At 65.2% G+C, this 56155-nt stretch carries 56 protein-coding genes and 1 riboswitch; of the genes, 31 read left to right on the forward strand and 25 right to left on the reverse strand.

Annotated features, from left to right (window positions below; translation table 11 throughout):
• The coding region (locus D8Z78_RS02600) for a GSCFA domain-containing protein (protein WP_128910592.1) at positions 1-846 on the reverse strand (846 nt) is incomplete at its 3' end.
• A gap of 315 nt (positions 847-1161) precedes the next feature.
• Here D8Z78_RS02600 and groES point away from each other — a divergent pair.
• The 9 genes from groES (at position 1162) to D8Z78_RS02645 (ending at position 10668) form a co-directional block, all read left to right on the forward strand.
• Positions 1162-1449, forward strand: a complete 288-nt coding sequence (gene groES / locus D8Z78_RS02605; RefSeq protein WP_121629270.1) for a co-chaperone GroES — start codon at positions 1162-1164, stop codon at positions 1447-1449.
• A gap of 66 nt (positions 1450-1515) precedes the next feature.
• Entirely contained in the window at positions 1516-3159 is a 1644-nt protein-coding gene (gene groL, locus D8Z78_RS02610; RefSeq protein WP_121629269.1) for a chaperonin GroEL, read from the forward strand.
• Between the two features lie 228 nt (positions 3160-3387).
• The gene (locus D8Z78_RS02615) at positions 3388-3681 is read left to right on the forward strand and encodes a hypothetical protein (RefSeq protein ID WP_121629268.1); all 294 of its coding nucleotides are present in this window, start codon (positions 3388-3390) and stop codon (positions 3679-3681) included.
• Positions 3682-3751: 70 nt separating this feature from the next.
• The gene (locus D8Z78_RS02620) at positions 3752-4930 is read left to right on the forward strand and encodes a DUF8173 domain-containing protein (protein ID WP_121629267.1); all 1179 of its coding nucleotides are present in this window, start codon (positions 3752-3754) and stop codon (positions 4928-4930) included.
• Between the two features lie 110 nt (positions 4931-5040).
• Complete coding sequence (locus D8Z78_RS02625) at positions 5041-5655, forward strand: ribonuclease HII (protein WP_121629266.1); 615 nt, start codon at positions 5041-5043, stop codon at positions 5653-5655.
• A 105-nt stretch (positions 5656-5760) separates the two neighbouring features.
• On the forward strand, positions 5761-6864 hold the full coding sequence (locus tag D8Z78_RS02630) for a site-specific DNA-methyltransferase (RefSeq protein ID WP_121629265.1): 1104 nt from the start codon (positions 5761-5763) through the stop codon (positions 6862-6864).
• A 170-nt stretch (positions 6865-7034) separates the two neighbouring features.
• On the forward strand, positions 7035-7706 hold the full coding sequence (locus D8Z78_RS02635; RefSeq protein ID WP_121629264.1) for a cupin domain-containing protein: 672 nt from the start codon (positions 7035-7037) through the stop codon (positions 7704-7706).
• A 48-nt stretch (positions 7707-7754) separates the two neighbouring features.
• Positions 7755-8648: a DMT family transporter gene (locus D8Z78_RS02640; RefSeq protein WP_121629263.1), complete on the forward strand. Its 894-nt coding sequence runs from the start codon at positions 7755-7757 to the stop codon at positions 8646-8648.
• 103 nt (positions 8649-8751) lie between these two features.
• A complete protein-coding gene (locus D8Z78_RS02645) occupies positions 8752-10668 on the forward strand; it encodes a methyl-accepting chemotaxis protein (RefSeq protein WP_121629262.1) in 1917 nt (638 codons plus the stop codon).
• A gap of 6 nt (positions 10669-10674) precedes the next feature.
• On the opposite strand, the gene aroC is transcribed toward D8Z78_RS02645, so the two are convergent.
• Entirely contained in the window at positions 10675-11781 is a 1107-nt protein-coding gene (aroC, locus tag D8Z78_RS02650) for a chorismate synthase (RefSeq protein ID WP_121629261.1), read from the reverse strand.
• Positions 11782-11872: 91 nt separating this feature from the next.
• A riboswitch (TPP riboswitch) is annotated at positions 11873-11982 on the forward strand.
• A 40-nt stretch (positions 11983-12022) separates the two neighbouring features.
• On the opposite strand from aroC, the gene thiB reads away from it, so the two are divergent.
• Genes thiB through D8Z78_RS02665 form a run of 3 tightly spaced genes read left to right on the forward strand, consistent with a single transcriptional unit; the run spans position 12023 to position 15160 of the window.
• On the forward strand, positions 12023-12994 hold the full coding sequence (gene thiB / locus D8Z78_RS02655) for a thiamine ABC transporter substrate binding subunit (protein ID WP_121629260.1): 972 nt from the start codon (positions 12023-12025) through the stop codon (positions 12992-12994).
• Positions 12970-14487 carry a thiamine/thiamine pyrophosphate ABC transporter permease ThiP gene (locus D8Z78_RS02660; protein ID WP_121629259.1) on the forward strand — a complete coding sequence of 506 codons (1518 nt, stop codon included), beginning with the start codon at positions 12970-12972 and terminating at the stop codon, positions 14485-14487. Before thiB ends, D8Z78_RS02660 begins: the two co-directional genes overlap by 25 nt.
• Entirely contained in the window at positions 14474-15160 is a 687-nt protein-coding gene (locus D8Z78_RS02665) for a thiamine ABC transporter ATP-binding protein (RefSeq protein WP_420824298.1), read from the forward strand. Before D8Z78_RS02660 ends, D8Z78_RS02665 begins: the two co-directional genes overlap by 14 nt.
• 84 nt (positions 15161-15244) lie before the next feature.
• Here D8Z78_RS02665 and D8Z78_RS02670 read toward each other — a convergent pair whose 3' ends face one another.
• Genes D8Z78_RS02670 through petA form a run of 3 tightly spaced genes read right to left on the reverse strand, consistent with a single transcriptional unit; the run spans position 15245 to position 17969 of the window.
• On the reverse strand, positions 15245-16033 hold the full coding sequence (locus D8Z78_RS02670; protein WP_121629258.1) for a cytochrome c1: 789 nt from the start codon (positions 16031-16033) through the stop codon (positions 15245-15247).
• A 17-nt stretch (positions 16034-16050) separates the two neighbouring features.
• Positions 16051-17379 (reverse strand): cytochrome b, encoded by a 1329-nt coding sequence (gene petB, locus D8Z78_RS02675; RefSeq protein WP_121629257.1) that lies wholly within the window; start codon positions 17377-17379, stop codon positions 16051-16053.
• A gap of 11 nt (positions 17380-17390) precedes the next feature.
• On the reverse strand, positions 17391-17969 hold the full coding sequence (gene petA, locus D8Z78_RS02680) for a ubiquinol-cytochrome c reductase iron-sulfur subunit (RefSeq protein ID WP_121629256.1): 579 nt from the start codon (positions 17967-17969) through the stop codon (positions 17391-17393).
• Positions 17970-18180: 211 nt separating this feature from the next.
• Here petA and D8Z78_RS02685 point away from each other — a divergent pair, with 211 nt between their 5' ends.
• Positions 18181-18843 carry an outer membrane protein gene (locus D8Z78_RS02685; protein ID WP_121629255.1) on the forward strand — a complete coding sequence of 221 codons (663 nt, stop codon included), beginning with the start codon at positions 18181-18183 and terminating at the stop codon, positions 18841-18843.
• 36 nt (positions 18844-18879) lie between these two features.
• On the opposite strand, the gene D8Z78_RS02690 is transcribed toward D8Z78_RS02685, so the two are convergent.
• The 3 genes from D8Z78_RS02690 to D8Z78_RS02700 form a co-directional block, all read right to left on the reverse strand.
• Positions 18880-19488, reverse strand: a complete 609-nt coding sequence (locus D8Z78_RS02690; protein WP_121629254.1) for a glutathione S-transferase — start codon at positions 19486-19488, stop codon at positions 18880-18882.
• 62 nt (positions 19489-19550) lie between these two features.
• A complete protein-coding gene (locus D8Z78_RS02695; RefSeq protein WP_121629253.1) occupies positions 19551-20474 on the reverse strand; it encodes a tyrosine recombinase XerC in 924 nt (307 codons plus the stop codon).
• A 45-nt stretch (positions 20475-20519) separates the two neighbouring features.
• Positions 20520-21227: a DUF484 family protein gene (locus D8Z78_RS02700; RefSeq protein ID WP_121629252.1), complete on the reverse strand. Its 708-nt coding sequence runs from the start codon at positions 21225-21227 to the stop codon at positions 20520-20522.
• A 183-nt stretch (positions 21228-21410) separates the two neighbouring features.
• Here D8Z78_RS02700 and D8Z78_RS02705 point away from each other — a divergent pair, with 183 nt between their 5' ends.
• Positions 21411-21728, forward strand: coding sequence for an antibiotic biosynthesis monooxygenase family protein (locus tag D8Z78_RS02705; RefSeq protein ID WP_121629251.1), 318 nt, complete (start codon positions 21411-21413; stop codon positions 21726-21728).
• On the opposite strand, the gene D8Z78_RS02710 is transcribed toward D8Z78_RS02705, so the two are convergent.
• Positions 21725-22417, reverse strand: coding sequence for a winged helix-turn-helix domain-containing protein (locus D8Z78_RS02710; protein ID WP_121629250.1), 693 nt, complete (start codon positions 22415-22417; stop codon positions 21725-21727). The genes D8Z78_RS02705 and D8Z78_RS02710 overlap by 4 nt on opposite strands.
• 250 nt (positions 22418-22667) lie before the next feature.
• Here D8Z78_RS02710 and D8Z78_RS02715 point away from each other — a divergent pair, with 250 nt between their 5' ends.
• Both D8Z78_RS02715 and D8Z78_RS02720 read left to right on the forward strand, forming a co-directional pair.
• Complete coding sequence (locus tag D8Z78_RS02715; protein ID WP_121629249.1) at positions 22668-23081, forward strand: universal stress protein; 414 nt, start codon at positions 22668-22670, stop codon at positions 23079-23081.
• 41 nt (positions 23082-23122) lie between these two features.
• Positions 23123-23674: a hemerythrin domain-containing protein gene (locus D8Z78_RS02720; RefSeq protein WP_338064666.1), complete on the forward strand. Its 552-nt coding sequence runs from the start codon at positions 23123-23125 to the stop codon at positions 23672-23674.
• 110 nt (positions 23675-23784) lie between these two features.
• On the opposite strand, the gene D8Z78_RS02725 is transcribed toward D8Z78_RS02720, so the two are convergent.
• From D8Z78_RS02725 to uvrB, 3 genes are all read right to left on the reverse strand, one after another.
• Entirely contained in the window at positions 23785-23970 is a 186-nt protein-coding gene (locus tag D8Z78_RS02725) for a PLDc N-terminal domain-containing protein (protein WP_121629247.1), read from the reverse strand.
• 67 nt (positions 23971-24037) lie between these two features.
• A complete protein-coding gene (locus tag D8Z78_RS02730; RefSeq protein WP_164932863.1) occupies positions 24038-24952 on the reverse strand; it encodes a hypothetical protein in 915 nt (304 codons plus the stop codon).
• 75 nt (positions 24953-25027) lie between these two features.
• Positions 25028-27223, reverse strand: a complete 2196-nt coding sequence (gene uvrB, locus D8Z78_RS02735) for an excinuclease ABC subunit UvrB (RefSeq protein WP_121629245.1) — start codon at positions 27221-27223, stop codon at positions 25028-25030.
• A gap of 221 nt (positions 27224-27444) precedes the next feature.
• Between uvrB and D8Z78_RS02740 the strand changes: the two genes are divergently transcribed.
• From D8Z78_RS02740 to D8Z78_RS02750, 3 genes are all read left to right on the forward strand, one after another.
• Positions 27445-27903 (forward strand): hypothetical protein, encoded by a 459-nt coding sequence (locus D8Z78_RS02740; RefSeq protein WP_121629244.1) that lies wholly within the window; start codon positions 27445-27447, stop codon positions 27901-27903.
• 278 nt (positions 27904-28181) lie between these two features.
• Entirely contained in the window at positions 28182-28493 is a 312-nt protein-coding gene (locus tag D8Z78_RS02745) for an ETC complex I subunit (RefSeq protein ID WP_121629243.1), read from the forward strand.
• A gap of 98 nt (positions 28494-28591) precedes the next feature.
• Entirely contained in the window at positions 28592-30016 is a 1425-nt protein-coding gene (locus D8Z78_RS02750) for a DUF6880 family protein (RefSeq protein WP_121629292.1), read from the forward strand.
• A gap of 233 nt (positions 30017-30249) precedes the next feature.
• On the opposite strand, the gene D8Z78_RS02755 is transcribed toward D8Z78_RS02750, so the two are convergent.
• The 9 genes from D8Z78_RS02755 to D8Z78_RS02795 all read right to left on the reverse strand — a co-directional run bounded on the left by D8Z78_RS02755 (position 30250) and on the right by D8Z78_RS02795 (position 38216).
• Positions 30250-30852, reverse strand: a complete 603-nt coding sequence (locus D8Z78_RS02755) for a dimethylsulfonioproprionate lyase family protein (RefSeq protein WP_121629242.1) — start codon at positions 30850-30852, stop codon at positions 30250-30252.
• 33 nt (positions 30853-30885) lie between these two features.
• A complete protein-coding gene (locus D8Z78_RS02760) occupies positions 30886-31656 on the reverse strand; it encodes a gamma-glutamylcyclotransferase (RefSeq protein ID WP_121629241.1) in 771 nt (256 codons plus the stop codon).
• A gap of 108 nt (positions 31657-31764) precedes the next feature.
• Positions 31765-31971: a hypothetical protein gene (locus tag D8Z78_RS02765; protein ID WP_128910593.1), complete on the reverse strand. Its 207-nt coding sequence runs from the start codon at positions 31969-31971 to the stop codon at positions 31765-31767.
• 128 nt (positions 31972-32099) lie between these two features.
• Positions 32100-32975: a formate/nitrite transporter family protein gene (locus D8Z78_RS02770; RefSeq protein WP_121629240.1), complete on the reverse strand. Its 876-nt coding sequence runs from the start codon at positions 32973-32975 to the stop codon at positions 32100-32102.
• 37 nt (positions 32976-33012) lie between these two features.
• The gene (locus D8Z78_RS02775; RefSeq protein WP_164932864.1) at positions 33013-33429 is read right to left on the reverse strand and encodes a sugar dehydrogenase complex small subunit; all 417 of its coding nucleotides are present in this window, start codon (positions 33427-33429) and stop codon (positions 33013-33015) included.
• Entirely contained in the window at positions 33422-34033 is a 612-nt protein-coding gene (locus tag D8Z78_RS02780) for a c-type cytochrome (RefSeq protein WP_121629238.1), read from the reverse strand. Before D8Z78_RS02780 ends, D8Z78_RS02775 begins: the two co-directional genes overlap by 8 nt.
• Positions 34030-35649, reverse strand: a complete 1620-nt coding sequence (locus D8Z78_RS02785; RefSeq protein WP_121629237.1) for a GMC family oxidoreductase — start codon at positions 35647-35649, stop codon at positions 34030-34032. Before D8Z78_RS02785 ends, D8Z78_RS02780 begins: the two co-directional genes overlap by 4 nt.
• Positions 35650-35718: 69 nt before the next feature.
• Positions 35719-36453: a phosphatase PAP2 family protein gene (locus D8Z78_RS02790; RefSeq protein WP_121629236.1), complete on the reverse strand. Its 735-nt coding sequence runs from the start codon at positions 36451-36453 to the stop codon at positions 35719-35721.
• Positions 36454-36482: 29 nt separating this feature from the next.
• Positions 36483-38216 (reverse strand): mechanosensitive ion channel family protein, encoded by a 1734-nt coding sequence (locus tag D8Z78_RS02795; protein ID WP_128910594.1) that lies wholly within the window; start codon positions 38214-38216, stop codon positions 36483-36485.
• 131 nt (positions 38217-38347) lie between these two features.
• On the opposite strand from D8Z78_RS02795, the gene D8Z78_RS02800 reads away from it, so the two are divergent.
• Positions 38348-39202, forward strand: coding sequence for an SDR family oxidoreductase (locus tag D8Z78_RS02800; RefSeq protein WP_121629234.1), 855 nt, complete (start codon positions 38348-38350; stop codon positions 39200-39202).
• 120 nt (positions 39203-39322) lie between these two features.
• On the opposite strand, the gene D8Z78_RS02805 is transcribed toward D8Z78_RS02800, so the two are convergent.
• Genes D8Z78_RS02805 through D8Z78_RS02815 form a run of 3 tightly spaced genes read right to left on the reverse strand, consistent with a single transcriptional unit; the run spans position 39323 to position 43045 of the window.
• Positions 39323-40339 carry a Gfo/Idh/MocA family protein gene (locus D8Z78_RS02805; RefSeq protein ID WP_121629233.1) on the reverse strand — a complete coding sequence of 339 codons (1017 nt, stop codon included), beginning with the start codon at positions 40337-40339 and terminating at the stop codon, positions 39323-39325.
• Positions 40339-41439 carry a mechanosensitive ion channel family protein gene (locus D8Z78_RS02810; RefSeq protein WP_121629232.1) on the reverse strand — a complete coding sequence of 367 codons (1101 nt, stop codon included), beginning with the start codon at positions 41437-41439 and terminating at the stop codon, positions 40339-40341. Before D8Z78_RS02810 ends, D8Z78_RS02805 begins: the two co-directional genes overlap by 1 nt.
• 4 nt (positions 41440-41443) lie before the next feature.
• Positions 41444-43045, reverse strand: a complete 1602-nt coding sequence (locus tag D8Z78_RS02815; protein WP_121629231.1) for a sodium:solute symporter — start codon at positions 43043-43045, stop codon at positions 41444-41446.
• A gap of 451 nt (positions 43046-43496) precedes the next feature.
• Between D8Z78_RS02815 and D8Z78_RS02820 the strand changes: the two genes are divergently transcribed.
• The 11 genes from D8Z78_RS02820 (at position 43497) to D8Z78_RS02870 (ending at position 55477) form a co-directional block, all read left to right on the forward strand.
• Positions 43497-44816: a PRC-barrel domain-containing protein gene (locus D8Z78_RS02820; RefSeq protein WP_121629230.1), complete on the forward strand. Its 1320-nt coding sequence runs from the start codon at positions 43497-43499 to the stop codon at positions 44814-44816.
• Between the two features lie 139 nt (positions 44817-44955).
• Positions 44956-46398 (forward strand): TrkH family potassium uptake protein, encoded by a 1443-nt coding sequence (locus tag D8Z78_RS02825; protein WP_121629229.1) that lies wholly within the window; start codon positions 44956-44958, stop codon positions 46396-46398.
• A 9-nt stretch (positions 46399-46407) separates the two neighbouring features.
• Entirely contained in the window at positions 46408-47109 is a 702-nt protein-coding gene (locus D8Z78_RS02830; protein WP_121629228.1) for a potassium channel family protein, read from the forward strand.
• Between the two features lie 52 nt (positions 47110-47161).
• Positions 47162-47887: a gluconate 2-dehydrogenase subunit 3 family protein gene (locus D8Z78_RS02835; RefSeq protein WP_121629227.1), complete on the forward strand. Its 726-nt coding sequence runs from the start codon at positions 47162-47164 to the stop codon at positions 47885-47887.
• A 3-nt stretch (positions 47888-47890) separates the two neighbouring features.
• Positions 47891-49669 (forward strand): GMC family oxidoreductase, encoded by a 1779-nt coding sequence (locus tag D8Z78_RS02840; RefSeq protein WP_121629226.1) that lies wholly within the window; start codon positions 47891-47893, stop codon positions 49667-49669.
• 12 nt (positions 49670-49681) lie between these two features.
• A complete protein-coding gene (locus D8Z78_RS02845) occupies positions 49682-50494 on the forward strand; it encodes a c-type cytochrome (protein WP_121629225.1) in 813 nt (270 codons plus the stop codon).
• 6 nt (positions 50495-50500) lie between these two features.
• On the forward strand, positions 50501-51007 hold the full coding sequence (locus tag D8Z78_RS02850) for a c-type cytochrome (protein ID WP_206169620.1): 507 nt from the start codon (positions 50501-50503) through the stop codon (positions 51005-51007).
• A 1-nt stretch (position 51008) separates the two neighbouring features.
• Positions 51009-51935: a cytochrome c oxidase subunit II gene (gene coxB, locus D8Z78_RS02855; RefSeq protein WP_121629224.1), complete on the forward strand. Its 927-nt coding sequence runs from the start codon at positions 51009-51011 to the stop codon at positions 51933-51935.
• Positions 51932-54448, forward strand: coding sequence for a cytochrome c oxidase subunit I (gene ctaD / locus D8Z78_RS02860; protein ID WP_121629223.1), 2517 nt, complete (start codon positions 51932-51934; stop codon positions 54446-54448). The genes coxB and ctaD overlap by 4 nt, the downstream gene beginning before the upstream one ends.
• A complete protein-coding gene (locus D8Z78_RS02865; protein ID WP_121629222.1) occupies positions 54445-54759 on the forward strand; it encodes a hypothetical protein in 315 nt (104 codons plus the stop codon). The genes ctaD and D8Z78_RS02865 overlap by 4 nt, the downstream gene beginning before the upstream one ends.
• Position 54760: 1 nt before the next feature.
• Positions 54761-55477 carry a cytochrome c oxidase assembly protein gene (locus D8Z78_RS02870; RefSeq protein ID WP_121629221.1) on the forward strand — a complete coding sequence of 239 codons (717 nt, stop codon included), beginning with the start codon at positions 54761-54763 and terminating at the stop codon, positions 55475-55477.
• Positions 55478-55491: 14 nt separating this feature from the next.
• On the opposite strand, the gene D8Z78_RS02875 is transcribed toward D8Z78_RS02870, so the two are convergent.
• Positions 55492-56037: a YaeQ family protein gene (locus D8Z78_RS02875; RefSeq protein WP_121629220.1), complete on the reverse strand. Its 546-nt coding sequence runs from the start codon at positions 56035-56037 to the stop codon at positions 55492-55494.
• Between the last annotated feature and the right edge of the window lie 118 nt (positions 56038-56155).

Genomic DNA, 56155 nt, shown 5'->3' on the forward strand with positions numbered 1-56155 from the left:
TACGCGAGCATAAATGCTCTTGATCACGTCGCCTAAGTTTTGAACAAAAAACTCTCCGGCAAACCCGGGGCGGTTCAGGTTGTCCGACGCGGTCGCCGTCAGCGGCACCGGCGAGACGGTCAGCAGCACGCGCATCCGGGGATTGTATTGCCTGACGAGTTTCAGCGCCTCGGCCAGTTCGCGCCGCACCTGCGGATAGGGGTAATTGCGGAACTTGTGGATGTCGGGGCGGAAATCGCCCGCCAGCGTGCCGGGGCAAGCGGCGTAGCAAAGGCCGGTTTCCTCGTTCTCCCAGCCCTCGGTCAGGCCGAGGGTAAAGACGAAGGTGTTCGCCTTCTTGAAGGCCCGGCGCATCCCTGCAAGCGTCGCCTCGCGCGAACGGTGCACTTCTTCGGGCGAGCCGAAGCCGTTCGGCTCGATCTGCGGGCGGACCGGGTCGTAGTAGCGCCCGTCCTTTTCCCAGACCTCCGGGTCGGGCTCCTCATCCGTCAGGGCCCAACGCAGCCATTGGTGCAGCAGCTTGGTGGTGTAGATGTTGCCGGTGCGGAATGAGAACACGCCGTAATTAAAACGCTTGGCGCTTTCGGGCGACAGGATCGGCGGCGCGGGCTCGCCATCGAGCCAGCCAAAGCCGTTTTCCTGCAAGGCCCGCGAGATGTGTTGCGCAAAGCAGGACCCGGCGGTGATCGCCACGTCGGTCGGGCGAATCGGAAATTTCGGCGTCCAGAGCTGGTCGATCTCCAGCGCGTCCTTTTCGCCGACGGCGCTGCGCCAGAACGCCTTGGCCGGTTGCGTGGAATAGGGGTTCGGTTCGATGCCGGGGGCGTCCTTGTCGGAGTGCGTCATCGCTTGCCCTTTCGTGTCCTGGGTGTCCTGTCGGCGCCCGGATCAAGGGCGAGACCGGGTCGAGCGTAGCCTCACCCGTGGGCAAGAGACAAGCGCGCAAGAGTAAACAACAGGTTAACCCCTGCCGCTTTGCGGGGGCCTCCGGCGACTTCGCGCGCGTCATGGGCGGTGATGCAGATTTTTCTCAACGGGGTTGTTGACTCGCGGCCTGCGCCTGCCTAGCTATGCGCCGTTAGCACTCGACAGATGTGAGTGCTAACGGCTCGCCCGATGACGGGGGGCCAGGGAGTAACTTTGAGCCAGGAGAACTCAGAGATGGCATTCAAACCGCTTCATGACCGTGTGCTGGTCCGCCGCGTGGAAAGCGAAGAGAAGACCGCAGGCGGTCTGATCATTCCCGACAGCGCCAAGGAAAAGCCGGCAGAAGGCATGATCGTGGCTTGCGGCGAAGGCGCACGCAAGGACAGCGGCGAGCTGATCGCCATGGCCGTCAAGGAAGGCGACAAGGTCCTGTTCGGCAAGTGGTCGGGCACCGAGGTCACCGTCGACGGCGAAGAGCTGCTGATCATGAAGGAATCCGACATTCTGGGCATCATCGCCTGATCTGTCTGCGGCGCGTGATACACGGCCGCTTCCTCTCAATCCCACATATTTTTCAGGAGAACGCACATGGCTGCTAAGGACGTCAAATTCGACACCGCTGCTCGTGACAAGATGCTCAAGGGCGTCAACATCCTCGCCGACGCCGTCAAGGTCACGCTGGGCCCGAAAGGCCGCAACGTGGTGCTCGACAAATCCTTCGGCGCACCGCGGATCACCAAGGACGGTGTGTCCGTGGCGAAGGAAATCGAACTGGAAGACAAGTTCGAGAACATGGGCGCACAGATGGTGAAGGAAGTCGCTTCCCGCACCAATGACGAAGCCGGTGACGGTACCACCACCGCGACCGTGCTGGCCCAGGCCATCGTCAAGGAAGGCATGAAAGCTGTCGCAGCTGGCATGAACCCGATGGACCTCAAGCGCGGCATCGACGCCGCAACTGCCAAGGTCGTCGCCGCCATCAAGGACGCCGCCCGCACCGTCGAGAATTCGGACGAGGTTGCTCAGGTCGGCACCATCTCTGCAAACGGTGAGGCCGAGATCGGCCGTCAGATCGCCGACGCTATGCAGAAAGTCGGCAACGAAGGCGTGATCACCGTCGAGGAAAACAAAGGTCTGGAAACCGAGACCGATGTCGTCGAAGGCATGCAGTTCGACCGCGGCTACCTGTCGCCCTACTTCGTGACCAACCCCGACAAGATGGTTGCAGACCTCGAAGACTGCATGATCCTGCTGCACGAGAAGAAGCTGTCGAGCCTTCAGCCGATGGTTCCGCTGCTCGAGCAGGTCATCCAGTCGCAAAAGCCGCTGCTGATCATCGCAGAAGACGTCGAAGGCGAAGCGCTGGCGACCCTCGTGGTCAACAAGCTGCGCGGCGGTCTGAAGATCGCAGCCGTCAAGGCACCGGGCTTCGGCGATCGCCGCAAGGCCATGCTGCAGGACATCGCGATCCTGACCGGCGGTCAGGTCATTTCCGAAGACCTCGGCATGAAGCTCGAATCCGTGACCATGGACATGCTTGGCAACGCCAAGAAGGTCTCCATCACCAAGGATGAGACCACCATCGTCGACGGCGCAGGCGAGAAGGCCGAGATCGAGGCGCGCGTGTCCCAGATCCGCACCCAGATCGAAGAGACCACCAGCGACTACGACCGTGAGAAGCTGCAGGAACGCGTTGCCAAGCTGGCAGGCGGTGTTGCCGTGATCCGCGTTGGCGGCATGACCGAAGTCGAAGTGAAAGAGCGCAAGGACCGTGTGGACGATGCTCTGAACGCGACCCGCGCAGCCGTGCAGGAAGGCGTCGTCGTCGGTGGCGGTGTTGCTCTGGTGCAGGGCGCCAAGGCGCTTGACGGTCTGACCGGTGACAACGCCGATCAGGATCGTGGCATCGCCATCATCCGCGCCGCGCTGGAAGCACCGCTGCGTCAGATCGCAACCAACGCTGGTGTCGACGGCTCCGTCGTGGCTGGCAAGGTTCGCGAAAGCAACGACCTCAAGTTCGGCTACAACGCGCAGACCGGTGAATATGGCGACATGTTCAAGTTCGGCGTCATCGACCCGGCCAAGGTTGTCCGCACCGCGCTGGAAGACGCAGCCTCGGTTGCTGGCCTGCTGATCACCACCGAAGCGATGGTGGCCGACAAGCCGCAGAAAGAAGGCGCAGGCGCCGGCGGCGGCATGCCCGACATGGGCGGCATGGGCGGCATGATGTAAGGCGAATTCCCTCAGGGAGTTCTGCCGATATGCGACAGTGCATCGGCCCAACCGGGCCGATGTCACAAGAGCAGTCCGGCCAGATCACCTATTGGGGCGCCTTCGGGCGCCCTTTTCTCGTTCCGTGACGCAGCCCACCCTCTCAGGTTGAAAACTGACACAGGAATACGTCTCGAACTGTGCGCTGGGCACGCTATGCTCATGTTCACCCCTCGTTCAGGAGCCCCCATGAGTCGCCGCGATGGTCGGAAATACATCGAGCTGCGCCTGCCCGAGCCCCTGCGCAGGCAGCTTGAGGCGACCACCCGTGAAAAGGTGCCGCTGGCCTATCTGGTGCGGCAGGCGCTGCGCCGCGCGATGGATCTCGGGCTGGACTGGGACACGCCCTTCGATGCGCGTGACGGAACCCTGATTTCACTGCAACTGTCGACCGAGGAACGCGCGCGGCTGGAACGCTGGACCAAGGCGCACGATGTCTCGGAAGAGGTGGCGGTGCTGTCGCTGGTGTCGGCTTCGGTTTGACCCCGTAGGATTGCAAAGGCAGGGTGCGCACAACCATTTGTCTCGGGATTCGCAGTTCAGGGGTTTGTTCATGAAAAAGGTATTTGCCGGTCTTGTGGCCGGATTGCTGGCGCTGCCGGCGTCGGCACAGGATGTGGCCGAGGCCCTGTCTCTGGGGCGCGACAGCTATGGGGCCGGGCGCGCGGTGACCTTGTCCGACGAGGGGCGGGATGACGTGTTCCTTGCGGGCGAACGGCTGCGCCTTGCGTCAGAGATCTCCGGCACGGCCCATATGGCAGGGCGCTGGGTCGACATCGACGCGCCGGTCGGGGCGGACGTCTATGCCTTGGGGCAGCGGGTCACGATCACCGCGCCCGTGGCGGGCGATGTCAGCGCCGCCGCGCAACGTATCCGGATCGAAGCCGAGATCGGCGGCGACCTGCGCGCGGCGGGGTCTGAGATGTCGCTCGACGCGCCGGTGATGGGCACGGCGGTGCTGACCGGCGAGATTGTCAATTTCGATGCCACCGTGTCCGGGGACGTGGTCCTGTCCGTGAACGAGGTGGATTGGGGCAATGGCGCCGAGATCGGCGGATCGCTGGTGATCTACGAAGAGGTGCTGGACACGATTTCGGTACCCGCCTCTGTGATCGCACCGGACCGGATCGAACGGCGCGGCCTGTCCGGCAACCCGCTGGCGCCGGACCTGTTCGGCGAAACCGCCAAGCAGGAGGCCAAGAACGCCCGCCGCGCGCTTGGACTGCCAAAGGCCGAGCCAGAGCCGGAACCGCTGCCCACAGGCTTCCTGTCGGGCGTGCTGGTGCTCGCATTGATCGGGGCGGCCCTGTCGGTGATCTGGCCCCGCAGCATCGCCGCGATGCGCCGCGAGGTGCTGGGGCGTCCGCTGCGTGCGCTGACCATCGGCTTTGTCGGGCTGTCGACCGCCATTGGCGCGACGGTCCTGCTGGCGATCACGGTGATCGGCCTGTTCGTGGCACCGGTCATGGTGCTGGCGGGGGTGCTGCTTTGGGTGCTGGGCTATGCCGTGGCAACCTACGCGGTGGGCGTCTGGGCGTTGAGCTGGTTTGGCGGGGGTGATCCCATCACCAATGGCGAGCGCGCCATGTCGGCGGGCGTCGGTGCCCTCGCCGTCGGGTTATTGGGGCTGATCCCCTACCTTGGCTGGCTGCTGCTGATCGTCCTGCCCCTGATGGGGGCGGGCGCGGCGCTGTTGCGCTGGCTGCGTCCGGGGCTTTTCGTTCAGGCGTGACCCCGCCCCGGGCCTGACCCGGGGCCTCCACGTCGATTTCGCCATGAGGTCCCGGGTCAAGCCCGGGACGGGGACTCGACTCCGCGCTCGGCTTGCGCTTTGCCGAACCTATGGAGCCTTTGACGACGAATCTCGAACAGCCCTATTGGGACCGTGGCCTGCGCGTGGCAGGTGTCGACGAGGTGGGCCGTGGCCCGCTGGCGGGGCCCGTCGTGGCCGCTGCCGTCATCCTGCTGCCCGAGGCGATCCCTGACGGATTGCAGGACAGCAAGAAGCTGTCGATCAAGCGCCGCGACCTGCTGCTGCCGATCATCCGGCAAAGCTGCCTCGTGGGCATCGGTCAGGCCACGGTCGAGGAAATCGACGAGATCAACATCCTTCAGGCCAGCCTGCTGGCGATGCGGCGGGCTGTGGATAACCTTCCGGAGAAACCTGGGGCTATCCTTGTGGATGGAAACAAATTGCCCACAGGGCTGCCCTGCGAAGCGCAGGCGATTGTGGGTGGTGACGCTAGGTCACCTTCGATCGCTGCGGCCTCAATTGTGGCCAAAACATGGCGAGATAATGTCATGAAAAAGATCGCGACACAGTTTCCAGGATATGGATGGGAAACAAACGCGGGATATCCCACAAAATGTCACAAAAATGCACTCCGAGATTTGGGTGTAACCCCACATCATAGACGTTCGTTCAAGCCGGTACGCGATATCTTGTGTCGAGACTAAATCGTAAGGCCCTGTTTAAATTAAAAAATTGACGACGATTCGTCTTTTCCCCAGATTCATCCCCAACCACAGAGCCTGAAAACAGGCCGGGGACAGAGGCAGAGAATGACGAAGATGACCAAGCTGAAGGGGGCCGATGGGCTTCCGCTCAATACCATTTTGCCCGGTGATTGTATCGAGGTGATGAACTGCCTTCCCGAAGGCAGCGTCGACCTGATCTTTGCCGATCCGCCGTATAACCTTCAGTTGAAGGGCGATCTCAGCCGCCCCGACAACTCCAAAGTGGACGCAGTGGACGACCACTGGGACCAGTTCGACAGTTTTGCCGCCTATGACCGATTTACCCAAGACTGGCTGAAAGCGGCGCGCCGATTGCTCAAGCCCGACGGGGCGATCTGGGTGATCGGCTCTTATCACAACATCTTCCGGGTCGGGGCCGCGTTGCAGAACGAAGGCTACTGGATCCTGAACGATGTGATCTGGCGCAAGGCCAACCCGATGCCGAATTTCCGTGGCAAGCGGTTCACCAATGCGCATGAGACGATGATCTGGGCGTCGAAAAGCGAGGGTGGCAAGTACACCTTCAACTACGAGGCGCTGAAGGCCCTGAACGAGGGCATCCAGATGCGTTCGGATTGGGTTCTGCCGATCTGCAATGGCGGCGAACGTCTGAAGGACGCCAACGGCGACAAGGCGCACCCGACGCAGAAACCGCATTCGCTGCTCCATCGCGTGCTGGTGGGCTCCACGAACCCCGGTGATGTTGTGCTGGACCCGTTCTTTGGCACCGGCACGACCGGCGCCGTGGCCAAGATGCTGGGTCGTGACTTCGTCGGCATCGAGCGTGAGGCCGCCTATCGCGAGGTCGCCCAAAAGCGCATCGACGCGATCCGCCCCTTCGACCGCACCGCGCTTCAGGTCACGCAATCCAAGCGTGCCGCGCCGCGCGTGCCCTTTGGCCAGCTGGTCGAACGCGGCATGTTGCGCCCGGGTGAGGAACTGTGGTCGATGAACGGCCGTCACAAGGCCAAGGTCCGGGCCGATGGCACGCTGATCGGCGACGACATCAAGGGCTCGATCCATCAGGTCGGCGCGCATCTCGAAGGCGCGCCCAGCTGCAACGGCTGGACCTATTGGTGCTTCAAACGCGAGGGGAAGGCTGTTCCTATCGACGTGCTGCGCCAGCAGATCCGGGCGGAGATGGAATAACCGTCTGATTTCAAGGAATTCAAGAACACCGCCGGTGCCCCGCGTTGTCATGCGCGGAGGGCGCCTACTGGCCCCGTCTGCTCCGCGCAGACGGGGCATTTTGTTTTGGGGGTGGCGGGGCGCGGCCCTGCACTACATGGTGTGCGAAATGTTGAAAGGGAGGTGCCCGGATGCGACTGAATGCCGATTTCGACGAGCGGGTGGTGATCCGCCCCGAGGCGTATGACTGGGTTGCCTCGCCGGTCAGCGGGGTCGAGCGGATGATGCTGGACCGTGTGGGCGACGAGGTGGCGCGGGCGACATCGCTGGTCCGCTTTGCGCCGAATTCCAGCTTTGACGCGCACACCCATGGCGGCGGCGAGGAATATCTCGTGCTGGATGGCGTGTTCTCGGATGAGGATGGCGACTATCCGGCAGGCACCTATGTGCGCAACCCCATTGGCACCCGCCACACGCCGCGCATCGGGCCCGAAGGGGCGACGATCCTCGTCAAGCTGCGGCAGTTCGACCCCGATGACGATGAGCAAAAGGTGGTCAGGACGGATACGGCCTTCGACGAGGTCGCGCCCGGACTCAGCCAGATCGTTCTGCATGAACATGGTCCGGAACGGGTGCGGATGGTGCGCTTTGCCCCCGGCACGCAACTGGACCGCCACGCGCATCCCGGTGGCGAGGAGCTGTTCGTGATCGAGGGCAGCTATTCCGACGAGGACGGCCATTACCCGGCGGGAACGTGGCTGCGCAGCCCGGTTGGCACCGGGCATGCCCCTTGGTCCGACGAAGGCTGTCTGCTGTGGATCAAGACCGGGCATCTGGCGCCAGTGATCGGCGCGGACGGATAATTCGCGACGGGGGCTTTCGCCCGCCCCCGGACCTGCTACTCCTTGCGCATGGACATGCGCGCGATACTCATGGGCCTCGCCTTTGCGGCGATGTGGTCCTCTGCCTTTACCTCGGCCCGGATCATCGTGGCGGCGGCGCCGCCGCTGAGCGCGCTGGCCTTGCGGTTCCTCATCTCGGGGCTGATTGCCGTGGTCATCGCGCGGTTTCTGGGCCAGACCGCCCGCCTGACGCGCGGGCAATGGCGGGCCACGATCATCTTCGGCATCTGCCAGAACGCCCTGTATCTAGGGCTGAATTTCGTCGCGATGCAGACAATCGAGGCCTCGTTGGCGGCGATCATCGCATCGACCATGCCGCTGCTGGTGGCGCTGCTGGGCTGGGTGATCTTCAAGGAGCGGCTGCGCGGGCAGGCGGCGCTTGGCCTTCTGGCGGGTTTTGCTGGCGTGGCGCTGATCATGGGCAGCCGGTTCGGTGGCGGGCTGGACCTGTTTGGCGTGGCATTGTGCGGCCTTGGCGCGATCGCCTTGGCCATCGCCACGCTCAGCTTGCGGGGCGCGACGTCGGGCGGCAATTTCATGATGGTCGTGGGCTTGCAGATGCTGATCGGCAGCGCGGCGCTCTGGCCGTTTGCCCTGTCGCTGGAAGTGGTCGAAATCGACTGGTCGGGCCAGTTGATCGCGGCCTTTGTCTATACGACGCTGGTGCCGGGGCTGGCGGCGACCCTTGTCTGGGTCATGCTGGTCAACAGCATCGGCGCCGTGCGGGCCGCGACCTTCCATTTCCTCAATCCCTTCTTCGGTGTGGCCATCGCCGCCCTGCTTCTGGGCGAAAGCCTGCGCCTGCTCGACATGATCGGTGTCGCGGTGATCGCTGGCGGCATCCTGTTGGTGCAGACGGCGCGCATTCAGGCCAAAGTACCTAAAAACAGTGTGAATTCGTAAGCTTTTAGCCCTACCGCGCGGAAACCTTTGTTTACGAAACGCGCGTAGCTCTGGATGGCGAAAATGCCTTTCTGGCATGCCGGTTCTAGAGTGAGGTTGGGAAATGGGCAGATTCAAGATCCGCACGCAGGCGTTCTTCATGGCGGGGGCGCTCATCGTGGCGATGATGGGGATGGCGGGCATCTCGTGGTTTGCCTCCTCCAGCATGGAGGCCGGGATCAAGGGAATCCAGTCCGGCGCCGAGGTGGACGACTTCCTGATGCACGAGCAGATCACCCTGCTTGAGGCGGAAACACACCTGATGCGCTTTTCGCTCGGCGCCGCTGAAAGCTGGGACAAGTTCCAGACACGGATGGAAGACACGATCGAGGGCCTGACCGGCGAAGAGGCGCAGGCAATCTCGGCCGAGATGGTCGCCATCGGTGAAACGCTGAAACAGGTGCGCGATTTCTACCCGCTCTTGCAGGAGGCCGCTACGCCAGAGGCCGTGCGCTGGCAGGCCTTTCAGGTCACACCGCTGCTGAGCGAGGCCTCGCTCGCGCTGGAGGCACTGGGCGAAATCACCGACGCAGCCACCGAGCAGGCCGCGGTCGATGCGAATTTGCGCGCCGCGCAGGCGCATCAGCTATTGATGCTGGTCACACTGGCGGCAGTGGCCGTTGCGCTAGGGGTCAGCTGGCTGTTCGGCACCCTGCTGTCGCGCCCGATTCGCAAGGCCGTGGCAACCGTCGAATGCCTTGTTCGCGAGGACTACGACTGCGTGATCGACGGGCAGGAGCGCAAGGACGAGGTCGGCATGATCGTCCGGAGCCTCGAAACCTTGCGGGATCGCCTGCGGGACGGAAAGCAGACGCATGAGCGGATCAAGCAGGAAAACAGCCAGCGCGTCGACCTGTTCCAAAGCCTCGGACATGCGATGAGCCGACTGAAGGGCGGCGCGCTGTCCAGCCGCATCGAGGCTGACGACTGGCAGGATTTGGGCGACAGCTACGTCAAGCTCTGCGACGATTTCAACGACCTTGCCACTACGCTCGAAGATCTCGTGGGATCGCTCAATGGCAGTGTCGAAACGGTGCGCGGCAATGCCCGGGACCTGTCCGACATGTCCACGGAGATGTCGCGCCGCGCCGAAGTTCAGGCCGCCACGCTCGAGGAATCCGCAGCCGCGCTGGATGAACTGTCCGAAAGCGTGCAATCCTCGGCTCAGCGCGCCGAGGAAATGGACCTGCGCGTGCTCGAAGGGCGGCGGCGGGCCGAGCAGGGTGGCGTGGTGATGGGGCAAGCGCTGGAGGCGATGGGCTCGATCGCGCGCAGTTCCGAACAGATCACCCAGATCATCGACGTGATCGACGACATCGCCTTCCAGACCAACCTTCTGGCGTTGAACGCCGGGGTCGAAGCTGCGCGTGCTGGTGAATCCGGCAAGGGCTTTGCCGTCGTCGCATCCGAGGTGCGGCAACTGGCGCAGCGCGCCGCCGAGTCCGCCAACGAGATCAAGGAACTGGTGCTGAACAGCACGACTCAGGTCGAGGACGGCGAACGCCTCGTGCAGCAGACCAGCGAGATGCTGACCGAGATCGTGCAAAGCGTGACCGATGTCTCGGAGATGGTGTCGCAGGTCGCCACCTCCTCGCGCGAGCAGGCCAGTGGCGTCAAGGAGATTAATATCGGCGTGGCCGAACTGGACAAGGTGACCCAGCAGAACGCGGCCATGGTGGGCGAAACCTCGGCCGCCAGCTTGCAACTGAACCAGGAAGCCGGGCGGCTTGCCGAATTGCTTGCGCGCTTCTCGGGGGGGACTGCGCCCACCGCACGGATCACCGCCGACGAGACGCTGTTCGACATGCCTGAACCAGAGGTGGCCCAAGCCGACGCAGGGCAGGCCGATGCGGCACGCGAAGCGCGGGAACGCGAATTGCTGTTGCACGGCTCATGGGAGGGCGACATGCCCGAACCCACGCCCGTCGAGTTCGACGAGCCGCTCAAGGTGTCGAACGGCACCCAATGGAAGGACTTCTGAGCAAGGTTAGCGCGGGCCGATCACGCCGCCCGCGTCCCCGACCTGGCCACGATGCAGCAGCAGGTGGTCGAGGATCACACAGGCCATCATCGCCTCGCCCACCGGGACGGCGCGGATGCCGACGCAGGGGTCGTGACGCCCCTTGGTGATGATCTCGGTCTCTTCGCCGGACTTGGTGATGGTCTTGCGGGTGGTCAGGATGGACGATGTCGGCTTGACCGCGAAACGGCAGACCACGTCCTGCCCGGTGGAAATCCCGCCAAGGATGCCGCCCGCGTGATTCGACGAATAGCGCGGGCCGTCATTGCCCATGAAGATCTCGTCGGCATTCTCCGAGCCGGTCAGGCAGGCGGCGGCCATGCCCTCGCCGATCTCGACTCCCTTGACCGCGTTGATCGACATCATCGCCGCCGCAATGTCGGTATCGAGCTTGCCATAGATCGGCGCGCCAAGGCCCGCAGGCACGCCGCGCGCCACGACCTCGATCACCGCACCGACGCTTTCGCCGGACTTGCGCAGTTGATCGAGATATTCCGCCCAATCGGCGGCGGCGTCTGCATCGGGGCACCAGAACGGGTTCTGTTCGATCTGTCCCATGTCGTAGCGGGCCGGGTCCGCCTTGCGCGGGCCCATCTGGACCATGTAGCCGGTGATCTGCACCCCAGGCGCCAATGCGGCCAAGGCCGCGCGCGCCACACCACCGGCTGCCACCCGTGCTGCGGTTTCGCGCGCCGAGGACCGCCCGCCGCCGCGATAGTCGCGAATGCCGTATTTCTGGAAATAGGTGATGTCGGCGTGGCCGGGGCGGAATTTCTCGGCGATATCGCCGTAATCCTTGGACCGCTGGTCGGTGTTCTCGATCATCAATTGCAAAGGCGTGCCGGTGGTCTTGCCCTCGAACGCCCCCGACAGGATGCGCACGGCGTCCGGTTCGCGCCGCTGCGTGGTGTATTTGTTCTGACCGGGTTTGCGCTTGTCGAGCCATGTCTGCAACATCGCCTCGTCCAGTTCGATACCCGGCGGGCATCCGTCGACGGTCGCGCCCAGCGCGGGCCCGTGGCTTTCGCCCCAAGTGGTGACGCGGAACAGGTGGCCGAAGGTGTTGAGGCTCATGGTCAGTCTCCTTTGTCAGCGGAATAGGGCAGGGCGCGCGGGGCCTCAAGGGATTTCCCGCTTGAAAGCCGCGCCGGGCGGCCCTAGGTTCCGCCCTACCTCGGGGTGCCGGATCCATCCGGCTGAGATTTGCGTGCGGCGCATCAACCCGTTGAACCTGAACCGGTTAACACCGGCGGAGGGAAGGTAACGGCCACCGCGCCTCCTATCTTGCCCTCTCGCCGCAGATTTGGAGGACGCCATGAAGGCACCCACCCTTGCAGCGGGACTTTTCCTTGCAACCCAGGCTTCGGCCCAGACGCTGACCGTCTACGCGCCGGATTACTTTACGTCCGAATGGGGTCCCGGCCCGCGGATCGAGGAGCTGTTCGAGGCGCAATGCGCCTGCGAATTGGAGTTCAAACCCGGCGACCTGCTGCCGCGCCTGATGCTCGAAGGGGATCGAACCGAGGCCGACGTGGTCATTGGCCTGAACACCGATGTCACGAAAAAGGCGCGCGAAAGCGGGCTGTTCGCACCGCATGGCGTGGACCTGTCCGGGCTGACCTTGCCGATCGAGTGGACCGACGATGTCTTCCTGCCGTTCAACTACGGCCACACCGCCTTTGTCTATGACACCACCCGCCTCGACGCGCCCGCGTCGTTCGATGCCTTGCTGAATGCGCCCGACGATCTGCGGCTGGTGATTCAGGACCCGCGCTCGTCGATTTCCGGCCTCGCGCTGGTGCTGTGGGTGCAGTCGGTCTATGGCGACAAGGCGCAGGAAGCGTGGGAAAAGCTGGCGCCGAAAATCGTCACAGTGACCAAGGGCTGGTCGGAATCCTATGGCCTGTTCACCGATGGCGAGGCGGACATGGTGCTGTCCTACACGACCTCGCCCGCCTACCATATCATCGCCGAAGACGACGAGACGAAGAAGGCCGCGATCTTCCCCGAGGGGCATTATTTCATGGTCGAACTGGCCGCCAAGGTGGCCAGCACCGACGAACCTGAACTGGCGCAGCAATTCATGGATTTCATCCTGAGCCATGATTTCCAGTCGATGATCGCGACCGGCAATTGGTCGATCCCGGCGGCGCTGGACAAATCCGAATGGCCCGAAGGGTTCCAGAAACTCGACTTGCCGGACACGGTGCTGTTCTACTCCGAGGATGAAGCCGCCGCCCTGCGCGATCAGGCCATCGAAGCATGGCGCGCCGGTCTTTCGCAATAATCGCCGGATTGGCCCTGGCGGCGTGTACGCTGGGGCCGATCCTTGCCGTGCTGGTGCGCGCCGGGGGCTTTGGCCAGATCTCGGCTGCGGATTGGCAGGCGGTCCGGTTCACGCTGGTGCAGGCGGCGCTTTCGGCTGGGTTCAGTGTCGCGTGCGGCTGGCCGGTGGCGCGGGCGCTGGCGCGCAGGCGCTTTCCCGGGCGCGGCCTGCTGGTGACACTGATGGGCGCGCCCTTCATCCTGCCTGTGATCGTCGCAGTGATGGGCTTGATCGCTGTCTTTGGCCAGAACGGGTTGGTCAATGCGGGGCTGGGGGCGCTCGGCCTGCCCAAGCTGGACATTTACGGGTTGCACGGCGTGGTGCTGGCGCATGTCTTCTTCAACCTGCCGCTGGCCACGCGGATGATGCTTCAAGCCGAACTGGCGATCCCGTCCGAGCGGTTCCGCCTTGCGGCGTCGCTGGGGCTGACCCCGCGCGCCTATTTCCGGCTGATCGAATGGCCCCTGATCCTGCGCATCGCGCCGGGGGCCTTTGCGGTGATCTTCGTCATCTGCCTGACCTCCTTCGCGGTGGCGTTGACCTTGGGCGGTGGGCCAAGGGCGACGACCGTGGAACTGGCGATCTTTCAGGCGATGCGTTTCGAGTTCGATCTGGGCCGCGCGGCGATGCTGTCACTGATCCAGCTTGCTTTGGCCCTGTCGGCGGGCTTGGTTGCGTTGAAACTGTCGCGCTGGGACGGGTTCGGCTTGGGCCGAGGCCGTGCGGTGGCGCGCTGGGATGGGCGTGGCCGCTTGGGGCGCAGTATCGACGGGCTGGCGGTGATGCTGGCGGCGGCGTTCCTGCTGGTGCCGCTGGGCGCGGTGATCTGGAAGGGCCTGCCGGGCTTGGCCTTGCTGGGGTCCGACACGGCACGCGCGGCGCTGCATTCGCTGATGGTGGCGCTGGGATCGACGGCTTTGTGCCTGGCTTGGGCCTTGCCGCTGGCCACGCGAAGGGGCGAGCTATGGGCGCTCAGCGCGATTGCGCTGTCGCCGCTGGTGCTGGGGGCGGGGCTGTTCCTGCTGCTGCGGCCTTGGGTCAATCCGCTGGATTGGGCCTTGCCGGTGACGGGGCTGGTCAACGCGCTGATGGCGCTGCCCTTCGCGCTGCGCATCCTGCGCCCCGAAGCCGAGGCCGTGACGCGCGATTTCGGCCGCCTGCGGGCCACGCTGCGCCTGACGTCATGGGCATGGTTCCGGCTGGTCTGGCTGCCGCGCTTGCGCCGCCCGTTGGGCTTTGCTGGGGGGCTGACGGCGGCCTTGGCGATGGGCGATCTGGGCGTGATCGCGCTGTTTGCGGACCCGGACCGGGTGACGCTGCCCTTGCAGGTCTACCGCCTGATGGGCGCCTACCGGATGGAGGCCGCCGCGGGCGCGGCGCTATTGTTGCTGATGTGCAGCCTCGCGCTGTTCTGGCTGTTCGACAGGGGAGGGCGCGTCGGTGCTGACGTTTGACAAGGTCGCCGTGGCGATGGACCAAGGCGCGCTGAACGCAGATTTCTCGGTGCAGGCGGGGCGCCGCGTGGCTGTGCTGGGCCCGTCGGGGGCCGGGAAATCGACCTTGCTGGATGCGGTGGCGGGGTTCAGGCGGATCGACAGTGGAGCATTGTCATGGGCTGGCACCGAGATCACGCAACGCGCGCCCGAGCAGCGCCCGGTCTCGATCCTGTTTCAGGACGGGAACCTGTTCCCGCATTTGAGCGTGGCGCGCAACCTCGGGCTGGCTTTGCGACCCGACGGAGGGCGCGCCGATGCCCGCAAGGTCGAGGACGCATTGGAGCGGGTCGGCCTTGGCGGCTATGGCGCGCGGATGCCGGGCACGCTGTCCGGCGGCCAGCAGGGGCGCGCGGCACTGGCGCGGGTTTTGTTGATGGCGCGGCCGGTGATCTTGCTGGATGAGCCGTTTGCTGCCCTTGGGCCAGCGCTCAAGGCCGAGATGCTGGCGCTGGTTTCGGAGGTCGCGGACCGGTTGGGGGCGCTGGTCATGATGGTGACGCATGACCCGCGCGACGCCCAACGCTTTGCCGACGATGTGGTTCTGGTGGCGGAGGGCGTGGCGCAGGCGCCTGTGGCGTGCGACCTGTTCTTTGCCGACCCGCCAAAGGCGTTTCGGGCCTATCTGGGGTAGGATAGGTGATCACCCATCCTACTTTGAGCCGCGCAACGAAAAAGCCCCGCCAATGGCGGGGCTTTTCCGTGTCATCGGGTCAGATCAGTGACCGGGGTGTTTGATCGGGCGCCAGATGCGCTTGTTCACGAGGTACAGCAGCGCCGACAGCACGACGAGGAAGAACACGCCCACGAAACCGGCCTGCTTGCGGGCCATCATCTTGGGCTCTGCCGTCCACATCAGGAAGGCCGACACGTCCTGTGCCATGTGGTGCACCGAGTTGTCGTGACCATCGTCGAACTCGACCAGCTCGTCCGACAGCGGCGGCGCCATGGAAATCCAGCCGCCCGGGAAGGCGTGGTTTTCGTACAGCGTGGTGCCTGCCTCGAACTTTTCCTCACCGGTGTAGCCGGTCAGCAGCGATGCGATGTACTCCGCGCCGCCCATGCCCTTGACGAACTGGTTGATGCCGAGGCCGTAGGGGCCGTGGAAACCGGCACGGGCCTTGGCCATCAACGACAGGTCGGGCGCGCCGACGCCGTTGTTTTCCGGGAAATGGTCGGTCGGACGCGCCGGGCGGAAATCGTCGAGTTCCTCGTCGAACACTTCGAAGTTCTGCTCGGCATAGGCGCGCACCTCGTCCTCGGTGAAGCCGGGGCCGCCATCTTCGGCCAGCGAGCGGATCGGCACGAACTTCAGACCGTGACAGGCCGCGCAGACCTCGGTGTAGACCTTCAGACCGCGTTGCAGCTGCATCTGGTCATAGGTGCCGAACGGGCCCTCGAACGAGAAATCGAAATCCTCGACATGGGCTTCGCCACCGGCGGCATAGGCCCCGCCTGCAGTCAGGCTGAGGGCCGTGAGGGCCGAAAGGGCAATTTTCTTGAACATTTCAAATGGTCCTTTCTTTACTCGGCCGGGGTCGCGTCGGACGACTTGCCGTAATGCGCCTCGAAGTCTTCTTCGATGGTCGCGGGGCGCGGCAGCGGCTTTTCGATCACGCCCAGCAGCGGCAGGATCACCAGGAAGTAGGCGAACCAGTAGGCCGAGGCGATCAGCGAGAAGCTGGCATAGGGTTCCTCGGCGGGCATGGCACCCAGCCACATCAGCGCGAAGAAGTCGATGACCAGCAGCCAGAACCACCACTTGAACGAGGGGCGGTACTTGCCCGAGCGCACCGACGAGGTGTCCAGCCACGGGGCCAGCGCCATCACGGCGATTGCGCCGAACATGGCCAGAACACCGAAGAACTTGGCGTCGATGATGCCGCCGGTCACGAACGACGCGATCTGCACGACCCAGACTTCGGAGGTGAAGGCACGCAGGATCGCGTAGAACGGCAGGAAGTACCATTCGGGCACGATGTGCGCGGGCGTCGCCAGCGGGTTGGCCTCGATGTAGTTGTCGGGGTGGCCGAGGTAGTTCGGCATGAAGCCCACGACCGCAAAGAACACGGCGAGGATCACGGCCAGCGCGAACAGGTCCTTGATCACGTAGTAGGGCCAGAAGGGCACGGTGTCCTTGGCCGCTTCGGCTTTGGACGTGCGGCGCACTTCGACACCGGTCGGGTTGTTGTTGCCCGTGGTGTGGAAGGCCCAGATGTGCACGGCCACGAGGCCCGCGATCACGAAGGGCAGCAGGTAGTGCAGCGAGAAGAAGCGGTTCAGCGTGGCGTTGTCCACCGCCGGTCCGCCCAGCAGCCATGTCTGGATCGGCTCACCGATCAGCGGGATCGCGCCGAACAGGCCGGTGATCACGGTCGCGCCCCAGAAGGACATCTGACCCCAGGGCAGAACGTAGCCCATGAAGGCGGTGCCCATCATGCACAGGTAGATCAGCATGCCGATGATCCAGGTGATCTCGCGCGGGGCCTTGTACGACCCGTAGTAAAGACCCCGGAAAATGTGGGCATAGACGGCGATGAAGAACAGCGAGGCGCCGTTGGCGTGCAGATAGCGCAGCATGAAGCCGCCGTTCACGTTGCGCATGATGTGCTCGACCGAGGCAAAGGCCAGATCGACATGCGGCGTGTAGTGCATCACCAGCACGATGCCGGTGACGATCTGCAGTGCAAGGCAGAAGGTCAGGATGATGCCCCAGATCCACATCCAGTTCAGGTTCTTGGGCGTGGGGATCATAATGGTGTCATAGAGAAGGCCCACAATGGGGAGACGCTTGTGCAGCCACTTCTCGGCGCCCGAATTGGGCTCGTAATGATCGTGCGGAATACCGGCCATGTGCGCGTTCCTTATCCCAGCAGAATGGTGGTTTCGTCGACGAACTCGGCCGGCGGGACCGGCAGGTTCTCGGGTGCCGGACCCTTGCGGATGCGGCCGGCGGTGTCGTAGTGCGAACCGTGGCAGGGGCAGAACCAGCCGCCACCGACGCCTTCGACGGTGAAGTCGCCGGCATTGCCGATCGGCACGCAGCCAAGGTGCGTACACACGCCCATCATCACCAGCCACTGGCCGGTTTCATCTAGCGCGCGGTTGGCGTCCTCGGCATCGGCGGAGGCGTCGAGGTTGGCGTTGCGGGCCAGCGGGTCGACCAGCGCGGACATCTCGACCGAAGCTGCGTCGGCGATCTCTTCCTCGGTGCGGCGGCGGATGAACACCGGCTTGCCGAGCCACTTGACCGTCAGCTGCGTGCCGGTCTCGATGCCGGACACGTCGACGCGGATGGTCGACAGCGCGCGCACATCGGCGGAGGGGTTCATCTGGTTGACCAGAGGCCAGATGGCGGCACCGGCTGTGACGGCGCCCGCGCCCGCTGCGGCGTAGTAGAGGAAATCCCTCCGGGTGCCTTCGTGATCGTCTGCGTGTGACACGAGGTTCGCTCCATTGCTAGGGGCCACGAGGGCCGCAAATACCCAATGGTCGCAGAGAGTCTGCGACGTTTCCGGGCCGGTATGTAGCGGGGTCCCCTTCACTGGTAAAGCGTCCAAAAGGCCTCACTTCGCCTTAGCGCGGATGTGTCGCGGTTGAAACGCACCGGTGCGGGGCGTTATCTGGTCCCTGAACTCCAAGGAGATGCCCCCTATGCGGAACCTGATTCTCTCCACCGCGCTGATTGGCGCCATTGCGGTGCCTGCCGCGGCCGAGGTCGAGCTGTCGATCTATACCGGCTGGCAGACCCTGCCGCACAGCCGTATCTCGGGCGATCTGCCCGGAGGCTTGGGCAGCTATAACGAACTTGTCGGCTGGGAGGGCAAGTCCTTCTCGGCGCCGCCTTATTACGGCGCGCGTGCCACGTGGTGGCGGGGCGGCGGCGACTGGGGCTACGGCTTGGAATACACCCATACCAAGGCCTACATGCCCGACGCGACTCAGGCCAAGCTGGGCTTTTCGCGGTTCGAACTGTCCGATGGTCACAACGTGGCGACGGTCAACGTGATGCGCCGGTTCTCGGACAAGTGGGGCCCGAACCTGACACCTTATGTGGGTGCCGGTCTGGGTCTGGCCTTTCCGCATGTGGACGCGGTCCACGCGGCGGGTTCGTCGAAGACCTACGGGTTTCAGGTCACAGGGCCCGCGATGCGCCTGACCGCCGGGTCCAGCTACAAGCTGAACGACCGTTTCTCGCTGTTTGGCGAGTATCAGTTCACCTACTCGACGAACGAGGGTGAGCTGGACAATGGCGGCAGCTTCAAGACCGACATCAAGACAAACGCGATCAATATCGGCGTGTCCTACAGTTTCTGAAACGGGGCGCGGGGAGTAACCCCGCGCTACGTCCTGTCAGGCCTGATCAGGGGCCGTGGCCTGCATCGACGGGCGGTCGGCAAAGGTCGCGTACCAGTCGGCCAGCGCCTCGCGCCCGGTGCGCCAGCTGCGCACGTCGTGGCGGAAATCAAGGTAGCCCAACGCGCAGGCCAGCGCGATCTGGCCCATGTCCAGCGGCCCGGCAAGGTGGCTCATCCAGCGGGTGTTCACCGCATCGAGCCCACGCGCGACCTTGGACCATTGCCCCTCGATCCAGTCCATCGAGACCTTTTCCTGCGGGCGGAATCGTTCCTCGTAGACGATCAGCACGGCGGCATCCATGATGCCATCCGCCGTCGCCTCCAGCGTCAGCGTGTCCCACAGCCGCCCCTCGGGGTAGAGCCCGGCCTTCGCCCGATCATCGAGATATCGGCAGATCACCCGGCTGTCATAGAGCGCGGGCCGGTCGGCGCGCATCAGGGCCGGGATCTTGCCCACCGGATTCGCGGCAACCAGCGCGGAATGGGGCGCAAGCGGCGTCGTCGCCACATCAATGATCTCGACATCCTTGAGCTGGTCGGTCTCGTGCAGGGTGACCATGACCTTGCGCACGAAGGGCGAGGCGGGGGAGTGCAACAGTTGCATGTCTGAACCTTCGGTTATGTCCGGCCCAAGGTTGCCCGGACGCAGGCAAAGCACAAGCCCAGTTACGCCTTCGGGTGACAGGCCTCGTAGACCTTCATCAGGTGGACCTGATCGACCGAGGTATAGGCCTGCGTCGTCGACAGCGACGCATGGCCCAAGAGTTCCTGTATCTCGCGCAGGTCACCGCCCGCCGACAGCAGGTGCGTGGCAAAGCTGTGGCGCATGGCGTGGGGCGTGGCGCTGCTGGGCAGGCCCAGCTGCATCCGGGCCTTTTCGGTGACCTTGGCGACGTGCCGGGCGTTCAGCGTGCCGCCGCGCGCGCCGCGAAACACCGCCTCGTCGGGCGTCATTGGGAAGGGGCAGAGCGTCAGGTAGGCCTCGACAGCGCGGCGCGCGATGGGCAGGACCGGAACGATGCGTTCTTTGTTGCCCTTGCCAAAGATGCGCAGCGTCTCGCCCAGCGGCAGGGCGCGGCCCGTCAGGCCCAGCGCCTCGGAGATGCGCAACCCGCAACCATAGAGCAGCGTGACCACGGCGGCATCGCGCGCGCCCTGCCAACTGTCGCGCGATTGCAGCTCGACCGTGCCGATCATCGCGCGGGCGGCGTCTTCGGTCAGGGGGCGGGGGAGCTTTTTCTGGAATTTCGGCGCGCGGGCGGACAGGACGGCGGTGGGCTCGTAGCCCTGCTTCTCGGCCAGCCAGCGGTAGAAGGATTTGACCGCCGACAGCTTGCGCGCGATGGACCGCGCGCTGATGTCTTGCCCGCGCAAATGCGCCATCCAAGCCCGCATCTCCTGCGTGGTCACGCGCGCCAGCGGCGCGAGGCCCTGCGGCTCGGCGTGGTGTGTTGTCTGGAAGGCGATGAATTCGGCCACATCGGCGCGATAGGCGCTGATCGTGTTCGCGCTGGCACCTTTCAAGGCGGAGGCTGCGGCCAGCCAATCGGCCAGCGCATCACGGCATTGCGGGGTCAGAGCCATGGACATGGCGTGTCTCCTGTCAGTTCCCCCCGGAACGGCAGCAGGAAAGTGTCAGGCCAGCCAGCGCCGCATGGCGCGCTCGAACACGCCGGCGAAGAACGCCAGCAGGTCGGTGCCCTGTTGTGGCGTGAACTGGTGCGGGTCCTCGGCACCCATGACCAGCAGGCCGGGCAGGCGACCGGGGCCAAAGTCCAGCTTGAGGCACGCCTCGGAGCGCATCCATTCGGCCTTGTCGCCATAGACGCGGCCATCGCCCTGCTGCAACTGGCGCAGGGTGACTTGGCGCAAGGGGGCCTCGCGCCCGTCGGAAAGATAGCTTTCGACAAAGCCGGGCTCGGCGACGGACAGCACCTCGCCCAGACGGCGCACGACTTTGTCATTGTCGGATGAGGCCGACTCGAGCACCAGCTTGACCACGTCGACGCGCAGGATCTGCGCGACTCCACCGCCCAGATCACGCAGGAAAGGCTCAAATTCCAGCGGGTCGAGCATGCGCAGGATGGCGCGGTGGATCTGGTTGGTGCCAGCGAGGTTTTCATAGGCGGCGGCGATCACCGAGCGATGGGTGTCTTCGAGCCGGTCCAGCCGGGCCTCAAGCCGTTCCATGGCGATGCCGCGCAGGTCGATGATGTTGCCGCCCATCGCGCGTTCGTTCGCGGCGATCAGGGCGTGCATCATCTCCTTGTCGTCCAGAATCATGTCCGGACGGGAAATGATGGTTTCGCGGAGGGACTCCTCGATGCGCTGGCTGCTGCTCATGGGGTGGTCGATCCTGTAACTGCCCGGCCCGTTTTCGGGCGCTGTTCTCGCTACCCCCTGTTTGGCCGCGTGGCCCCGTCCGTGTCAAGGAATTCCACCCGGAAGGGCACGATTGATCCCGCCGCCGCGGAGCTTTGGCAACGCCGAAAACTGTGTCAGGGTGGTCGCATAGGAGGACGTACCATGCCCCAGATCGAAACCAATCCGGAAATGCAGACCGTCATCACGACCTTTGAAACCAGCCCCGGCACCTGTCAGGACCTGCTGGAGGCGTTGCAAGACGCCTACGCGACGTTCATCAGCCAGCAACCCGGCTTCATCGCTGCCGGGCTGCATGTGAACGATGCGCAAACCCGCATCGCGAATTACTCCCAATGGCGGCGGCGCGAGGATTTCCAAGCGATGCTGCGCTCGGACGAGATGCGCAAGCGCAACCGCCACATCAATACGCTCTGCCGGACGTTCGAGCCGGTGATGTACGACGTGGCGGCCACGTTTTAAGCCGCGATGGCGGGGGCGGCGGTTTCGTGCAGCGCAAGGCGGAAGCCCGCACCGCGCACGGTTTCGATATCGACCGTGCCGCAGGCCGGTTTCAGGCAGGCGCGCAGGTTGCACATGTAGACGTCGAACACGCGGGCATCGGGTTCGTCCTCCAACCCGTAGACATGGGACAGCAGCTCGGCACGGGTGATCAGGCGACCGGGCCGCAGCGCGAGGTATTCGAGCAACTCGTACAGCTTGGGCGACAGCTTGATCGGGCAGCCGGACAGGTAGGCGCGGCGGCTGAGCAAATCGATCCGCAGCGGGCCATGGCTGATCTCGGGCGCGGACAGCCCGTGGACACGGCGCACCACCGCCTGAAGGCGCATGATGGTTTCCTCGGGCGCCTCGTATTCGGGCACGATGGTGTCGGCGCCTGCGTTCAGCCAGAAGGCGATATCCTCGGGCTTGGGCGCGGGGGCGACGACGGCGATGGAGAGGTCCCCGAATTCCTTGCGCAGGCCCGACAGGGTCAGCCCGTGCTGCCCGATCTGATCGGCGGCGATCACCAGCATGTCGGCCTCGCCCAGACGCAGGTAATGGGCGATGTCCTCGGGCCGATCCGTGCGCGTCAGCAGCGTGCCGTTGGCGGCAAGCTCCTGTGCAAGGGTCATCATGGTCCAGCTGGTTTCGGCGATCAGGTAGCGCATTGTTGTCCTCGCGATCGTTCGACCGGTCCCGGGCAGGCGAGCAGGCATGCAGGGGCGGTGTGTCTGATCCGGGGGCGGGCCTTCTGACGGCTCTCGGAGAGTGGCAGCGACGCGTTCTGTCGTCTGAGGAAATCATTAACGGTAGATTATGGCGGGAATGTGCAACGCCTCGGGCGGCAATCCGGCATGACCTGAATCAAGGCGTTTCGAAAGGATAGGGCACATGTTCGAAAGCAGGAGGAACCTATCCATGTATGACAATATCCTCGTTCCGGTGGCCTTCGACGAAGGCAGTGACGAAAAGATCGCCAAGGCCGTCGCAGTGGCCCGGAGGCTGGCGGCACAGAACGCGCGGATCACCCTGATCCACGTGATGGAGCAGGTCCCCGGCTATGCCATCAACTATATGCCGGCGGATTACTCGGCGCAGGCGCGCAAGGCCATCGAGGGCGAATTGCACGACCTTGCGGCAGAGATTCCCGGCGGCGTGGGGCTGGTCGTCGAGGGCCATTCCGGGCGCACCATTCTGGATTGGGCCGAGGCCAACCGCTCGGACCTGATCGTCATCGCCAGCCACCGCCCCGGCATGCAGGACCTGCTGATCGGCTCGACCGCGGCGCAGGTTGTGCGCCACGCGACATGTGCTGTGCACGTGCTGCGTTGACTTGATCCGCCGCCGTCCTCTCTATGCGGGGAAACGGAGGCATGATGGACGACCTTGACCTGACAAGACGCGACGGCCTGCCCGACGCATTGAAAGCCCTGCTGGAGGACTACCCCCGCTCGGGCTGGCAGCAGCATGCGAATTTCGCCGGGCTGGTGGAGTTCTGGCTGGACCGCCACCTTATGTTCCGCCGCTTGTGCGAGATGCTGCGCACCGATTCCGAGGCGGGTGTGGACGGCAATATCGATCCGCAGATGCTGGCGGCGCGGGTATCGCGCTTTGGCGGGATGCTGGTGCAGCAGTTGCATGGCCACCACCAGATCGAGGACATGCATTACTTTCCCGTCCTCAGCCGCAAGGACACGCGGCTGGAACGGGGCTTTGACATTCTGGACAGGGATCACCACGCCTTGGACGGTCTGCTCAACCGCTTTACCGAAGGCGCCAACGGGCTGATCCAGCGCAAGACCGAGCCGGGCGCCTTCCGCGAGGAAGTGGTGGCGTTCGAGGGGTTCCTTTTGCGGCACCTCGAAGACGAGGAGGACCTGATCGTGCCGGTGATCCTGAAACACGGGGCCGACGGGATACATTGAGGGGGCAGGGCTTCGCCCCAACCTACGACCACGCGGGCGTTGCGCATGAAAAAGGGCGGACCCGAGGGAAGGTCCGCCCTGTACACTCGCTACGTGCCTTGTGTCTTTCGTCAGACGTGCGCGCGTCCGCCGCGCGGACCTGCCACCAGCCAAGCGATGAAGCCGAGGATCGGCAGGATGAGAATGACGAGCGTCCAGACGATCTTTGCCACGGTCGATGCGGGCGAGGTCAGCGTCTGGTAGATTGCGTAAAGGTCTGCGATCAGGATCAGCAGTCCGAACAGTCCATATTCCATTTGTCCAGTCTCCCGTTTGTTCACCGGGTCAACGTGGCGGGGGCTGGATTGGTTCCGGTGCCCCGTATCAAAATGTGCCGTCGGCGTTGCAGATCCGTTGCACGAAGGTTGCGATGCCCGGTGCGCAAAGTTCGCCGGGCTGCGGAGAAAACATGCTCTCCGGCGCGGCGGACTGCATCCAGCCGATATAGGTTTCGGCATCCACACCCATCTCGGCCAGATAGGACGCGATCAGGTCATAGAACGGGTGATCGTCGGGCAGGGCGGCGCCGTCGCGTGTCGCGAGGCGGTGGAACCCGAAATCGTGCCGGACATTGGCCCATATGGTCCGTTCGGAGCCCCCGACATAGACCAGCGGGCAGGCTGAATAGCAATTGCCGAACAGGCGTGTCTCCAATCCGCGCCGACGGATTTCCCGACCGGCTTCGATCGCGTCCTTGACGCTACCGCCGCCGCTGCCAAGCTCGATCATGCGGATGTCGGGATTGGCGTTTAGCGTCTCCAGAAACCGCGCGTGAAAGCCGGAGTCGATATTGCCGTAGATCCGCAGCGCCGTGCCGTCCGCCACGAATTGTGCATCCGGAGCGTCGCTGACGATCCCGGCGCTTTCGGGCACCAGCGTTCCGACGCAGTCAAGATTCCACGTGTTGATCCGTTCGGCTTCGGACTGGGCCAGCGCGGTGCGGGCCTCGGCGATCCAGTTGTCGAGCGACACGCCGATCTCGACCGCCAGATACGGGTCGGGATTTTGGGACAAGGGCGGAATGTCGAAGCGTTCCAGTTCCGCTATCACGTCGATCTTGCCCAGCATCCGACCCAGAATGGCGCAGCGGTGCTTTTCGATGTCGGCAAAGATGCCAATCACGCCGATAGCCGATTGGATTGACCCTGCGCCGCTCGCTCGCAGGCCGTAGGCGATATAGGCCTCGGATTTTGCCGAAACGGCTGCGATGGCCTTGGGCCAGTCATTGTTCTGGGCCATCAGCGCGGAAGGCAGCCAAAGACAGAGCAGGGCAAAACGGAGCATGAGCGGCGCCTTTGTGACAGGATGCCGATACTATCGCTTCTTCCGCTTCACATTCCCACCCCTTTGACCGGGCCTGCCCGCCGTCGAACGCCCCTTGGCCTTCGTCGCTTCGGCGCTGGCCTTTTCCACGGCTTGCTGGCGCGCCAAGGGGTCGTCGGACACCACCAGATCGACGGCTTCCAGCCGCTTGATCTCGTCGCGCAGCCGTGCGGCCTCTTCGAATTCGAGGTTTTCGGCAGCCTTGCGCATGTCGGTCTTCAGCCCCTCCAGCACCGCTTGCAGGTTCGAGCCCGCCATCTTGTCGTCGATCTTGGCGGTGACGCGGTTCATGTCGACGTCGCCTTGGTAAAGCCCGGCCAAAATGTCCTCGACATTCTTCTTGACCGTGGCCGGGGTGATGCCGTGTTCCTCGTTATAGGCGATTTGCTTTTCGCGGCGGCGGTTGGTCTCGGCCAGCGCGCGTTCCATGCTGCCGGTCATCCGGTCGGCATACATGATGACGCGGCCTTCGGCGTTGCGCGCGGCGCGGCCGATGGTCTGGATCAGCGAGGTTTCGGAGCGCAGGAAGCCCTCCTTGTCCGCGTCCAGAATGGCGACCAGCCCGCATTCCGGGATGTCCAGACCCTCGCGCAACAGGTTGATGCCCACCAGCACATCAAAGGCGCCCAGCCGCAAGTCGCGCAGGATCTCGATCCGCTCGATCGTGTCGATGTCGGAATGCATGTAGCGCACCCGGATGCCCTGTTCGTGCAGGTATTCGGTCAGATCCTCGGCCATGCGTTTGGTCAGGGTCGTGGCCAGCGTGCGCATGCCCCGCGCGCTGACCTTGCGGATTTCGTCCAGCAGATCGTCGACCTGCATTTCGACGGGGCGGATTTCCACCTCGGGGTCCAGCAGGCCGGTCGGGCGAATGACCTGTTCGGTAAAGACACCGCCGGTCTGCTCCATCTCCCACGCGGCGGGGGTGGCGGAGACAAAGACGGATTGCGGGCGCATGGCGTCCCATTCCTCGAACTTGAGCGGCCGGTTGTCCATGCAGGAGGGCAGGCGAAAGCCGTGCTCGGCCAGCGTGAATTTCCGCCGGTAGTCGCCGCGATACATGCCACCGATCTGCGGCACAGAGACGTGGGATTCGTCGGCAAAGACAATCGCATTGTCGGGGATGAATTCGAACAGGGTGGGGGGCGGCTCGCCCGGGGCGCGGCCCGTCAGGTAGCGCGAATAGTTCTCGATCCCGTTGCAGACACCTGTCGCCTCCAGCATTTCCAGATCGAAATTGGTGCGCTGTTCAAGGCGCTGGGCCTCCAGCAGCTTGCCCTCGCCGACGAGGATATCCAGCCGCTGGCGAAGCTCTTGTTTGATGCCGATGATCGCCTGCTGCATCGTCGGGCGCGGCGTGACGTAGTGGGAATTCGCATAGACGCGGATGCGCTCGAACGTGTCGGTCTTGGTCCCGGTCAGCGGATCGAACTCGGTGATCGCCTCCAGTTCCTCGCCAAAGAAGGACAGCCGCCATGCGCGGTCGTCGAGGTGGGCGGGCCAGACCTCCAGCACGTCGCCGCGCACGCGGAAGGACCCGCGCTGAAAGCCCTGATCGTTGCGCTTGTATTGCTGCGCCACCAGATCGGCGATCACCTTGCGCTGGTCGTATTCCTGCCCGGTGAACAGGTCGAGCGTCATCGCGCCATAGGTCTCGACCGAGCCGATACCGTAGATACACGACACCGAGGCGACGATGATCACGTCGTCGCGTTCCAAGAGCGCCCGGGTGGCCGAGTGGCGCATCCGGTCGATCTGTTCGTTGATCTGGGATTCCTTCTCGATATAGGTGTCCGAGCGCGCGACATAGGCTTCGGGCTGATAGTAATCGTAGTAGCTGACGAAGTACTCGACCGCGTTATCCGGAAAGAACCCCTTGAATTCGCCATACAATTGCGCCGCGAGCGTCTTGTTCGGGGCAAGGATGATGGCCGGGCGCTGGGTTTCCTCGATGATCTTCGCCATGGTAAAGGTCTTGCCCGTGCCGGTCGCCCCCAGCAGCACCTGATCGCGCTCGCCATTCTTGATCCCCTCGGACAGCTCGACAATCGCCGTGGGCTGGTCGCCCGCCGCGTTGAACTCTGTCTGCATGACGAACCGCTTGCCGCCTTCCAGCTTTTCACGGGTCCGCACATCCTCGGCGGGGGCGTGCAGAACGGGCATGGATTGCGGGTTGTTGTTGTGCATCGGGCTCTCCTCGGAGGCGTATCCGGCAAATGTGGGCACCGGTTTTGCGTCCGGACGTGCGAAAAGGTCGAACGCCAAATGTGGCATGGCGGGGCCGGGATGCAAGGGGGGCGACGTTTGCGACCCGCAAGCAAAGGATATGCAAGCCCTGTTTGGTTTGTCATACTCGTGTCACGGCACTTCAAGTTCACAGACGGGATAGCGGGCAGGGAGGCGGGCGCTTGGATGGTGATACAGATCGGCGCGACGAGGCCGCCGACAATCTCGCATCCTATCGCGGGACGGACGGCGACGCGCAATTTCGGATCACCCGCTTGGCTGACGGAACCTCCTATGTTCAAGCCACCTGCCATGGCAGCCTGACGGCCGCCGAACTGGTTGAGGCGATGGCTCATATGGCACAGCAGCCCGGTTTCGATATCAGCCTGCCGACCCTTTGGGACCTGCGCGCGCATGAATTCGGGCAGACCTCTGCGCAAAAGACGCGCAGCGTCGTGTTTGCGCTTGGGCGGTTGCCTGAACGTCAGGGTGCAAAACGCGCCTTCGTCGTCGGATCGGAGGATGGTTTTGGCACGATGCGTCTGTTCCAGCAAAGCATGGAAGGGTTCGGGATCGATACGTCGGAGACATTCTTGGTAACATACGACCAGCAAGAGGCGCTCGACTGGCTGGCACGGTAAAGGCGCCTTTTGCATCGGGTTGTCCGGCTGGGCCCGCCATTACGACCGATGCGAAAGTCGGTCTTAGGATAAAATGCAGAATCAATGTACCTTTGATCGTGCAAGCTGCCACCGAACCGGGCCGCGATTACCCCTCGCTCCCTGCGATCCCGGCTTCGGATGGCTGCTTGCATCCCCGTGCCGCGATTTCCGTCGAACTGTGACAATTCACACGCAAGCACCGCTTGCCCCGCGTGCCGGAATCCGGGATAAAGCGCCCGAGTCCAAGGAGATCTGCCATGCGCGCACGCATCTACAAGCCGGCCAAGACGGCCATGTCCTCTGGTCAGGCCAAGACCAAGCAATGGATCCTCGACTTTGCCCCCGCCTCGGCACGCGAGGTCGATCCGCTAATGGGTTGGACCTCGTCGAGCGACACGCAAAGCCAGGTGCGGCTGCGGTTCGATTCGCGCGAGGCGGCACTGGCCTATGCCAAGGAACACGGAATCGATGTCGAAGTGATCGAACCGAAAAAGCGCAAGGCCAACATCCGCGCGCGCGGATACGCGGAAAATTTCGCCGTCGACCGCCGCGGGGCCTGGACGCACTGAGCGTGTAAATCGGGGCAAAGGTGTCTCGAAGCTTCGGTTTGATGAAGATATAGGGCGCCCGCTGGGCGCCTTTTCCATATGTGGAAATCGGGGGCAGCATGGCCGGAAAGGCGTTGAACAAAGCGAACCTGATGGCGCTCGGCCCCGAGACGCTGGCCGATCTGCTGCTGGACACCGTCAAGGGCGACGCCGCCCGCCAGCGTCGGGTGCGTATGGCTCTTGCCGCCGATCAGGGGCCGGAGACGGTCGCGGCAGATGTGCGCAAACGCTTTGCCGCGATCCGGCGCGGGCGCAGCTACATCTCGCGCAAGTCGCAGAAGAAGCTGGGGCAGGAACTGGCCGATCTGGTGCAGCTGATCGAGGCGCAGGTTGCGCCCGATGCCCCGGATATGGCCTTTGACCTGCTCTGGGCGCAACTCCATCTGGCGGCGGGCATCCATGAGCGCACCGATGACAGTTGGGGGACCATCGGCGACGTGATGCACGACGCGATGGAGGCGATCGCGCGGCTGGCCCCGTCCCTGACCAAGGACCCGGAGGCGCTGGCCGAGGATGTGTTCGAGGCGGTCTCGGTCGATGGCTACGGAGCCTTCGACCATGCGGTGCATGCCTTGGCCGAGGCCTTGGGCGACACAGGTCTGGCGCGGTTGAAGGCCTTGGCCGAGGCCGCCCGCGAGGCCCCGCTGACCGACGCCGACCGCGTGCTATATGACTTCATCACCGACCCGGCGCAGCGCGAGGCTCGCGCCCGCGCCGCCCGGGATCGCACCGTCGAAATGATCCTTCAGGACGTGGCCGACCTGCAAGGCGACGTGGACGCTTGGCTCGCCCGCTACACGGCCGAGCAGCTGACCTTTCACACCATCGCCCCCGACGCCGCCGCCCGCCTGCTGGAAGCTGGTCGCGCAGAAGAGGCGCTGAAGCTGGTCGAAGACGCAGGGCCAAACGACGACCTCTGGCTCGACAAAGCCGATCTGGACGAGGCGCATTTCGCCTGTCTGGAGGCGCTTGGGCGGACGGATGACCTGCGCGCGGCGCTGTGGCGGCGGTTCGAAACCCGCCTCTGCCCCATCGCCCTGCGCCGCCACCTGAACCTGCTGCCCGACTTCGACGATATCGAGGCCGAAGACGCCGCCCGCCGCCATGTGGCGACCTTCCAGCCCATCGAGGCCGCCTTGGTCTATGGTCTGCAAGCCCCCGACCTGCCCCTCGCCGCCGAGATCGTCCTGACCCGCCATGCCGAGATCGACGGCGACGCCTATGAGGTGCTGACCCCTTTGGCCGAGGCGCTGGCCCCGTCACATCCGCTGGCGGCGGTGCTGCTTTGGCGGTCGATGATCGACTTCGCCCTGACCAAGGCGCGGTCTGGCCGCTACACCCATGCCGCCCGGCACCTCGCGTCCTGTGCAGCGACAGATGCCGCGATCCCCGACTATGCCGGGCACCCCACGCATGACGACTACCTCCGCGCCCTCCGCAGCGCCCACGGGCGCAAGTCCGGGTTCTGGGGACGCACCGGGTAAAAGGGGGCTGCCTTTTGCTCGTCTTGAGGCCGGAAACGCCTGCCGTTCACATGATGAACCTTTGCCGCGCCGCACCACGGACTGCCTTCGAGCGGACCGGTCGTGAGCATTGGTTCTTCACGACCTTATCCAGCACCGTCATGTGAGACACAGCTGACTTTCAGCGATCTCGGACTCAGCCCCCGAATGTCACCGGACCCGTTTACTGGACAGGCTTTGACACGCAGCGGGTCTTATGTCGGGTCAGCCCTCAGCAGCCAGAACGCAAACAGGGGTTCCGAGGTGGCCTGCATGGCGTGCAGGATTCCCGGTCGGTTGTAGAATGTGCCGCCAAGGCCCGGCTCGAACCATGGGCCGTTCTCCTGACTGAACTGACCGGGGCCGAGGACGAGGTAAACCTCCTCCGGCGGATGGGTGTGGTCGGGGTATCGGACGCCCGGCGCGAGCAGTGACGCCCCGAGCCAGACATCGTTCCGCGGCTCGATGCCGTTCGCGCCGAAGAGGACCGCATTGGCATGGCCCTCGGCGAAGTCATGGCTCGCCGAAGGTGTGGGACCACCGCGCCGTTGCCACCTCACCGCCGGTTCGACGGCTCTGAAAGCCTCGATCAAACGACGGAGGTCCTCCGGATAGCCCGCCTTATCGAGAACCGTCGGCAGCCAACGGTCGCAGACCGGAAGGCGCTCACCGGTCAGGTCAGACGGGCCATGCGCATCGGCGAGAGCCGCGAACGCCCGGCTCTGGCAATCCTGCGATGTGGGATCGGTGGCACGGGCGGCAAAGGCGGCTTGAGCCGCGTCGATGACCGCCTGAAGGTCATTGGATCGCTTGGTCATGTTGGCGGGTCTCCTCGTCGTGGAACGGGTGTGTCAAGTTGGACCACCCGACTGCGGCTGTCCCGAGACAACGACGCCATGGCCAGCGTCGGCGGCCGCGCGAAACGCGTCCACGTCGCGCAGCAGCCGTGCGCAATGCGCGTCGTGAATGCCGAGCGTGTCGAAATGCGACACGATATTGGCAAGGTAGTCACGGCTGGTGCCGAGAAAGCCTTCGCCGGTCGCGATATAGCGCACCTGCTGCTCATGCGTCAGGTCGGGCTGGATGACGTCGCAACTGTGATCCACGAGGAACGTCAACGCCTGCACCGTGTCGTCCCCGATCCGCACCGGCACGAAGGCAGGCACGTAGCCCGGTGCGAGCACCTCGCGGCGAAACAGGATCTCGGTCTCTTCATCCACCGCGTCGGCGGTGATGCGCATCGCCAGCCCGTCGCATCCGTCGCCGGCATCCAGCCCCGCCATCAGGCCCGGCGCGTCCTCGCTGCCGCGCGCGGCGTCATCCACCAGAATGAACTTGCGCGCGTGCCCCTCGGCCCGCGCACGGCGCAGATCGACAAAGCGCAGCGCCGGGTCCCACATGAGCGAGCCATAGGCAAAGATCCAAAGATCGCCCTCATGCCCGGCCAGCGCGTCGGCGCGGATCGCCTCGCGTACGGCGTCGGTGTGCAAGTCCGGCAGCCACCGTATGAGGTCCGGCTGGTCGGCCAGCAATCGCTCGACGGTGAAGCCTCGAAAGAACGACGTCTCCGGATCGGCGATCTGGTCGCGCAATTCGGGGTGGTGGGCAAAGGGGTCGGCCATGCGGCGGCTCCGGTCGGGTCAAGGGGCCGGGTCAAGCATATCTCGGTTTCCGGCGGAACGCCCGGAAATTCGCCCGCTGGGGGCAGGGTGACACAGTCATGGCGCGCGTCAAGTGCCTGTGCCGTGCGCCTCGGCGACATACATGATCGCCAAGGCGAAGAAGGCGCGCAGCGCGTCGCGGTCATCGGGTGATCTCTTTGGGTCAGAACCGCCCGAGATCGCTGGCAAGGGATCGGGTTTACGCGATATCGCGTCCTGATCGAAGGCGCGTCGAGGATGGTCATGGCGGCGTCCTTTGATGTGTGTCTGCCTCAAGCCGCTACGCCGCCCCGAGGTGAGCGCCTTCGCCAAGGTCTTGATCCCGCGCTACGCGGCGCGGTTCCGGTGCGGCGTCCTGCTGTGCCAATGGCGTGTGACCTGCGGCGGGATGGAGACCCGCCGCGTCAGAGGTCGTCGCCCTGCTTGACCTCGCGGCGGACCTGACCCCAAGACAGCAGCGCAAAGATGAAGGTGCCGCCGGTGATGTTGCCCGCCAGCACCGGCAAGAAGAACATCGTGATCGCGGACCCCAGCTGCATTTCCCCGTGCCACATCAGCAGCCCCAGTTCGACGCTGCCCGCGACGATATGGGCAAACCCGCAGACCGCCATCATCCATGTCACCGTCAGGATGACGAAGAACGAATTGCCACCCGCCGAAGGCATGATCCAGACGATCGCCGCGACCAGCATCCCGGCGGGCATCGAGCGCAGGAAATTCGTGAGGGCGTCTTCGCCGACGCCGTGGCGCGAGATCGCCAGAAGGCTTTCATGCAGGGACTGGGTCACCACGCCCTCCACCGACAGCACACCAGAGGCGATGGCGGCACCGACGACATTCGCGCTCAGAACGATGGCCCAAAGCCGCGCCGTGCGATTCATGCACCACATGGACCGGCGCGATATCACTGGCAGCACGGTGGTGATGGTGTTCTCGGTGAACAATTGCATCCGACCGAGGATCACGATCAGGAAGCCGACCGAGTAGCCAAAGCTTTCCACGAGGATGGCCCAGTCCGCCTCGGGCAGGCCACTGTGCAGCGCGGCCCGCGCGATCACCGACAGGCTGATGAAGATGCCCGCCGCGAGGCCGGACCAGACCAGCGACATGGCCGGGCGCGACAGTTCCTCGTCGCCATCGCGGCGGATGACCTCGTAGATCAGGCGGGCGGACAGGCGCGTGGCCCGCGTGACGGATTCCTCTTCGGACTCGGCGTGGATCGTCTGGGGTTCCTCGTCCGAGTCCTTGATGCCGCTGGGGCGGTTTGTGGTGTCGGTCATGCGTGGCCTCGCGGGGCGGGGACCGGGTGGGTCCGTGTCATGCGCCCACCGGTTTCTCGGCCCAGTAGCCGGGCAGGCCGCCGCAATAGCTGGGGACGTTCAGACTGTCCTCGACGGCGGCGAACATCAGCGCCTCGGCATAGGCATGGCGCTCGGACTCGGCGCCCTTGGGGGCATGCATGCCGGTGTATAGAAGGCCGAGCAGGGCTTGCTGCCCGTCTTCCTCGGCGGTTCCGGTGGCCAGCGCCTCGCGGGTGCGGGCTGGCAAAGCGCGCATCGCCCCGTTCAGCAGCGCGTCGGGGATCGTGTCAAAGCCCGAAAGCGTGCGGCAGGCCGCCGCGAAGGCGGGGCGCGAGGGGCCGGTCGTTTGCGCCAGCGCGCCCACCGGCACCAACGCGGCGGCCGATGTGCCCGCCAGAAAGAGGCGGCGGCTGAGGATCGGGTGGTCAGTCATTGCGGGTCTCCGTGGCGGTCCAGCCAGCATAGTAGCGGGCGAGATCGGCGATCTCGGGGTCGTTCAGCCGCCCGGCAAAGGCGCGCATCCGTCCCATCGGATCGGATCTGCGCGTGCCTTCGGCATAGGCGCGCAACTGGCTGGCAAGGTAGCTCTCGGGCTGGCCGTGCAGGCGCGGCGCGGTGCGGGACCGGTCGCTGCCCGGCGACAGGGCGTGGCAGCTGGCACAGGGCGGCAGGCCGCGGGCCCAGTCGCCCTGCATCACCAGATCCGGCGCCGCGTTGGCCGGTTCGGTCACAACGTCGGGCCGAGGCGCGTCGGCATACATGCGCGCCATGGCCCCGCGCCCCTTGTCCAGCGCCTCGGCGGTCAGTTGCATCTGGCGGTGCTGCCGGTCGCCTTCGACGAAGGCGCGCAACTGGTTTTCAAGGTAGCGGATCGGCTGGCCGCGCAGGTCGGGAAAGATCAGGCCTTGAGTGTGCGGTTCCGGGCCGACGGTATGGCAGGCCGGGCAATTCAGCAGGACATCGGCGGACTGCGCCGCAGCGCCCATCGGCCAAAGCGCCAGCATCAGGGCTGCGACACGGGCGAACAGGCGGGTCATGGGCGGGCCTCCGTCGCGATGTGATCGCCCAGACGCAGCGCCAGCGCCGCGATGGTCAGCGTGACATTGACGCTGGAGACGGATGGAAAGGTCGAGGACGAACTGATCCACAGATTCGGGTGATCGTGGGTGCGGCAATCGGCATCGACCACGCTGTCGCGGGGATCGTCGCCCATGATCGTCGCGCCGGTGATGTGGTTATTGGGCAGGTAGCCGTCATTGTGCTCGACGCTGCCGGGGGCAGCACCCAACGTCGCGGCGATTTCTTCGACGCGGGCTCTGGTGTCCTTCGCGGCGCGGGCCACGTAGTCATCGACATCGTAGTGGATTTCCGGGCGCGGCAGGCCCAGCTGGTCGGTCTTGCCCTCGGTCGAGGGGCGAATGCGGTTCGACGGGTCGGGCAGCTGTTCGTGAAACGCGGTGATGACCTGCCGCCGGGCGGTCCGGTGGCGCACGGCCTGCCGCAGCGCCTCGCCGGTCAGGCCTTCGTCGATGGCGGCCTTCGCAATGCCCTCCACCGGGTTCATGTTCAGGATCATCAGCTTGCGCGCGGCGTGCTCGCTGCGAAAGTCGCCGTCGCGCAGGTTGGTGATGGCCGAGATCACGTTCGGCCCGCGCCCCGGCCACAGCGGCATCTCGCTGTCGAAGGAGGACGAGCTGCCGGGATGGTCCATCAGGTTGCGTCCGACCATGTCAGACCTGTTCGCCACCCCGTCGGGGGCGTTTTCCTGCGTCGACATCAGCAGGATCTTCGGCCCCTCGATCCCACCTGCGGCCAGCACGAAGCGGTCGGCCTCGACGCGGATTTCCTCGCGGCTGGGGGTCAGGTAGCGCGCGGCGGTGATCTTGCCCTCGGGGCCGACCTCCAGCCGATGGACGACCGCGCCGGTCACCAGTTGCGCCCCGGCGGCCTGCGCCTTTTCCACGGCGACATTGCCGGAATACTGCGCGCCGATCGGGCAGATCGGCATGCAGTTGGCATTGCCGCAACAGGGCGGGCGATCGTCATAGACCTGCTGGTTGTTGCGGGCCTGCGGGGCGCTGATATGGGCATATCCCAAGGCCGACAGCTTTTCTTGAAAGACCCTGTCCATGTAGGACAGCGGCGCGGCAGGCATCGGATACGGTCCGGAGCGGGGCGCATCGAAGGGGGCGTCCTCGGGACCGGCGACGCCCATCTCGGCTTCGGCCTCGGCGTACCACGGCTCGATGTCCCAGTAGTCCAGCGGCCAGTCGCGCCCGACGCCGTACCGGGATTTCAGCTTCATGTCGTTGGGCAGATAGCGCCATGTCGCCGCCGCCCAGTGCCAAGTCGTGCCCCCCACGGCGCGGATATATTGCTGGTTGTAGGGGCGGGGGCCTTTCTGGATCAGGTAGTCGTCGGTGCGGGCGACCTGCGGCTGCGGGGCGTGTGGCACTTCCGGGTAGGGCGACATCATCGTCTGCGCGCCAGCCTGCCGGAACCGGTCCACCAGATCCTCGCGGCGCAGTTCGGGACCGTCGCACAGGATCGTCACGCGCATCCCGGCCAAGGCCGCCTTGTGCGCAACCATGCCACCGGCGATACCGGCGCCGATCACAAGCAGCTGCGGCCGGTGCGGGAGAGTGTAGACCATGGGGCTCCGTCCTTTCCTCGAAGGGTCAACGGCTGGCCCGAGGGATGGTTCCGCACCGTGCGCGGGCCATCAAGGATCGCGGGGCGGTTCGCAATTCTCCGGCTCGACATGGCCACGCCGCGCCAGCACCTGCGCCGCGCCAAAGCAGACAGCCGCCCAGCCCGCGCCTGCCAGCCAACCGGCGAAGACATCCGTTGGCCAATGCACCCCGAGATAGACGCGGCTGACCCCCACCAACAGCGTCAGCAGCACGGCGCTGGCGAGGATGAACAGCTTGAGCCGACGCAGCGGTTGCACCCGCGCCAGCAGCACGCCAAGCGACAGGTAGGCGACGGCGGCCATCATCGAGTGACCGGATGGAAAGCTGGCGGTGTGGACGATGGACCCGTGCGGCACGAGGTCGGGCCGAGGCCGGTCGAACAGCACCTTGGCGATGCTGGACAGGGCGATGCCGCCGCCCACCGCCGCCAGCAGGAACAGCATCGAACTGACCTTGTGGCGCATCAGGAAATAGCCCGACACCAGCAGCGTCGCCAGCGTCAGCACCACGGTGCCGCCAAGCGCGGTCAGGTCGCGGCCCATCTCTTCGACCCAAGGCGGTCCGATCGGGTCGGACAGGTCGCCGGGCACGCGCAGCGCCAGCAGGATGTCGCGGTCGAGATCGCGTGTCGCCCCCTCCAGCACCTCGTCGGCCAACTCGGCGACACCCCAGAACAGGCAGACCACGAGGACGAGATAGGCGAGCCAGCGCAGTTCGACCTTGCGGGCGAGGGTGGCAAGCCCGGTTTGCGTGAGATCTGTCATGGGGTGTTCCTTCGTTGCATGGGCTGATGTCATCCCGCCCCGACGGCGCGTGTCCGGGCGGAACCGTCCCGCGCCCCGACATCCAGCACACGCGACCGGGCGATCCACTCGGGATGCTCGTCGCGCAGGCAGGCCATCAACTGTTCGCGCAACCGGCTCTGGGCGGTCCAGCCGGTCGAGGGGTCCGGCATCATCGCGTAAAAGCTGACCTTCAGCCCCGCCTCGGACTGGTCCGTGGCGTAGACAAAGGCGTTCTCGGGTTCGATCACCTCCTCGTCGCGGTCCAGCATCCGGCAAAAGGAGGCGCGCAGCGCGTCGACATCGGCCATGGGATCGACCCAGATATCGATGACCCGCATCATCCGCGCCTCGGTGACGGACCAGTTCTCGAACGGTTTCGAGACGAAGTAGGTCACGGGCACGACGATGCGGCGGTTGTCCCATGTCCGCAGCCGCAGGAAGGTGTAGAAGATTGCCTCGACATAGGCCCACTCGCCCTCGAAGAACACCGCGTCGCCGATCCGTACCGGTTTGGCAAAGGCGATCTGAAGCGAGGCGATGATGTTGCCCAGCACCGCCTGACCGGCGATCCCCAGCACCACCGTCAGCACACCGGCCGATGCCAGCAGCGTCATGCCGATGCTGTCGAACAGGTTCAGCTGCAGCAACACGATGGTTGCCGCGATGCCGACCGTCGCCAGCACGATCAACCGGCGCAAGGCGTAGATCGAGGTGTAAAAGGACCGCTCGTCGAAGCTGCGCTTGTCGTCGATCTCGCCGACGAAGCGCAGGGTGATCTTGTGCAGGATGGCATCGAGGATGCGCAGCGCGGTCACGCCCAATGCCCAGACCATGACGATGGTCAGCGTCGGGCGCAGAAAGGCCTGAACCGGGCTGGAAAAGGAGATCACCCAAGACAGGATCGCCTGCGCCGCACCCGCCATAACGATCAGCGCCACCGGCAGGCGGCTTCTGGTCAGCCCGGTTTTCAACCAGTTTCGCGAGGCCCGCGTGGCCATCAGATGCACCGCCCTATGCGCCGCCCACCCCAGTCCGAACACCAGCAGCGCCAGCAGCGGCAGGGCAATCCATTCCCACAGCCACAGGCCTGCCACCTCGTGTTTCAGGGCCGTGGGTATCAGGCTTTCGTAGCGTCTCGGGCCGAAGGCGTCGTAAAGCGGCGGCACGTTCGCCACGGTCTGCGGGGTGAACAGCCAGACCGGCGCGCCGTCCGGCGGCTTGAACCGGGCGAGGCGCAGGTCATAGGCGGTGCCCCCGGCTTCGAGCGTGTCGAGATGCAGGTTTCGGCGCGGCTTTGGCTCGGGACCGTTCGCGCCGGGCCTGCGCTCGATCATGGCATCGGGCCGGGCGGGCATCGACGACCAGTCGATCCAGACCTGCCGCCGCAGGACCGAGGCGAGCATGCGGGCGCGCTCGGGCCCGACTTGGGCGCGATCCTGTTCGGAGATGCGCGAGAGGTTGAGATACTGCGCCGCCACCGCGTAATCGCCGCGCTCGACCGCAGCCATGTAGCCACGCAGGGCCTGACGCGGAGTGGACCTGTCCACCGCGTCGCCGCTGTCCGCAAGATACGCATCGGCGGCGATCTCGTACCACAGGTCGGTCTTGTCCTGTGCGGCGGCACCCGCCCCGTGGCAAAGGATCACGACGGCGCATAGCAGCCACCGCAGGGGTGACAGCAGCGCCGGTGCGGCGCCGGGCCGTGCGCGACTGCGCGGCGTGATGCGGGTCGTCCAGTTCACGAAAACCCAACCCGCGCCGGGCGGCGACGGTTCCGGCGCGTGGCCGGGGGGGATGGACGGGTGCAATGGAACGGGCCCCGGCAGGCCACGTTGATCTGCCAGCCACCCATCGAACCGCACAGGAGGACACCATGACACGACATGCGAAGATTCCACCGCAGCATCAGGACGCCATGCCCGCCGCCGAACACCGGATGACGCCCGCGCCAGACTGGCGCCCGCGCTATCCCGGCAGCGGACGATTGCAAGGGAAGACCGCGCTTGTCACCGGCGGCGACAGCGGCATTGGTCGCGCGGTGGTCGCGCTGTTCGCCCGCGAGGGCGCAGATATCGGCATCATCTACCTGAACGAGGATCGCGACGCCGAGGACACCCGCAAGATCGTCGAGGAGGAGGGGCGGACGTGTCATCTGGTCAAGGCCGATCTGGGCGACCGCGACGCGGCCTTTGCCGCGGTCGGCGAGCTTGCCGAACGGCTTGGGCGCATCGACGTGCTGGTGAACAACGCCGCACAGCAATTCGTCGAGTTCGACCTGCGCGACATTTCCGAAGAGCAGTTGCGCCGGACGTTCGACAGCAACGTGATGGGCTATTTCTTCGTCACGCAGGCGGCGCTGGACCATATCCCCGATGGCGGCGCCATCGTGAACACGGCCAGCGTCAACGCCTTCAAGGGCAACGACAAACTGGTGGACTACACCGCCACGCGGGGCGCGGTCTCGGCCTTTTCGCGGTCGATCGCGACGCAGCTTCTGGATCGCGGCATCCGGGTGAACGCGGTCGCGCCCGGTCCGATCTGGACGCCGTTCATTCCCGGCAGCATGTCCGGTGAGATGGTCGAGGATTTCGGCGCGCATGCGCCAATGGGCCGACCCGGCCAGCCTTGCGAAGTCGCGCCGTCCTACCTGTTCCTCGCGTGCGAGGATGGCAGCTATTTCACCGGCCAGACGCTGCACCCGAATGGCGGCATGATCGTCGGCAGTTAACGGAGCTGTGGGCCGGCCACCACCGGGCCGGCCCGACCTTGGTCACGTCGAACGGATGGCCCTTGGCGCCGGCCTTCAGGATGCCAGAGGCCCCGCCGGCAATCAGCGCGGCCCTGTCCTTCAATCCATGATTCTTGATCCATCTCGTGCCCCTGCGTCCGTGTCCGTCTGGCGCAGGTTCAGCCCCATCGCGTCGAGCACCGCGTTGACCGAGGCGGCCTCGGCCGGGGGAACGAGGCCGGGTGTTTCGCGCCCGTCGAGCCGGTCGAGGAACGGCACGATCCCCGTCCCGGCATCAAGCTGGCCAAGCGTCGTGGTCCGGGTCGGCGTCTCGGTGCCACGCGGTGTCAGGGTCAGGGTGCCGTCGTGCAGGGCGATGCGGCCCGTCGCACCGGTGATGTCCAGTTCCAGCCGCATCGCCGTGTCGGTCCAGCCCGCCTCGACCACGCCGGTCGCGCCCGAGCAAAAGCGCAGCACGGCGGCGCCATGGTCATCCACCGGCCAGCCCAGCGCGTTTCCGGTCTGCGCATGGCCCCGCGCGACCGGTCCCAGCAGCCATTGCAGCGCGTCGATCACGTGCACCGCCTCGTCGACGAAGCCGTCATAACAAGCCAGCGCCGGGTCGGTCATCCAGCAGTCGAGGTCGAGCCAATCGGCATAGCCGCCATCGTGGACGAACATCATCCGGGCGGCGATGACGGTGCCGATGCGGTCCGCCGCGATCCAGTCGCGGGCGGTCTGCAAGGCGGGCAGTGTGCGAAAGAAATACCCGGTCTGAAGCAGCACACCCGCGGTTTCGGCCTGCTGGGCGATGGCGCGGGCGGCGCGGGCGTCCGAGGCCAGCGGTTTCTCGGCAAAGACCGGCAGGCCTGCGGCCAGCGCGGCGGGAATGTCGCGGTCGTGATGGGCGGTCTCGGAACACACCAGCACCCCATCGACGCCCAGCCCGGACAGGTCGTCCAAAGAGCCCAGCGCGGCGGCACCCAGATCGGCGCAGAGTTGGTCGCGCCGGTCGGTGTCGCGGTCATGCACGTGGCTGACATGCCAGCCGCGGTCGCGGATCATCCGCAGATGATCGGGAAGGTGCACATGCGCCCCACCAAGAAGGGCAAGGCGGCGGTCGGGCAAGGTGGGCATCACGGGTCTCCGGTTTGGGGGGTGGCCATGGCCAGCTCGCCGCGCAGGCGCGGCAGGGCCTCGGGATGGGTGGCTTGCAGCCACGCGATGATCTTTTCGCGGATCTCGCAGCGCAGGTCCCAAGCCTGCGGCGAGGTGCGGGCGCTCATCAATCCGCGCAGCGCGATGGTGTCCTTGTCGGCATCGGTGACTTGCAGGTTCACGACCTGCCCATCCCAGTACGGCGAAGAGCGGATGATCTCTTCGAGCTTGGCGCGGACCTCGGCCACGGGCACGGTATAGTCGAGATACCAGTAGACCGAGCCGATGATCGACGCGCTTTCGCGGGTCCAGTTCTGGAAGGGTTGTTCGATGAAATAGCTCAGCGGCACCACCATGCGCCGCCAATCCCAGATGCGCACGACGACATAGGTGGCGTGGATGTCTTCGATCCAGCCCCATTCGCCGTCGACGATGACGACGTCTTCCAGCCGGATGGGCTGGGTGATGGCGATCTGGATGCCCGCGATCAGGTTGGCTAGCACGGGCCGCGCCGCCAGACCGAGGATCAGCCCCGCCGCCCCCGCCGAGGCGAACAGGCTGACGCCATATTCCTGCACCGCGTCGAAGGTCAGCAGCACCGCCGAGGCGGTGAAGATCACCAGCAGGATGGTCGCCGTGCGGCGCAGAACCCGGACCTGCGTGACGAATTTGCGCGCGGCGAGATTGTCGTCGGTGTCCATCCGGTGCTTGCGGATGGCGCGGTCACTGAAATGCCGGGTCAGCAGGATTGCCGTCCAGCCCACCAGTACGATCAGCAGGATCAGGAACAGGTGGCCCAGCCAGCCTTGCCAACGATAGGGCAGGTCCAGCCGTGGCACGACGATGGCCAGCGCCGCCAGAACGAAGCCAAGCCGGGTGGGCCGCCGTGCCCGCCGCAGCATCGACCCCAAGATGCCGGCACGGGTGCCCGCTATGCGCCGAAGGGCGAAAAAGGTCAGCCCATGCAGGGCCACCGCCAGCAACAGCGCGGCCACCAGCACGACGCCCGGCCCGATCCAGTCGGGCCAGGTTGCGACCGTGGCATCCACGGCATCGAGAAGGCGGGCGATCTGCTCCATCGGATCAGGCGAACCAGATCACGAAGCCTGCGGTGCAGACGGTCAAAAGCCCCGCCCACAGCATCCGGTTCTTCCACAGCGGCCTTTCCCACTCGGTAAACACCTTGAGCGTCTCAGACCCCGACCAGACGAGATTCTCGGTATCCTCCTTGACGTCCTGCCGGGTCAGGGCCGACAGGCCGAAATGCACCACGATGCCGATCAGCATCATGATCGAGGACATCACCGTGTAGTGGATCGCGGGCAGGCCCCAGCCCTCCCACAGGCCGGTGACTTCCTTGAAGATGAACAGCGGGATGCCCACGACCAGCCCGATCACGATGGTCCAGAACGCGCCGGTACCGTTCAGCCAAGGCACGAACAGGCCGAGGATATAGACCACCACGATGGTCGGGATGATGTAGGACAGGGAGGACTGGAAATACGAGAACAGGCTTTCAAAGCTGGCGATGGAGGGCGCGTAGACCGCGCCGAACACCATCACGATGCCGGTGACGACCCGGCCCAGCCAGACTTGGCGCTTTTCTTCGATGTTCCAGATCGGCTCGACGAAATCCTTGACCACCAGCGTCGCCGCCGAGTTCAGCGCAGAGTCGAGCGACGACATGATCGCGGCGATCAGCGCCGCCATGATCAGCCCGCGGATGCCGACCGGCATCAGCTCGAAAGCCAGCGTCGGAAAGGCGAGGTCGGGCGTTTCGAGATCCGGGTAAAGCTTCAGCGCGATCAGCCCCGGCAGGATCATCAGGAACAGGTTCGGCAGCTTGAGGAAGCCCGCGAACAGCGCGCCCACCTGACCTTCCTTCAGGTCCTTTGCGCCCAGCGTGCGCTGCACCACGAACTGGTTGATCGTCCAGTAATAGAAGCCCAGCAGCACCACGCCCCAAAGCCCGGTCCAAGGTAAGAAATCGTCGTCGGCAGGCAGGATCAGGTGTTGTTTCTCTTCGGGGATGTCGACGAACAGCTGCTGCCAGCCGCCGATCTCGTCGAGGCCCAGCCAGAACAGCGCGGCGGCGGCGATGATCAGAAGGATGGCCTGCACCGTGTCGGTGACGACCACAGCCGACAGCCCGCCGAGGATCGTGTAGACCCCCGCCACCAGCGCCAGCACGGCCACCGCCGTCCAGAGGTTGAGATAGCCGGTGACGCTGGAAATCACGAGGCCCCCGGCATACAGCGCCCCCGCGGTGTCGATGAACATGATGGCGAGGATGGTGAACAGCGAAAACGCCCGGCGGGAGCGGACGTCGTAGCGTTCTTCGAGGAACATCGGCACGGTCGAGATCTTGGCCCTCAGGAACGAGGGCAGGATGAAGATCGCGAACAGGATCAGCACCAGCGAGGCGGTCCATTCATAGTTGAAGATCGACACGCCGTTGCCATAGGCGCCGCCCATCAGCCCGACGAAACTGGACCCGGACATGTTGGATGCGAACAGCGAAAAGCCGATCAGGTACCAAGGCAGGGATCGCCCCGCGAGGAAATAGCTTTCGGAGCCCCCTTCGAGTTTCTTGGACACGTACACCCCGTGGGCGACGATGCCCGCGAAATAGACAAGGACGATCAGGTAATCGATCCAACTGAGGCTGAACTGTGCGGTTTCCATCGTGCGCTCCTCTCCTGCTGTCGGGCGGGATGCGGATGCGGTGATGAATTCGGGCCTTGGATGATGCCCGCATCCGCGTCTTGCGAAGTCGCGGCAACGGGACGGCCCGCAACCGGCGGCGTATGGAGAAAACCGCGCGGGTCGCGGCGCAGTTGCGAAAAATTTACAAAAATTGAGTCGGATCAGGCCTGACCCGGTCGGCGTTCCCGCGCGCGCGTGCGCGCGGATTACCCGGTGGACCGAATGTGGGTGCAGGTCATGTGCCTGCCGGTTTTCCGGCCCGATGCCCAAAATTTCCGCGCCGCGTGAACGCAGGACATGGCTTTGGGTTCCAAGGGATTTTTCCGGATTTCAGTTGGAACGGACAGGGGGGGCGAGGGGGTTGCAGCAACAAGGGCCGGAGCCACACACCATCCGGTCTTCATGAAAAGAACGATCGAAAGGATTCACCATGAGACGTTTTCTGACAACCACCGCACTCGTCGCCTTCACCGCCCTGCCGCTGCAGGCCGAACAGCACATGTCGCAATCGGGCGAAACCTCGATGGAGGTCACCGTTGGCGATCAAGAGTTCCGCGCCAGCACCATGATGGGCGCCGCAGTCTACATGGCAGCCGACGGCGGTCAGACGGCCGAGGGCAACACCATGTCCGAAATCCCCGAGAGCTGGACTCAGGTCGGCACCGTCGAGGATGTCTTCGTCGGGCAGAACGGCGAGATTTCCACCGTCGTCTTCGCGCCGAATGACCAGATTTCCAGCGACAAGGACCGCGTCGGCGTCGAAACCGCGTCGGTCGACTTCAAGACCTCCGAGGATGGCAGCAAGATCTATGTCGTCTATACTGGCGACAAGGTCTCGCTTGAGCAGAGCGAGGAATTCGATCAGGCGGCTGCCGAGGCCGAAGGTCAGCAATCCGCTGCCCGGATGGACCAAGCCTCCAACACCGAGACCGAGAAGGATGGCCTGACCATCCGCGCCGGTGACCTGACCGACCACGCCGTCTACGTGCCCGCCGAAAACGCGGAGATGAACTGGGACGAGGCGATTTCCGAAATTCCCGCAGAATGGGAAGAACTCGGTGACGTGGACAGCGTCGTGCTGAGCCGCGAGGGCCAGATCAAGTCGATCACGCTGGATGTCGGCGGTTTCCTTGGCATGGGCGAGAAAGAGGTCGAGACCTCGATGGACGATCTCCGCTTTGTCCGTGACAGCGACAGCGATGCCGACAACGAGTACTTCATCGTTTACACCGGCGACCGCTCGATGCTGGAAGACCAAAAAGAATTCGACCGCGAAAAGGCCGAAGCCGACGGTAACCAAGTCATGACCGGGTCCGAGAACCGCATGGCGGGCAACGACAACATGCAGGACCGTACCGAACAGCAACAGGCTGATGCCGGTGACGACGCGATGAACCGCGATCCGAATGCCGAAGAGCAGCAGGCCTATGCAGGCGACAACGAGCGCATGCCGATGACCGGCGAAGAGATGGCGCAGTTGACGGCGAGCGAGCTGGAAGGCCAGACGGTCTATGGCTCGAACGGCGACAACATCGGTGACGTCTCGCAACTCGTGCTGAACGACGAAGGCAAGATCGCCGAAGTCATCGTCGATGTCGGCGGCTTCCTCGGCCTTGGTGAAAAGCCGGTCGCCCTGCCGTTCGACGAACTGAAGATCGAACGTGGCACCGGTGGCTTCGACTCGCTCGAAGTCCGGGTCGACCACACGCAGGAAGACCTTGAGAACATGGAATCGTGGACCGATTCCTGATCGACCCAAGGTCGTTCGACCAATGATCCTAGGGGCCGCTTTCGAGCGGCCCCTTTTCGTGCGCGACTGCTCGCACAAGGAACCCGCTCGCGCGGCCCGGCGTTTGCACGGCATGTCCCGATTGAAGTTCCCCTAGGTCATGGCTGCGGCACGAGGCCAAGCCAGCGTGGTCTGGACCGCACGGCCCGACCGCATCCTGAGCGCAACCGCCTCCTATGGCGTGGTGCTGGGGGGCGTGACCGGTGTGCCTGCGCTGGGCGCCCTTGCCGAACGGCACTGGGCGCTGTTGACCGCACTGGGCGTGCCCAGCCTTGTGCTGGGCGGAATCGGGGTGCTGGCGATGCGCCGCTGGGTGCCCGACGACCTGCGCGGCATCGAGGCGGTTGTCACGCTGGTCTGCCTGTTTGCCATTGCCTCGATCATCCCGATCCCGGCCTTTCTCGTGCTGGGGCTGAGTGGCTGGGATGCGGTGTTCGAGTCCGTCTCGGCGATCACCTCGACCGGGTTGACGGTCGCGGGCGACACCTCCGGCTGGCCATTGGCCGGGCATCTGCTGCGCGGCTGGCTGCAATGGGCGGGCGGTTTTGCCATCGCCGTGGCGGGGGTGGCGCTGATCGTCGGCCCCCGGGCCACGGTGCAGGCGATGGGCAATGTCGGCCTCGACCAGCGCGACCTGCTGAGTTCGACCCGCGACCAGTCCCGGCAGTTGATGGTGGTCTATGCCGGCCTGACGGTGCTGGCCATCGGCATTCTGCTGCCGCTGATGCCGAGTTGGCACGAGGCGGTCTTCATCGGGCTGACCGCCGTCTCGACCGGGGGATTCACACCCCGTCCGGACAGCCTTGCCAGCTACGGGCGTGCGGCGCAGGTTGTGACGCTGCTGATCTGCCTGTCGACCACCGTGTCGCTGATGTTCTACATCCTGTGGCGGCGCAGCGGGCTGCGCGCCGCCCTGACGGGCACCAATGCGCGCGGCGTGGGCTGGGCGCTGGTCGCGGGACTCGTGACACTGACCGGGCTGTTCTGGGCCAGCGACGCGCTGCCGCCAGCGACGCTGGCCGACGTGCTGCTGAACTTTGCCAGCGCATTGACCACGGCGGGGTTCTCCGTCGCGGTGGTGACGGATGTGCCCGGTGTCGTGGCCTTCGTGCTGCTGGCGATGTTCATCGGCGGCGGGGTCGGATCGACCGCCGGGGGGATCAAGATCGACCGGGTGCTGAGCGTGATCCGCATGATCGGCCTGACGCTGTTGCGGATGCGCACGCCACCGCGCGCCGTCACCCACCTGAAGGAAGACGGCCAGCCGGTGAAATCGGAACGCATCGTGGCGCTGGTGGCCGTCGTCGCCTGCTACGGGGCGTCGGCCTTTGTCGCGTGGATCGTGTTCCTGCTGTCGGGGCAGGCGCCGCTGGGCTCGCTTTTCGACATCGTCTCGGCGCTGTCGACGGTGGGGCTGTCATCCGGCGTCACCTCGCCCGCTTTGGCGCCCCATCTGAAGATGGTGCTGGCGGTGGCGATGTTCCTTGGCCGGTTGGAATTCCTCGCGGTGATCGCCGCCGTATCCCCCGCCACATGGAAATAGGAGAGCCGTATGAGAATCGTCATCGTGGGCGCGTCGCGTTTCGGCGTGGCAACCGCAGAGCAACTGATCGAGACCGGCCATCAGGTCGTGCTGGTGGACACCGACCGCGACAAGCTGGATCAGGTCGCCGAGGATCTCGATTGCGGCATGTTGCAGGGCGACGGATCGTTGCCCACCGTCCAGCGCGAGGCCTTCGGGGACCATGCGGATGCGCTGATCCTGCTGACCAACACCGACGACGTGAACATCATGGCGGCGGTCGTGGGCCGGTCGGTTGGCTTTGCGCGCGTGGTGCCGCAGATCGTGCGGTCCGAACTGGTGTCGGTCTGCGAGGAGTTGGGGCTGGAGGATCTCGTGACCCCGCACCAGACGCTGGCGCGGTCGCTGCTGCGCATGCTGGAGGATCATTCCGACGCGGCGCTGGAACTGCGGTTCCGCAACGGGCTGACGGTGCGCGGTTATACCATCGGCGACCAATTGGCCGGCACGCGGATCGGGGCGCTCGACCTGCCGGACCGCTGCCGGGTGATGGGGGTCGCCGATGACTACGAGGAACGGCTTGGCGATGCGGATACCGTGCTGGAGCAGGGCAACCGACTGATCCTTGTCGCCGAGGACGATGTCATCGACGAGGTGGACGCGATCTTCGAGGCCGAAGGCTCGCCCGACCGGCCGGATGGCAGGGAAATTCAAGAAAATTTGGAACAATAGGGCGGGGGGTGTCCGTTTCACGCATATCAAATCCATTTCCGAGGGGGATATCATGCCGAATTTTTCGCGCAGGGCCGTGCTGTTGCAGATCGGTGCCTCCGGCTTGGCGGCCGTGACACCTGGAGCCGCGCTGGCCCAGAACCGTTACGCTGCGCTCGATACCCAACCCTGGAGCTATCTCGACGGCAGCGAAGCCCGCTTTCTCGCCTCGATGGCAGATGTGCTGATCCCCGAAGACGACTTTCCCAGTGCCTCGCAGGCGGGTGTGGTCGACTTCATCGACCTTCAGTTGGCCGGACCCTATGGACAGGGTGCCGGTCTTTTTCTTGAGGGTCCGTTTGCCGATGGCACCCCCGAACAGGGCTGGCAGACCGCGCATACGCCCGCCTCGCTGATCCGCAACGGGATCGCGCGGCTTGAGGATGGCGGCACCCGGCTGGTCGATCTGGACGCCAACGACCGCAGCGCCTTTGTCGAGCGGCTGTCAAAGGGCGAGGGGTTCGATCTGGGCGACGTGCCGGTCCAGACGCTGTTCGACGAGATCTGGGCGCTGGTCAAGGAAGGCTATTTCTCCGACCCGATCTACGGCGGCAACAAGGATTACGCCGGTTGGGAGATGATCGGCTTCCCCGGTGCCCACGCCTATTACACCGACCATGTCGACAAGAACGCGCCCTTTCCGGCGCCACCCAAGGGCATCGCGCATGTGCCGGGCACCGGCAGGTCCGCCGACACCGCGCGCCCGCTGCGGGCGCAAACCGCCAGAGAGGAGGGCTGAGCCATGGTCAGGGAACTTCCGAAAACCGATGTGGTCATCGTCGGCGCGGGCTGGACGGGCCTCGCCGCCGCCAAGGAACTGGCCGATGCGGGCCAACGTTGCGTCGTGATCGAGCGCGGCGACTGGCGCCATGACGCCAGCAATTTCGGCGCGCCCGAGGAACATGACGAGCTGAAATACGCCCGCCGCAAGGAACACATGATCGACACGCAGACCAAGACGCTGTCGTTCCGCAATTCCTCCGACCAGACAGCGCTGCCGATGCGGCGGCTGGGGTCGTTCCTGCCCGGCAAGGGGCTGGGCGGGGCCGGTATCCACTGGAACGGCCAGCTTTGGCGGCCGCTGCCGTCGGACCTGAAAATGCGCAGCCACTATGCCGACCGCTACGGCGAAGCCATCCTCGACGGTCTGAACGTGCAGGATTGGGGTGTCACCTATGACGAGCTGGAACCGCATCTGGATTTCTTCGATCGGGTCTGCGGCACGGCGGGGGTCGCGGGCAATCTGAACGGCGAGACAAAAGAGGGCGGCAACCCGTTCGAGGGACCGCGCTCTGCCGATTATCCCAACCCGCCGATGAAGGCCTCGCCGCCCTTGCAGCTGTTCCAGAAGACCGCGCAGGAGATGGGCTATCACCCGTTCCAGATGCCTTCGGCCAACGTGACCAAGGCGTATGAGAACGCCTATGGCGCGCAGTTGCACCCCTGCACCTATTGCGGGTTCTGCGAACGCTTCGGCTGTGGCTACTATGCCAAGGCCGATCCGATCATCTGCATCTATGACGTGGTCAAGGACCATGAGAATTTCGAACTGCGGATGAATTCGCAGGTCCTGCGGGTCGAGAAATCCGCCGATGGCAAGACCGCGACCGGGGTCACGTATCTGGACGAGCGCGGGCAAGAGGTGTTCCAGCCCGCCGACACGGTCTGCCTGAATGCCTATGCGCTGTGGAACGTGCATCTGATGCTCGTCAGCGGCTTGGGCAAGCCCTACGACCCGGAAACCGGCGAGGGCACGGTGGGCCGGAACTACGCCTACCAGACCCTCGCTGCGGCGGGCGTCTTCTTCGACAAGGAGGTCTGGTCCAACCCGTTCATGGGGGCGGGGGCGCTTGGCATGACGATCGACGACTTCAACGGTGACAATTTCGACCATACCGATCTGGGCTTTGTCGGCGGCGGATATATCAGTGCCAACCAGACCAACGGGCGCCCGATCAACTACCATCCGACGCCGCCCGACACGCCGTCATGGGGCCCCGAATGGAAGAAGGCCGTGCGCGAGAATTACCTGCACCATGTCGGTATCGTCTGTCATGGCAGTTCGGTCGCGGTGCCGGGGAACTACCTGGACCTCGATCCGACCTACAAGGACGCCTATGGCCAGCCGCTGCTGAGGATGACCTTCGATTTCCCGGAGAACGACCGCAGGATGAGCGCCTATGTCCTGTCCAAGGCCGAGGAAATCGCCCGCAACATGGACAATGTCCGCGCGGTCAGCACCGTCAACCGCGCAGCCGAAGGCGAAAGCTATTCGGTGGTGCCCTACCAGACCACCCACAATACCGGCGGCGCGGTGATCGGCACCGACCCGACCACCAGCGTCGTCAACCGCTACGGCCAGATGTGGGACCATCACAACGTCTTCGTCTTTGGTGCGTGCCTGTTCCCGCAGAACCTTGGCTACAACCCGACGGGGCCGTTGATGGGTCTGGCCTATTGGACGCTCGACCACATGAAGAACGACTACCTGCAAAATCCGCGCCCGCTGATGGACGCCTGAAGGAGGCCCGACATGAAACTTGCAAGAACAACCCTTCTCGCCATCCTGACCATCGGACTTGGCCCGGTTGCCATCGTGCAGGCGCAGGACAGCGGGGGCGAGCCCGGGATGAACGAACTGGAACGCCGCCTGAACGTCGACAGCGTGATGTTCAACGCCACCATCGACCAGAAGCCGGACAACGACCTGCTGGAACTCGGGCGGCTGGTCGCGATGGGCAGCGCCGAACAGGGCGGGTCGGGCATGGCCTGCATCACCTGCCACGGCGTCGACGGGCAGGGCGATGGCTCGGCGGCGTTTCCGCGGCTCGACGGGCAGGCGGGCTGGTACCTGTTCAAACAGCTTCAGGATTACGCCAGCGGCGACCGCCCGAACCGGGTGATGACCGGGATCGCGCAGCGCCTGACCGAGCGCGAGCGCGAGGCGGTGGCGGCCTATTACGCCACCATGCCCGCCGGTGATCTGAAGACCGCGCATGGCGATATAGATGGCCGGGTGCTGCAATGGGGCGGTCAACTGGCCGCCGTGGGCTCTGCCGAAAAGGGTATCCCGGCCTGCGTCAACTGCCACGGCGCGCAGGGCACCGGGCTGCCGCCTTCGGTGCCGTATCTCGCCGGGCAATATGCTGGCTACATGCAGTTGCAGCTGGAGCTATGGAAAGAGGGCACGCGCGACAATGACGCGATGGACGTGATGTCGACCATCGCCGACAAGATGTCCAAAGAGGACATGCGCGCAGTGGCCGAATATTATGCGCGCGTGTCGAACCCCGCCGACGAAGGGCCCGAGCCCGAGGTCGATTACGACATGCCCGCGGCAGAGTGACGGCCCATGAGCGTGGTCCGCAGGTCCCTGCGCGCGATCACCGTGCTGCTGTCCGGCCTTGTCGGACTGGCGGTCTGCGTGGCGGTGACGGTCTGGGCGCTGGCCCGGCCCGATGCCGACCCGGTCGGCACCGGGCTGACGCGGGCGGCGGGCTGGCTGACGGCGCATCTGTCCGCGCTGGACACCGCCCCGACCCCTGACTGGCGCGCCGCCGCCTTCGTGGTTTCGGATGGCGACCCACGGCGGGGGGCGGTGCTGATTGCGCGATATGGTTGCGGGGCCTGCCACACCATCCCCGGCATCCCGAGGGCGCGGGGCAGCGTCGGACCCGACCTGACCGGCTGGCGCGACCAGTCCTACATCGCGGGGGTCCTGCCGAACCGTCCCGGCGACCTTGTAAACTGGCTGCAATCGCCGCCGCGCCACGCGCCCGAAACCGTGATGCCCGACATGGGGATCACCGAACCGGAGGCCGAACACATGGCGGCCTACCTCTATACGTTGGGGCGCTGAGATGGAGTCCACCCTGAACGTCTTCGGCAGTCAGGACACCTCGCGCATCGCGGGGCTCGCCGCGGGCGAGACCCTGTGGCTGACCATCGCGATGTCTGTGGCGGGGGCGGTGATCTTCGTCATCGTCATGGGGCTCGTTGCGCTGGCGTGGCGTGGGCGCGGCACGGCGCGGGCATGGTGGATCATCGGCGGCGGCGTGGTCTTTCCGGTGGTGGTGCTGGCGCTGCTCTTCACCGTCTCGACCCTCGTGCTGCGGAGCATCGCCGGGCCGGTCGCCCCGGCCCATGTCATCGAAGTGACGGGCAAGCAATTCTGGTGGAACGTGATCTACGACCCGGACGGGCGCGCCCTGCGCGACGCCAACGAGATCGTTCTGCCGCTGGGCGAGCCGGTCGAGATCCGGCTGAAAAGCAGCGATGTCATCCATTCCTTCTGGGTGCCGTCGATCGGGGGCAAGATGGACATGATCCCGGGCCGGGTGAACCGGTTGACCGTCACCGCCACCCGCGAAGGCCGCTTTCGCGGCCAATGCGCCGAGTTCTGCGGGCTGGCGCATCCGCTCATGGCGTTCGAGGCGGTGGTCCTGCCACACGATGAATTCGACGCCTTCCTCACCGATCTGGACGGCGACGCAAGCGATGCCGTGACCCCGCAACAACGTCGCGGCGCCGAGGTGTTCCGCGAGAACGGCTGTATCGCCTGCCACCGCGTGGCGGGCCTCTCGGAGGCCCAGATCGGCCCGGACCTGACCCGCATCGGCCAGCGTGCCACGCTGGGCGCGGGCATGTGGGACATGAATACCGGCAACCTCGCCGGGTGGATCGTGGATGTGGGCGACATGAAACCGGGGGCCGAGATGCCTTCGTACAACCAGTTGTCCGGCCCCGACCTGCGCGCCCTCGTGGCTTGGCTGGAGGGGCTGACATGACCGTTGCAGAGACACCACCGGACTATTCCGGCGCGCACAAGGGCGAGGACAAGACCTTCGAAGGCGTCTGGGACACGCCCAAGGGCCTGCGGGTGCTGTCCTCTGTCAGTCATCGCGTGGTCGGGCGGCGTTTCATCTATACCGGCTTTGCCTTCTTCCTGATCGCCGGGTTCCTCGCGCTGCTGGTGCGCACTCAACTGATCGTGCCGGGCAATACCTTTCTCGATCTGGAAACCTACAATCAGGTCTTCACCATGCACGGGACATTGATGATGTTCCTGTTCGCGATCCCGATCCTCGAAGGGTTCGCGGTCTACCTGATCCCGCTGATGCTGGGCGCGCGCGACCTGATCTTTCCGCGGCTCGGGCAGTTCGGCTACTATTGCTACCTGTTCGGCGGCATCATCGTGCTGTCATCCTTCCTGTTCGACGCAGCGCCCGATGGCGGGTGGTTCATGTATGTGCCGCTGTCGACGCAGGCGCATACGCCGGGCCTGTCGGCGGATTTCTGGCTGATCGGGATCACCTTCGCGGAAATCGCCTCGGTCACGGCGGCTGTCGAATTGATCACCGCCATCCTGTGCGCCCGCGCACCGGGGATGAGCCTGACCAAGATGCCGATCTTTGCGTGGTATATCCTGATCACCGCCTTCATGATCGCCATCGGCTTTCCGCCGCTGATCATCGGCTCGATCCTGCTCGAAGCGGAACGGCTGCTGGGCCTGCCCTTCTTCGATCCCACGCTGGGCGGCGATCCGTTGCTGTGGCAGCACCTGTTTTGGCTGTTCGGCCACCCGGAGGTCTACATCATCTTCCTGCCCGCCGCCGGGATGGTGGCGACGATGCTGCCCACCTTCGTCGGCAAGCCGCTGTTCGGCTACGGGTTCGCGGTGGCGGCGGTGGTGTCGATGGGCTTCATCAGCTTTGGCCTGTGGGCGCATCACATGTTCGCCACGGGCCTGCCGATCCTGTCGTTGTCGCTGTTCTCGGCGGCCTCGACCATGGTGACGGTGCCGACGGGCATCCAGATCTTCTGCCTGATCGCGACGCTGGCCTCGGGCCGGCCAAGGCTGACCGTCCCGATGCTGTTCATCCTCGGTTTCCTGTCGATCTTCGTCATCGGCGGGCTGACCGGGGTGATGCTGGCCAGCGTGCCGTTCAACTGGCAGGCACATGACAGTTACTTCGTCGTGGCGCACCTGCATTACGTGCTGATCGGCGGCATGGTGTTTCCGCTAATCGGGGCCTTCTACTACTGGGCGCCGCATTTCACCGGCCGGATGATGTCCGAGCGACTGGGCCGCTGGGTGTTCGGCCTGATGTTCGTGGGCTTCAACGTGACCTTCCTGCTGATGCACATCACCGGGCTGCGCGGCATGCCGCGTCGCGTCGCGACCTATCCCGAAGGGCTTGGCTGGGACCGCCTGAACATGCTCAGTTCCATCGGCAGCTACATCCTTGCCGCCGGGATCGTGCTATTCGTGTACGACTTCTTCCGCAGTCGTCGGCACGGCCCGATCGCGCCGCGCAACCCGTGGGGGGCGGGGACGCTGGAATGGCTGTATCCGCCGGTGGCGCCGGGGTTCAACTTCCACGCCATCCCGCCAGTCCACAGCCGCGAGCCGCTATGGGATCAGCCCGACCTGCTGGAGGCCGAGGCGCACGAGGTCGAAGGCGTGATGCACGGCCTGCGCGACGGGCGGCGCGAGACGGTGGGCTGCGACCCGGTGAGCGGTGCGCCGCTATATATCCTGCGCCTGCCGCATCCGACATGGGTTCCGATGATCGCCGCACTCGGGATGGCGCTGCTGTTCGGGGCGACGCTGGCCTCGGCCTATTGGCTGAGCGGCGTGGGGGCGGTGATCGCGTTGGCCGCCTTTGCCGTCTGGGCGTGGGAGCCGTCGGACAGCGGCGTCACCCGCGATGCGGGCATGGGGCACGACCTGCCGGTCAACGTGGTGGACCGCCGGTCGCACATGCATGTCGCGCTTGTCGGGACGATGCTTGTGCTGATGGCCCTGTTCGCCTCGCTGGTCTTCGGGCTGTTGTACCTGTGGAACATCCGCCCCGACGCGGCGGCGGCTGTCGCCCGGCCCGAGGCCCTGACCGCCGGGCTTGGCGGTCTGTGCGGGCTTGGCGTGGCGCTGGCGGGCCAGATGACGCGGCGCGCCGCGCTGGCGGACAGGTTCGGCATAACGACGGTGCTGTCGCTGCTGACCGCCGCGCTGGCGATCGCGGCAGCGGGGCTTCTGGGCCTGTCGCTGGGGCCGGTCGATCCGTGGGTCAGCGCGCTGGGCGCGACGCTGTGGGCCATCGTCGCCTTTACCGGCCTTGTGCTGTTCGCGCTTGTTTTCTGGGCACTGTTCAACGCCGCGCGCCGCACGGCGCGGCGCGTCGGGCCGGGCCAGTCGATGCCGGATTTCAACCTTGCCACGCTGGCCAAGGGCGCGGGGCTGATGGTCGTGGTGGCTGCGGCGCTGTTCGTGGCGGGCGCTTACGGGGGTGTCGGATGAGCCCGCTGGCCCGCCAGATCACCGCAATCGCACGCCCCGGGCTGGCTTGGGCTGCGCATTTCATCGCGATCTACGCGCTGATCTCGGCCAGTTGCGCGGCGCGCGCGCTGATCGACCATCCGACGGTGGTGGCAGACGCGATCGTTGCGACAGTGGTCGCGTTGGCGCTGTGTCTGTGGTCGGTGGTCGCCGCCCCCAAGGGCGCCAGCGCAGACCTGCGCCGGGCCGCGTTCTGGGGCGGGCTGATCTTTGCGCTGGCCTGTCTCGCCAACGCGGCCGCGCTGGTGCTTCTTCAAGGCTGTGGAGGCTGAGATGACCGAATACGTTCCCTTTTGCGGCACACCGCCGCTGCCGTCGGACCTGCTGGCCCGCTGGACGCTGGACCCGGTCTTGCTGACCGGGCTGGCGGTGGCGCTAATTGCGGTGCTCTGGACCACCCAAGGCCCGGCCCGGCGGCAACCGCTGATCGGCTGGGCGCTGGTCGCGGCGCTGTTCGTCTCGCCGCTCTGTGCCGCCTCGATGGCGCTGTTCTCGGCGCGGGTGGCGCAACATCTGCTGCTGACGCTGGTCGCGGCACCGCTGCTGTCGGGCCTCTTGCGCCGCGCGCCATCGCCCGCCATCGCCGCCGCGCTTTTTGCGGTGCTGTTCTGGGTCTGGCACGTGCCGGGGCCCTATGCCGTGACGCTGCAATCCGACCTCGCTTACTGGGCCATGCATCTGAGCCTGCTCGGCGCGGCCGTGCTGCTATGGGCGTCGCTGCGCCGGTCCGTGACCCGCGCGCCCTTTGCCACGCTTCTGGCGGTGGCCGCCACCGGGGCACAGATGACCTTGCTGTCGGTTCTGCTGATCTTTTCGCCGCGGGTCTGGCACCCGTGGCACGACCTGACGACAGTGCCCTATGGCATGACCGCGCTGGGCGATCAGGCGCTTGCGGGCGCGCTGATGTGGGTCGCGGGCGGCCTGATCCTTGTCACGCTGGTCGCGGGGCTGTCCTTGCGGCTGGTGCGCGGCGAAGGTCTGCGTGCCTGAGGGTCATGCGCCTGTCAGGCCGCGCCCTTCCACGGCAGGGGCGTGACATAGACCACGGCATCGCCGACACCGACCATCACCTCGCCATCCTGGATGTTCACCTGAATCTTCATCGCCCGGCTGGCGAGCGCGGCAAGGGCGGCGCTATCCGCTTCGGAGAAGGCCGTGACCTCGAGATTGTCGAAGCGGGTGGTGCTGCCCTTGACCTTGTCCCACCAGACCTCGGCGGCGCGCCCGCCATAGGGGTAGATGACCACGCGGGCGGACTTGTTGCAGGACTGGCGGATCACCTTTTCCGACGGAAGCCCCAGCGTCACCCAAAGGTCGATCTCGTTGCTGAGGCTTTTCTGCCAGATGTCGGGTTCGTCATCCGTCGACAGGCCCTTGGTCATCTCCAGATGGTCATGGGCGTTCAGCGCAAAGGCGACGAGCCGCAGCATCAGCCGCTCATCGGTCTCGGACGGGTGCCGGGCAATGGTCAGCTTGTGGGTCTCGTAGTAATGGCGGTCCATGTCCGAGACGGACAGTTCGACCTTGTAGATTGTGGCATTCAAGGCCATCGTCCGCACCCCTTGTCCGTTCCGGTGGGTGCTGCCTACAGCGCGCGCCCGCGAATGGAAAGCCGCATCGGTTTGGCTTTCAGAGAAGCACAAGGTTTCGAGAGCGTTAACCATTCTT

Origin of the sequence: Tropicibacter alexandrii (assembly GCF_003667315.2) — a bacterium.
GTDB lineage: Bacteria > Pseudomonadota > Alphaproteobacteria > Rhodobacterales > Rhodobacteraceae > Tropicibacter > Tropicibacter alexandrii.

Bases quoted from the DNA above. Each gene is read 5' to 3' on its own strand.
- D8Z78_RS02845 (WP_121629225.1), top strand. From the start codon at position 49,682: ATGAAACTTGCAAGAACAACCCTTCTCGCCATCCTGACCATCGGACTT.
- D8Z78_RS02725 (WP_121629247.1), bottom strand. From the start codon at position 23,970: ATGGAATATGGACTGTTCGGACTGCTGATCCTGATCGCAGACCTTTAC.
- D8Z78_RS02705 (WP_121629251.1), top strand. From the start codon at position 21,411: ATGCCCCAGATCGAAACCAATCCGGAAATGCAGACCGTCATCACGACC.
- D8Z78_RS02830 (WP_121629228.1), top strand. From the start codon at position 46,408: ATGAGAATCGTCATCGTGGGCGCGTCGCGTTTCGGCGTGGCAACCGCA.
- uvrB (WP_121629245.1), bottom strand. From the start codon at position 27,223: ATGCACAACAACAACCCGCAATCCATGCCCGTTCTGCACGCCCCCGCC.
- D8Z78_RS02870 (WP_121629221.1), top strand. From the start codon at position 54,761: ATGACCGAATACGTTCCCTTTTGCGGCACACCGCCGCTGCCGTCGGAC.
- D8Z78_RS02785 (WP_121629237.1), bottom strand. From the start codon at position 35,649: ATGGTCTACACTCTCCCGCACCGGCCGCAGCTGCTTGTGATCGGCGCC.
- D8Z78_RS02625 (WP_121629266.1), top strand. From the start codon at position 5,041: ATGGAGCCTTTGACGACGAATCTCGAACAGCCCTATTGGGACCGTGGC.
- D8Z78_RS02775 (WP_164932864.1), bottom strand. From the start codon at position 33,429: ATGACTGACCACCCGATCCTCAGCCGCCGCCTCTTTCTGGCGGGCACA.
- D8Z78_RS02790 (WP_121629236.1), bottom strand. From the start codon at position 36,453: ATGACAGATCTCACGCAAACCGGGCTTGCCACCCTCGCCCGCAAGGTC.
- D8Z78_RS02875 (WP_121629220.1), bottom strand. From the start codon at position 56,037: ATGGCCTTGAATGCCACAATCTACAAGGTCGAACTGTCCGTCTCGGAC.
- D8Z78_RS02755 (WP_121629242.1), bottom strand. From the start codon at position 30,852: ATGACCAAGCGATCCAATGACCTTCAGGCGGTCATCGACGCGGCTCAA.
- D8Z78_RS02670 (WP_121629258.1), bottom strand. From the start codon at position 16,033: ATGTTCAAGAAAATTGCCCTTTCGGCCCTCACGGCCCTCAGCCTGACT.
- D8Z78_RS02685 (WP_121629255.1), top strand. From the start codon at position 18,181: ATGCGGAACCTGATTCTCTCCACCGCGCTGATTGGCGCCATTGCGGTG.
- D8Z78_RS02770 (WP_121629240.1), bottom strand. From the start codon at position 32,975: ATGACCGACACCACAAACCGCCCCAGCGGCATCAAGGACTCGGACGAG.
- D8Z78_RS02615 (WP_121629268.1), top strand. From the start codon at position 3,388: ATGAGTCGCCGCGATGGTCGGAAATACATCGAGCTGCGCCTGCCCGAG.
- D8Z78_RS02660 (WP_121629259.1), top strand. From the start codon at position 12,970: ATGGCGCGCCGGTCTTTCGCAATAATCGCCGGATTGGCCCTGGCGGCG.
- D8Z78_RS02815 (WP_121629231.1), bottom strand. From the start codon at position 43,045: ATGGAAACCGCACAGTTCAGCCTCAGTTGGATCGATTACCTGATCGTC.
- D8Z78_RS02760 (WP_121629241.1), bottom strand. From the start codon at position 31,656: ATGGCCGACCCCTTTGCCCACCACCCCGAATTGCGCGACCAGATCGCC.
- D8Z78_RS02835 (WP_121629227.1), top strand. From the start codon at position 47,162: ATGCCGAATTTTTCGCGCAGGGCCGTGCTGTTGCAGATCGGTGCCTCC.
- petB (WP_121629257.1), bottom strand. From the start codon at position 17,379: ATGGCCGGTATTCCGCACGATCATTACGAGCCCAATTCGGGCGCCGAG.
- D8Z78_RS02865 (WP_121629222.1), top strand. From the start codon at position 54,445: ATGAGCCCGCTGGCCCGCCAGATCACCGCAATCGCACGCCCCGGGCTG.
- D8Z78_RS02750 (WP_121629292.1), top strand. From the start codon at position 28,592: ATGGCCGGAAAGGCGTTGAACAAAGCGAACCTGATGGCGCTCGGCCCC.
- groES (WP_121629270.1), top strand. From the start codon at position 1,162: ATGGCATTCAAACCGCTTCATGACCGTGTGCTGGTCCGCCGCGTGGAA.
- D8Z78_RS02700 (WP_121629252.1), bottom strand. From the start codon at position 21,227: ATGAGCAGCAGCCAGCGCATCGAGGAGTCCCTCCGCGAAACCATCATT.
- D8Z78_RS02630 (WP_121629265.1), top strand. From the start codon at position 5,761: ATGACGAAGATGACCAAGCTGAAGGGGGCCGATGGGCTTCCGCTCAAT.
- D8Z78_RS02840 (WP_121629226.1), top strand. From the start codon at position 47,891: ATGGTCAGGGAACTTCCGAAAACCGATGTGGTCATCGTCGGCGCGGGC.
- D8Z78_RS02640 (WP_121629263.1), top strand. From the start codon at position 7,755: ATGGACATGCGCGCGATACTCATGGGCCTCGCCTTTGCGGCGATGTGG.
- D8Z78_RS02825 (WP_121629229.1), top strand. From the start codon at position 44,956: ATGGCTGCGGCACGAGGCCAAGCCAGCGTGGTCTGGACCGCACGGCCC.
- D8Z78_RS02820 (WP_121629230.1), top strand. From the start codon at position 43,497: ATGAGACGTTTTCTGACAACCACCGCACTCGTCGCCTTCACCGCCCTG.
- D8Z78_RS02710 (WP_121629250.1), bottom strand. From the start codon at position 22,417: ATGCGCTACCTGATCGCCGAAACCAGCTGGACCATGATGACCCTTGCA.
- aroC (WP_121629261.1), bottom strand. From the start codon at position 11,781: ATGAGCCTCAACACCTTCGGCCACCTGTTCCGCGTCACCACTTGGGGC.
- D8Z78_RS02730 (WP_164932863.1), bottom strand. From the start codon at position 24,952: ATGGCCCAGAACAATGACTGGCCCAAGGCCATCGCAGCCGTTTCGGCA.
- D8Z78_RS02690 (WP_121629254.1), bottom strand. From the start codon at position 19,488: ATGCAACTGTTGCACTCCCCCGCCTCGCCCTTCGTGCGCAAGGTCATG.
- D8Z78_RS02800 (WP_121629234.1), top strand. From the start codon at position 38,348: ATGACACGACATGCGAAGATTCCACCGCAGCATCAGGACGCCATGCCC.
- D8Z78_RS02780 (WP_121629238.1), bottom strand. From the start codon at position 34,033: ATGACCCGCCTGTTCGCCCGTGTCGCAGCCCTGATGCTGGCGCTTTGG.
- D8Z78_RS02810 (WP_121629232.1), bottom strand. From the start codon at position 41,439: ATGGAGCAGATCGCCCGCCTTCTCGATGCCGTGGATGCCACGGTCGCA.
- D8Z78_RS02720 (WP_338064666.1), top strand. From the start codon at position 23,123: ATGATGGACGACCTTGACCTGACAAGACGCGACGGCCTGCCCGACGCA.
- coxB (WP_121629224.1), top strand. From the start codon at position 51,009: ATGGAGTCCACCCTGAACGTCTTCGGCAGTCAGGACACCTCGCGCATC.
- D8Z78_RS02695 (WP_121629253.1), bottom strand. From the start codon at position 20,474: ATGTCCATGGCTCTGACCCCGCAATGCCGTGATGCGCTGGCCGATTGG.
- D8Z78_RS02635 (WP_121629264.1), top strand. From the start codon at position 7,035: ATGCGACTGAATGCCGATTTCGACGAGCGGGTGGTGATCCGCCCCGAG.
- ctaD (WP_121629223.1), top strand. From the start codon at position 51,932: ATGACCGTTGCAGAGACACCACCGGACTATTCCGGCGCGCACAAGGGC.
- D8Z78_RS02745 (WP_121629243.1), top strand. From the start codon at position 28,182: ATGCGCGCACGCATCTACAAGCCGGCCAAGACGGCCATGTCCTCTGGT.
- D8Z78_RS02645 (WP_121629262.1), top strand. From the start codon at position 8,752: ATGGGCAGATTCAAGATCCGCACGCAGGCGTTCTTCATGGCGGGGGCG.
- D8Z78_RS02620 (WP_121629267.1), top strand. From the start codon at position 3,752: ATGAAAAAGGTATTTGCCGGTCTTGTGGCCGGATTGCTGGCGCTGCCG.
- D8Z78_RS02805 (WP_121629233.1), bottom strand. From the start codon at position 40,339: ATGCCCACCTTGCCCGACCGCCGCCTTGCCCTTCTTGGTGGGGCGCAT.
- thiB (WP_121629260.1), top strand. From the start codon at position 12,023: ATGAAGGCACCCACCCTTGCAGCGGGACTTTTCCTTGCAACCCAGGCT.
- D8Z78_RS02850 (WP_206169620.1), top strand. From the start codon at position 50,501: ATGAGCGTGGTCCGCAGGTCCCTGCGCGCGATCACCGTGCTGCTGTCC.
- groL (WP_121629269.1), top strand. From the start codon at position 1,516: ATGGCTGCTAAGGACGTCAAATTCGACACCGCTGCTCGTGACAAGATG.
- D8Z78_RS02715 (WP_121629249.1), top strand. From the start codon at position 22,668: ATGTATGACAATATCCTCGTTCCGGTGGCCTTCGACGAAGGCAGTGAC.